This is a genomic window from Paenibacillus pini JCM 16418 (assembly GCF_000576305.1).
Classification (GTDB): Bacteria; Bacillota; Bacilli; order Paenibacillales; family Paenibacillaceae; genus Paenibacillus_AQ; species Paenibacillus_AQ pini.
This window is the reverse complement of record NZ_BAVZ01000008.1, coordinates 173014-220114: the sequence shown is the minus strand read 5'-3', so window position 1 is coordinate 220114 and position 47101 is coordinate 173014. Positions and strand designations below refer to the sequence as shown.

Genomic DNA, 47101 nt, shown 5'->3' with positions numbered 1-47101 from the left:
ATGTACCAAATGGTCTCGCATTAGATTTTGCAAGCAAAATCTTTACTCACTCGTTGTTCAGTTTTCAAAGATCAATTTCTCTTTCGTTGCTACCAGTTTGTCTCAGAAGCAACTTTTATAATATATCATGTCCGGCAGTTTAATGCAAGCTTTTTTTTCGAGAAGTTTTAATTTCTTTCCAATCAGCTTGTCGAGAAAAGTTGTTGTTTAAACGTGTTTTTCTTGACCGGATTTATAATATACCATGGGCATCAAAGTATAACAAGTTGTAAAAAATGACATTTGGTATATTCGTTTATTCACTCCTTTCTATAGTAATGAGGTTCAGATCCATTACCAATCTTTCTATGATTATATCTCTCCAACCAAGGTTACTATATAAAGGTCAAATTATATCTTAAAAGGAGCGATACGTCGTGAATATAAATAAACGCATTTTAATGGTTGTTACAAATGGTCAGTCGATGAGTAATGGCCACCTAGCCGGAATCTGGCTATCTGAATTTACGGAACCCTACGAAGAGCTAACTAGCAAGGGTTATGAAATTACCATTGTCAGTCCTAATGGTGGGGAATCTCAGATAGATCCGAATAGCCTCGCTGGAGAAGGTATCCCGTCCAAGTGCAGAACCTCGCTGATCTACTAAAAGAAACAAGCCCGATTGACTCCGTGAAAGCCTCTGATTTTGCAGGCATCTTCCTGCCCGGTGGTCACGGTGCCATGTTTGATCTCCCTAACAACGAACATTTGCATAAGCTGTTGAGAGATTTTGCGGAATCGGATAAGAGCATCGGAGCCGTATGTCATGGTCCTGCCGGCTTGGTTGGAGCAAAGCTATCGAATGGGGAACCTTTAGTAGCTGGTAAAACGATTACGGCATTTACAGATGCTGAAGAATATGAAGTCAAACTTGAGAAAGAGATGCCCTTCTTACTCGAATCAAAACTGCGGGAACTCGGCGCAACTCTTGTCGTACGTTCGAATTGGGAGGATCATGTTGAAACGGACGGTAAGTTAATAACCGGACAAAATCCCCAATCTTCAATTAGCGTAGCCAAGGAATTTTTGAAGACATTAGATTAAGCCGCAAATATAAGTATACAAAGGATGCCTAAATGGCGTCCTTTTTTCGTTACATGATAGGAATCAAAACCTTTCCATTTATAGGCATGCCCTGCCGAATCACAGTACACAGGTATAGAGGTTTATCCTTTTAGACACGTCAATACAATGATCTCTTAATTTGCGTTGTCTTCTACTATACCATTACAATTAAGAGGATTGAGCGGTTAGAATGGGGTGATTCAATGAGTGAGCATGAGTCGTACTTTTCGAGCAATGATACCAAGTACATCGTTTCAGGAGACTCTATTTCCAAAGGGGTTATTTATGATGAGGTGCGCAGCAGGTACATTATACTTGAAGAAAATTATGTATCTCTACTTCAGAGTAAGCTGAAGGGCGGGATTCGCAACACAGCAAGGTTCGGTAATACCCTGATGAAAGGGATGGGCAATCTCAGAAAAGATGTGCTGAAGGATAAGCCCAATATCGTTTTAATTGAATATGGCGGTAATGACTGCGATTTTCATTGGAATGAAATTGCAGATAACCCGGATGCAGAACATAACCCCAAGACCGATTTCAAAATGTTTGAGAACATTCTTTCAGAAGCGATTAGCTTTCTGAGAAGTCAGCATATTACGCCAATTCTAATGAGTCTTCCTCCACTTAATGCAGATAAATATTTTAAATGGGTAAGTCAGAGTAATCCCATTGCAGAGCAAAACATTCTAAAATGGCTGGGTAGCGTCACTAAAATCTATTGGTGGCAGGAGAGATACAACTCTACCATTCTTAAAGTATCTGAGATGACTAAGACTCCATATATTGATGTACGTGGGGCATTCCTTGAGCATCCAGATTTCACTAAATTCCTCTGTTCAGATGGGATTCATCCCAATAAAGATGGACACCGGATTATATATGATAAAGTGTTATCATTCGTAGAACAAAATCATAGCGATTTGTTGCAAGACAACAACCGGTTAGCACTTCAATAACAAAAGGGAGACTCTACAGAGTCTCCCTTTTGTTTGCATTACCGTTATATTACTTTCCACAGCACTTTTTATATTTTAGTCCACTACCACACGGACATGGCTCGTTACGTCCTACTTTTGGAACAGAATTCTGCGGGCTTTCTTGGCTGCCCACTAATCGTAAAAGTTCCTGTTCTTCATTGCTGCCAGCTAATTCTTGCAGCTCAACTAAGGTATGTCCTGCATTTGACCACATTCTTGTATGATTATGAATTTCAGCTAGCATAGCTACAGTATTCTGTGCTTGCATAGCTGTTTTGAAATGAATATTACGACTTTCAAATTCATATATCAGGTCTTGAATCGATGAACCCTTTGAACAAGCAAGCTGGATATCATCAATTAAGTATTCAACCATTTCCTCATCATTACATAGCTCTGCAAGCACATATTGTTGCAATGCTATTAGTTGAGGCGTTATTTCGAAGTATGTCTCATCTGCATAACGAAGAAACTCTTCTTGATTAGGCACATAATACGGCTTGTCTTTTTGACTAGCGCGCAGAGCCAAGATATCTTTATCTCCCTCATCATTGACTAGATAGCTATTCACAATATAACCGTCATGTAGAGCAATGCTTTGTCCTCTTACCAACATTTCATCAATATATTCGGTAAGTTCCTGTTCTGTGAGCTGCTCATCGTTCTGCTGATTAAAGATTTCAATAAGTTTAGACGGCTCAATAACTCCGTATAACTGGACTGCAGCAAGAATATATTGATAGCTGATCTGACGTCTGCTACGTCCTTTTTTCAATTCCTGCATATTGATTTGCTCTGCAGCTGCTTTAACTTCATCCGGCATGATGATATAGAACTTATTGTCGTTGAAGTAAGTAACAACTAGACCGCGCTCCAGATAATAAGCATAGTCACCGTAAGGTAACGAATTATCTTGAATGCTAGGTTCACGAAGTAGTGACTCAAACAGTGTCCACTCTTCTTCATCCGTTACAAGCAAAGAAGACTTCAACTGATCAGGATCCGTAATATATTTCAGAAGAGCATCAGCGAGCTCATCCTTCTTCATCTTTGATCGTCCTGAGATATTGTTAACAGAAGCAAGCGAAGAAAGCTTAGACTTCGTTACACTAAGAAGGATCTCCGGCAAGCTAGTCATAATATCACCTATAATAGCGTGCTTTATATTTCTTTGTTCCAATAATAAAATAGGGTCTTCCAATATGTACACCTCTTCCAGTTTGTAAGAACGGGCAGATTGATTACATAGTAATCCGATGTGCCCTTTTTTTATATTATACACTATGAGCAATAGTAAATAGATTGCTACTTGATAAATCGTACTGTATTATCCCCTTTTAGATTTTGGAAATCGTGGAAAGGAGATACTATTTGTGGACACTTGGACTGAAGGACAAACCTTCCATCCCGGTTATCGGCGGAATATCGGAATAAATACTGCTGGATGCTGCCAGCAAAAGGTAATAGGCCTAATTTAGCTGTTCAAATAGTATTTCTAGCTCTTCTGGGGTAAGGTCTCTCCATGTTCCCTTATCTATACCTTCAATCAGCATGTTCATAATACGGATACGTTCAAGCCTAAGCACGCGGTATCCTAGCTCCTTGCACATTCTACGAATTTGGAGATTGAGTCCTTCTGTCAGTATGATACGAAATACATATTCACTCTGATACGTCGTTACGCATCGTTTGGTTGTGACCCCTAGAATCTCAATTCCACTCGACATCTTATAGAGAAAATCATCTGTAATGGGCTTGTCCACGGTGACTACATATTCTTTCTCATGCCCATGCTCTGAACGCATCATTTTGTTAACGATAGCACCATCGTTTGTTAATAAAATTAGACCTTCAGATGCCTTATCTAGCCTACCTACCGCAAAAATCCGTGAGGGATAATTCACAAAATCAATAATATTACCCTCGACATGCTTAGCTGCTGTACATGTAATCCCGACGGGTTTATGTAGTAGGATATACACTGGGTCGGCCCGCTTTGGAATAGGCTCACCATCAATGAGCACTAGGTCTCCTTCGGTTACCTCTGCCCCCGGTTCACAAATAACATCATTGATCGTAATTCTGCCTTCCGAGATCATTCGATCTGTCTGCCGCCTTGAGCAAAAGCCCGTCTCACTGATGTATTTATTGATTCGCACCTTAAGTTAGTACCCTCCACACATAAAAAGCTCAAGCCATACCGCAGCTTGAGCTTTGTTCAAGAATTAGTTTGTTCGTCTAACTTATGCGTATACTTTTTTAAAAGCCTCTTCAACTTGCGGTAAAATGGTATCCCAATCAGCATCTGCTTCTTTACTAACGGTAACGAAATCCTTAATTGCAAATATGTTATCGACACCCTCAATGCTCAGCAGAGCATTTGCTAAAGGATGGTCTGTTGCATCCCCACTTTTCAGAGACGTGCTTTTAGGACCTTCAAAAATAACTTCACTTGCATTTACCTTAACCGAATTCGGATTCGGCGTTGGTTGAATATTGATTTGAATTGCCATGTGAACGAATCACTCCTTTATTTACTATTGTACCATGCCTGACTATAGTGTAACCAGTTACTCCTACATGAATGATAGAGTCTTCCTCATCAGCGCTATTTATTCATAGGGTGAGCAGAACCGCTATAGCGCATTAGTGCGGGCTGCAATGTTCCCGATACAATATCACGGATTCGCTCTACCACATCCTCCGGCGCTTCGTTCATGCCACCTTTTACCCATTTCACCACAATACCAACAAAGGCAAACGTATAGAATTCAGCAATAAAGCTCATATCTACCTCAGATATCGCAAGCGTAGCAGATACATCTTGCACAACTCCCATAATTAGGCTATGTGTAGCTTCGAACAGATAGCCATCAAACGCATTTTGTCCTGGTGTATTTAGCGCATTAATATAAAAAACTCGATTATCTGTCAAATACGAAAGTATTCGGTTAATACCATCAATCCAGCGATCGTAGCTGCAGTAATCGGCAATACTCTCAACCGCCTCGGTATAATATATCCAGTGGACTAAATCGAACTTATCTTTGAAATGATAGTAAAATGTCTGTCGATTAAGACCACAGTGGTCAACAATTTGCTTAATTGAGATTTTGGATAAGGGATTGGTAGCTGTGAGCTCCTTCAAAGAAGCTGCAATGGCTCGCTTTGTAATCTGTGATTCTGACACTAAGGTCACCTCGAGTTATAGAACATAATGTAATTATAAATGATTCTCTCTTGGAATGAAAATGGCTAGACAATTTACAGTCAATGTTGAAATTTTAGACAGATAAGTATAATTGTCTAGCAACTACCTGTTTCTCAAGCGCGCCTCCTTGCTTATGTAGCTTATATAAAGGAGGAGATTAATTATGGCACAAGCATCAAAAAATTCAGAGAAACAAGCATATTTTATTGGTGGAGGTATCGCTTCGCTCGCTGGGGCCGCTTTCCTAATCCGAGATGGAGAGATGAAAGGACACAATATTCATATTCTAGAAGATTTGAACATTAACGGCGGTGCGCTAGATGGAGCAAAAAGTGAACAGGATGGCTTTGTTATGCGGGGCGGACGTATGCTTAATAAGCCAACATATGAATGTACATGGAATCTGCTAGCAGATATTCCATCCGTGGATACTCCAGGAATTTCAGTTAAAGACGAAATTCACGCTTTTACAGATCAATATCCGACCCACGCTCAAGCAAGATTAGTGGATAAAGACCGACAGATCGTCGATGTGAAGCATATGGGCTTCTCCAATCAGGATCGATTACATATGAGCAAACTGCTCATCGAGTCCGAAGAGGATTTGGGTGCTAAACGGATCAATGAATGGTTCACAGCGCATTTCTTCCAGACGAATTTCTGGTATATGTGGGCGACGATGTTTGCCTTTCAGCCTTGGCACAGTGCTGTCGAATTTAAACGCTATATGATTCGCTTCATGCATGAATTTCATCAGATTGATACACTTGCAGGCGTGGCACGTACCCCATTTAATCAATACGATTCTATTGTTGTACCGATCCAGCAATGGCTTGAACAACATGGTGTGCAATACTCGCTGAATACAACCGTTACAGACATTGACTTCGTAAACAACGGTACAGAACGCACGGCGGAGCGGATTCATTTTAACCGTGACGGACTAAATGGACAAATTCATGTCTCACCCAATGATCTCGTCTTCTTCACGAATGGCTCTATGACAGAACACTCCGATTTAGGGTCGATGCATTCCGCTCCAACCCTAAGAGATAAAGGTCCTTCATTTGGATTGTGGGAAAAGATTGCGGCTAAGCAGCCAGGCTTCGGCAATCCATCCGCATTCGACGATCATATTGCGGAGTCCAAGTGGGAATCATTCACGGTTACTTGCAATACACCACTCTTCTTCGAGCGAATGGAGGAATTCTCAGGCAATGAAGCAGGAACAGGAGCATTAGTAACGTTCAAGGATTCGAACTGGCTGATGTCCATCGTTCTAGCACATCAGCCTCATTTTCGTAATCAGCCTGATAACGTTCAGGTCTTCTGGGGCTATGCGCTATCTGGAGATCAACAAGGTAATTACGTAAATAAACCGATGTCGGAATGTACTGGAGCAGAGATTCTAACTGAACTTTGCGGACATCTTCGCTTCACAGAAGAATTACCGCATCTACTAGAGACCTCTAATGTCATTCCATGTATGATGCCTTTCATCACAAGTCAGTTTATGCCAAGGATTCAAGGGGATCGCCCGCAGGTTATCCCTGAGGGAAGTACGAACTTTGCGTTCCTGGGGCAATATACCGAAATACCAGAGGATGTCGTCTTTACGGTAGAATATTCGGTACGCAGTGCCATGACCGCTGTCTACCATCTACTTAACATTGACAAGGAAATTCCTAAGCCTTACAAAGGCCAGCATCATGTGAAGGTTCTGTTCGAATCGCTAGTAACGGCGATCCGTTAACCATAAATAATACATCAATAACATTAAAAACCGATTGCACATGAGACGGGGCTCACCCCATCAACATGCAATCGGTTTTTTCAATCACATCGTATAACAAAAATTACATTTTCTATTTACTCGGTAAAGACGCCCATGTGCTCTCAAGCCATGAATCAAACTCAGCGCCCTTCTCCCCTTCATACACATCATAGATATCGATACGCATTTTCTTAAACTTCTCTTTGAACTCTTCATACGAATGACCCGCAGGAAGACTTTTCTTAATTCTGATTAAGATTTTAGTCAATCCCTTAACAAGCTCGCCCTTTTTCTTCTCAGGCATTTGAACATCTTCACCAAGTGATTTCAATTTATTGTAAGCAGCCTCTTGAACTTCATACACGGAATCGTTATTCATCCGAGCCGTTAATATATCAATGATCTGTTGATCATTTACTTCGTCATCCAATTGTTGAATTGCTTCAAGGCGTTCTCTCCAATTTGCATTACGATGGATTGATTTTTTCAATGCCTCAAACTTTGCTTCCTCGCTATCAATCACTTCTACTTCTACTTCTTTATTATCCAAACCGTTCCATCCCCTTCTTATGGTCGCTGCTTTATCCGCTTGTAACCAAGTATGATGAAATATACAACATCATATACAATATGTACAGTGAAAGCTTAAATATGGCCTGTCCAAATGAAAAAAGCCTGCTCCTATATCATAACTAAGGAGCAGGCTTTAATCCAATCCATCTTAACGCATAATTTTGCAAATATCATTCGTGAATTCAACAGGATCTTGAATTGGCAATCCTTCAATTAATAGCGCTTGATTATACAATAACTGTGTATACAGATTTAGCTTCTCCTGATCGTTGTCATGAGCAGCCTTTAACGACTGAAATACCTCATGGTTTACGTTGATTTCTAGCACTTTATCGGCTTGAACATCTTGGCCGTTAGGCATAGCCTTCAGGATTTTTTCCATTTCAATAGTAACTTCACCCTCTGTAGATAAGCATACAGGATGAGATTTCAATCTCTTGGATGCTCTGACATTCTTCACTTTGCCAGACAATAGACCTTTCATCGATTCAAACAGATCCTTATTCTCGTTCTCTTCAGCTTCAGTTGCTTTCTCATCTGCCTCGGATTCGATGCCCAAATCTCCGCTTGATACCGATTTGAATTCTTTATCTTTATAAGTTGTAAGCATCTTAATCGCAAATTCATCAATATCATCTGTAAAGTACAGAATCTCGTAACCCTTATCCGACACCATTTCGGTTTGTGGAAGTTTCTCAATACGATCTACGGACTCACCGGAAGCATAGTAGATATACTTCTGATCTTCAGGCATTCTCGAAACGTACTCATCCAAGGTAACGAGCTTCTTCTCATTAGAAGAGATGAACAAGAGCAGATCTTGAAGTACGTCCTTATTAGCACCGTAATCGTTATATACACCAAATTTAAGCTGTCTACCAAACGAGTTATAGAATTGTTCGTACTTCTCTCTATCATCTTTCAGCAGGCTTTGTAGTTGGCTCTTCACCTTGCTCTTGATGTTCTTAGCGATTAGCGTTAGCTGGCGATCATGCTGAAGCATTTCTCTAGAAATGTTCAGTGACAGGTCTTCCGAATCAACCATACCTTTTACAAAACTAAAATAGTCAGGTAGCAGGTCTGCACACTTATCCATAATAAGCACGCCATTGGAGTACAGCTCTAGGCCTTTCTCATATTCCTTCGAGTAGTAATCAAATGGTGTATTCTCTGGAATGAACAGGATGGCATTATAGACAACAGCACCATCGGCTTTGATATGAACATGTGTCAGCGGCTTATCGAAACCGTAACGCTTCTCCATATAGAAGTTCTCGTAATCCTCAGGCGTGAGCTCGCTCTTATTTTTGCGCCAAATTGGCACCATGCTATTAACCGTCTGTTCTTCTTCGTATTCCTCGAATTCATTCTCCGTGCCTTCTTTAGGACGTTGACCTTTCACATCCATCTTAATAGGGTAGCGGATAAAGTCAGAATACTTCTTGATAATCGCTCTGAGACGGTATTCCTCAAGATACTCATCATATTGATCATCTTCCGTGTTCTCTTTAATCTTCAATATAATTTCTGTACCTACGGAATCTTTCTCGCATGGCTCAATCGTGTATCCATCTGTACCTGTGGATTCCCATTTGAACGCTTCATTACTTCCCAAAGCTTTACTAATTACCGTAACATCATCAGCTACCATAAAAGCAGAATAGAACCCAACACCAAATTGACCGATGATATTGTGGCCTTCTTTGGCTTCGTTCTCGCTCTTAAAGGCAAGTGATCCGCTCTTTGCAATTGTTCCTAAGTTGTTCTCCAGATCTTCCTGGGTCATACCAATACCTGTATCTGTAATCGTCAGCGTTCTGTTCGTTTTATCTGCGGTGACTTTAATGAAGTAATCCTCTTTATTAAAAGCCAATGTTTCGTCAGTTAGCGCTTTATAATAAAGCTTGTCGATCGCATCGCTTGCATTAGAAATCAGCTCTCTGATAAAAATTTCACGCTGCGTATAAATGGAGTTAATCATCATTCTAGCAATCGTTTCGATTCTGCTTTGAATTCTTGTTTAGCCATGAATAATAAATCTCCTTCCAATATCAAAATAGTCTATTACCTATTTTAGCACTCAAATGCTCTGAGTGCTAATTCCTTCTTTTTATATAACATATCCTGAATTTGTATGTCAATTATAGAGCGAATAATCGCTTCAAATAATCATTTAGAAGTAATGGCTCGTTTCAAAACCTTCACACCGTGAACTGGCAGATGCACCGAAACGCTCTCTATCTTTGCACTGCTCATATCCATCAAAAGAGCGCCATGTAACGGGATCTCTTGTTCCTTATCGCTGAAATTGAGCAGGAATATATACTCATTCTCTCCACTGGTACGTAGTTGTGCAGTTACACCTTGAGGCAAATTTGTCTTAAGAGCTCGTTTAATACCCACCTGTTCAATCACTTGGCTATAAAAGTCATCATAAAATGGCTCCTTCACCCGCGTAGCGATATAATACGCTTTACCCTGTCCAAGGGTATTAACGGTTAGTGCTGGGAAACCTGCGTAAAAGTCATCCCTATATTCCGCGAGCACTTCAGCGCTTTCCGTATGTATCAGATCACATAAATCATATGCATCGTAACTTTTCTTAAGCTTTAAATGATTGTTTACATCACACACAATGGCATTCTCTTCCCCTAAATGCAGCCCGTCAATCTCTTCAGACCAAATACCCAGCGTTCGCCGCAGGGGTCCAGGAAATCCACCCATATGACAAAGGTCGCTTTCATTTACAATCCCCGACCAATACGTAGTTATAAACGTACCCCCACCTGCAACAAAGGCTTCAATAGCCGATCCTGCCTGCTCGGTACATAAATACATCATAGGGGCCACTATCAGCTTATATTTGGAGAGATCATCTTCAGATCCAATAATATCAACTGGAACTCCGAGTTCCCAGAAAGCACGATAATGCTGTATGACTGTATTTTCATAGTCAATTCCACGGTTTAATGGTCCCTGAGAATCTTTAATTGCCCAGCGATTATCCCAATCGGTGATGATTGCCGTTTGTGCAGAAACTGTGCTACCCGCAATTTCTCCTATTTTCACCAGTATCTCTCCTAGCTCAGCAACCTCACGAAATACTCTTGTATGTTCATGTCCAACATGATCAACGACAGCTCCATGCAGCTTCTCGCTGGAACCGCGGCTCTTTCTCCACTGAAAGTACTGAACAGAATCCGACCCATGTGCCACCGCATGGAGAGAAGACAGTACGTGCATACCAGGACGCTTTAGCTTGCTCACAGCCTGCCAGTTGGTCATACTCGGTGTGCTCTCCATGAGCATAAACGGCTGCCCGCCTTTTAGAGATCGGAACAAGTCATGGTTGAAAGAGAACCATGCAGCTACCTTCCCGGGATCCTGCAGATCATGCCAGGTCGGATAGGCATCCCAAGAAATGATATCAAGTATTTTCGCAAGTTTTCGGTAGTCCACACCTTCAAACCAATCCATCATATTCGCTGTGACTGGCAATTCTGGACGAACTTCCCGAAGCGGAGCAATCTCATGGGAACAGAAATCCACTGTGCGGTCGGTAACAAATCTTTTCCAATCCAGATTATGTCCATGCACAGCGGTTTCTCCATGCGGTGCGGGTGATTCTATCTGAGACCAGTTGCTATAGGTGTGACTCCAGAAACTTGTCCACCAGGCTTGGTTCACCTGATCCAAGGTACCGTAACGCTCCTTCAACCATTCACGAAATGCTTCCTGACAGTAATCACAATGACATTCACCTCCGTATTCATTAGAAATATGCCATCCGATGACCGCAGGATGATGAGCATATCGTTCTGCCAGCTTGGAATTCATAAGACGTATTTTCTCGCGATAAATTGGCGATGTATAACAGTGGTTGTGGCGGCCTCCATGCAAGTTCCGCACACGTTGAGCGTTCACGCGCAGTACTTCAGGATAACGGGCTGACATCCATACAGGTCTCGCGCCGCTTGGAGTTGCCAGCCACGCATAGATTCCATTCTCGGCAAATCGATTTAGAACCTGATCAAGCCAATCAAACGTAAAGTGTCCTTCCTCCGGCTCAATGGCTGACCAAGCAAAAATACCAATAGCCATCACGTTACATTTGGCGAGCTTCATTAACCGTATGTCTTCTTCGAGAATTTCAGGTGAGTGCTGCCACTGATCCGGATTATAATCCGCTCCATGCATGAAACCATTCAGCTTCGGGCTGATGAGTGGAAATGACGTTGTCATGTTTGTTCCTCTTTTCTATTAACAAAATGTTTAATGTTTACAACAAAAAAACGTTATCGTCTCCGATCCGTCTTTTTTGCGTTTCTTATCGAACATTACTTACTCTATTGAATGCTAGAGGGAACACTGGTAATTCCTTTTTCGGTACCATGGCAAACGTTCAAGCTGAGCTTCGACATCCAATTTACACGGGCCAAGAACAACTGAACCATCATCACCAACCCATTCTCCTGGAGGGAATACGATTGTTCGGCGAGTAGCTCCTTGCTCTAATACGGGCGCTACTAAAATTAGATCCCCTAGAAGAAACTCGTCCATGACCGATTCATAACCCATATGCGGATACATATATGCCAAATGACGCATTATAGGCTCTCCCGTTATGCCTGCACGAATGGCTAGTCCCTCAATAATTTCGCCCATCTCAACATGTAGCTGTGCCGCTTGGATACATAATGCTGTATGCTTTGCATCAAGAACACGCCATGGTGCCGTTGAAAACTGCATCATCGGGAACAGAGCTGCACACTGTGCATAACGCACGAATAGTTCCTGATCCACCTTGAAATCCGGTCTAATTAAGTCCTCATATTGGCCACCGCCCACCATATCAGGGCAGTTAAACGCGTAACCGAGAAGTCCTTGTGCCAGCCCATTTGGAATCAGGCTGCGAAGGCCGTCCAGTCCCCAGCTATGATTCTTGTCGCTTAGGCGCTGTACAAGCGGTTGACCGCCCATTTTCCAACAGGCACGATATTCGTTAAAACGGTAATGTAGTCCCAATTGCGCCCAGATTTCGCTCTGCTCATTTGGTGTTGTTGTCCTATATGTCACGTCATCCGAGGCGTAATATTCCGGGTCTCCAGCATCCAGCTTGAAACCGTCGATGTCATAAGACTGCATCAGGTTATCCAATTCTCCTCTAAACCATTGCTCCGCCTCTGGATGGGTAAGGTCGAGAATCGCACTAAACCCATTCCACCATTCCCGAATTACAGGTCGGCTGTTCCCCTCCCGAATAAGATAACCTTTTCTTTGCAGTGCACGATATACAGAGCTGTCTGGGCTAATAAATGGGCTCACCCACAGCATTACTGTAAAGCCAAGCTCATGCAATCGCTCTATCATTTTCTTAGCATCGGGAAATCTCCTACTATCAAAATCTAGGATTCCATAATCCACATGCCAGTTGTCATCAATCATTAATACACCGGGTGGTAGACCATTCTCAATTATCGCCTCAGCATAGTCTATTACTTTCTGTTGCGTGCAATCATATGACATTTCCATCCAAGTGTTATATTGAGGAACGTTGAAGAATCTTTTATCTGGGATCGTTCCGTTTGAAGGAAAAAAAGTTTGTGATGTATAGAGAAAGGCTTCTCTCAAGCTTTCGCCGCTACGTCCTGAATGTACAACGTCTGTCATCCCTTTAATCTTAAGCTCACCATTTGTTATCTCGAATTTAAAGGGTTCTTCAGACCATACATATCGGCCTTTACTTGACAAAAGAAGCGGGGAGCCTTGATTGTATGCTAAGTGACCGTTAAGATCTCTTTCCATTCCACTTTCAGATGAAAAGGGCATACGCACGCCGTCATTTACAACGCCGCCCCACCATAATTCATCAGGTAAAATATGCAATACCATGTCCTCTTGTTTCATGCCTTTATTTACTCCTCACTTTCTCCATACTGTGGGAACGACAAGCTTTAAATTATATTCAAAAGATGTAATCACCATAAAGAACGATCAATTCCTAATAATAGACAGCGAAGAAATCCTTAAAAGGAATTTCTTCGCTGTCTCATCATCCTTAGTTCGTTTGTGACACGGCCCATTGCTGATTCGATCCACCATTGTTGAACCATTGAATAGTCGATGCACCATCTGCTGTAGACGCACCGTTAATATCCAGCAGCTTGCCACTGTTTCCATTCTGGATTTGAACATAGCCTCCAGACAGACTAGTGAGCTTCCATAGCTGATTGAGACCCCAGTTGTTAGACCACTGAATATTCTTGGCCCCATCATTCAAGGATGAGTTCTCAATATCCAGCAGCTTCATGCTGTTCACGTTCTGAATACGGTAGTTGCCGTTTCCTGAATCTAGCAGATAGAATTTCTGGCTGTTCCAGCTACTATAGGTCCATTGCTGGACAGCAGCACCGTCTTGAGTCGAGCCACCCGTGATATTCAACGCCTTTCCGCTGTTCCGGTTGACGATTTTAAATTTCTTGCTTGTATCAAACGGTGAATTGCTGTTATAGGCACTGATCGCCTTGGTGAACTGCAGCTGTTTCGTTCCCACGACCTTCGCTGCTCCCAGAGGATATCCATCCGGCAGTGCTCCAGGTGCGGATTCCGGTTCCCAGTAGAATACCCCGATTCCCTTGCCATTCGGAACACTCTTGATTGCATCCAGCTCTGAAACTAAAGCGCTGTAGGTGTTCTCGGGATCATCGTACCTGCCACCAAACTCTGAAACCATAACCTCCTTGTTGTATCTGGCGGCCATATCGTTCAAGTTGTAAGCGAACTCCTCGGTTCGCGGCATATAATTGGTGCCTGGCGCCATATACCCGGATATGCCAATTACATCCCACTTACCGCCATTATTCTGGAATTTATCAAACCATGTACGGAAATGCGCATTCTGCTGACCATAAGCAAGATGCACGACAACCTTAGAACTTGGGCTGACCGTCTTTACCGCATCATAGCCACTGTTAATCAGTTGGGTCAGCTGCCCAAAATTAGTATCTTTCCCTTCAGGCCAAACCATACCGTAATTGATTTCATTGCCGACCTGAACCCATTCCGGATATATATTGTAGGATTTCAGGGTATTCATTACATCATAAGTATGGTCATACACATCGGTCAGCAATTGATTAAAACTGTGGCCTTCCCATGACGCAGGCTTAATCTGCTTGCCCGGATCGGCCCAGACATCACTGTAATGAAAATCGATCATGATACGCAGACCCAGCGCATCCGCACGCCGCGCCATGGCAACAACTCCAGCCTTATCATTAAAGCCAAGATAGCTGGTCACACCGTCTGAGCCCTTATACGTGAAGCTGGAAGGCGGGTTAACGAACACTCTCAATCTGACGGAGTCCACTCCGTTGTCTTTCAGAATTTGGAGGGCATCCTTCTGCACCCCATTCTGATCCTTCCAGGTATAACCATTAGCTTCCAGCTGGCTAAGCCATCCGATATCCGCCCCCTTTGCAACCGAGGCCGCAGCACTGACTTGGTTGGTACCTGATAGAGTCCACCCAGTACTGAGAATACAACAGAGCGCAACAGCAACGAACTTTCTCATTCTTTTCTTTAACATTAATTGTCCTCCTCATTTAGTAGATTCCCAGCGCAGGACAGTCTTCCATGCGCCGGGACATGCTAAATTTAGTGATTCGCTGTAAAATCCTTAATTTGTTTGCTTGTTTCCGCAAGCACTTTATCCAAGCCTGCTTTCTTCGCATTTTCCTCTAGCTTCTTGAAGGCTTGGTCAACGTCCTGAATGTTACCCCCATAGATTGGCATCATATACTGGGTATAGACAGTGTTCAGATTAGCAACCTCGCTCTTCATGCTGGATGTGTCCACCGAATAAGAATTGAACTTGGCGGGAATTAGATAATTCTTAAGCGATTGTTTATGAGCAATGTATTGTTCAGACCATGACGCAAGAGAAGGGTATTGGCTTTTGTTCGTAAACCAGAATCCAGCCGCATCCAACGGATATGTATTTGTCTCGGCCGTTACTCCTTCCGGTAGAGCCACCTTGTCGTCCTTCATTACATAGTTTGTGCCTTCGATACCGAAGGAAACCAGCATATTATAAGAAGGATCCTCCATAATGAGGTCAAGTGCCATCATCGCGCGCTCCGGATTCTTGGAATTAGCCGCGACAGCTACACCATTGTTAATATAAGGGTCCATTGGGTAAGTGCCCTTTTGGGACAGGTTCGGGATAATTTCAACCTCCCAACCATCTCGTCAGCCTTAGCCAATGTGCTCTGAATATCGTTAGAGTTCCCGATACCGACTGCAGATTTTCCTTGTTCGAAAGCATCCTTGCTTCGAACCGTATTAGAAATTGCATTTTTGTTCAGATATCCGTTGTCATACCAGGATTTCGCGATTTTAGCTGCACCCTTATAGCTTTCAAGCATGTAAGGTTCGAAGATGGAATGAACCTTATACTCTGGGTCATCCCACTCTGTAGCGGTTCCCGTCCAGCCGTTTGTAACAAGCACCGCGTCAACGGATGCCGGTCCCATCTCGTTCTGAAGGTTAGTGAATACCTTGCCATAGTCATATTGGCTGTCCATATTGATTGGGATCATGCCTTTTTCGTTCTTCTTAATCGCATCGAGATAAGGCTCAAGATCGCTGAATTTTTTAATTTCAGGCACTCCATACTTCTTTCTCAAATCGCCGCGAATCAGAGTTACAGGCACCTTTTGGTCAGGAGTAGCGGTCGGCACCATGAAAATTTTGCCGTTAACCTCTGCTTCTTTCCATGCTTTCTCCGGCGTTGCTTTGTGATGTAGCGGCATAAACTTCTGCAGATCTTCCTTCGTCAGTTCACGGAAAGCGCCTTTGGCCGCTTCCTGGTTGTAATAAGCCCAGTTCGCCGAATATATCAAATCAACATCTTCACCTGCCGCAAGCACAAGCGGGTACTTGGAGGCCAGATCCCCCCAGCCGATGTAGCGGAACTCCACAGTCGAGTTGATGTCGGCCTTCATCTTCTTGTTCAGTTCCTTGACTACCGCGTCCATACCCGCTGGTGCTTCTCCCAGCAGATAGAACACCAAATTAACATCGTCCGAAGTGTCCGTACCTGCCGCATTCTTTGAAGCTGTGTTAGAAGCAGTATTTGTTTTGCCATCATTGGCTTTGCTGCCAGCGTCATTCCCACTGCAACCCGATAAGATCATTAACATGACGAGCATAATTGTAACGATTGAGTGCTTCTTTCTAATTGTCATATTGACCCTCCTTAATCATGGTAAAATGTATACCTTACAAATCTAAACTTCTGAATTTTTTCCGTCCTGAGGCACAGATCACCTCCCCTACAAATCTCCAGGTTAGCCTTTAACTGCACCCACTGTAATGCCTTTTACAAAGTACTTCTGCACAAATGGGTACAGGAATACAATCGGTCCAGTTGCCACAACCGTCAGGGCCAGTTTCAATGATTCCTTGGGCATGTCCAGTCGCGGTACGCTGTTCACGATTTGCGAAGAGAAGTTTGCGCTCGACAATATTTTGTATAGCGTATACTGCAACGGATACAGTTCTTGCTTCTCGATGAACATAAGCGGCGTCCACCAATCGTTCCAGTAACCAAGCGCGGTAAACATGCCGATTGCAGCTATGGCCGGCTTCGAGAGCGGAAGAATAATGCCTAGAAAAATCCGGAAATCTCCAGCTCCATCGATCTTGGCTGATTCAACCAGTGCATCGGGTATAGAGCCGCTAATGAAATTGCGTAAGATCAAGATATTCATCACACTGAACATCCCCGATAAAATCAGAATGAAGATGGTATTCTTCAAATGTAGATATTGCACGACAAGCAGATAGAACGGAACGAGCCCACCATTAAATAGAGTTGTGAAATATAGAAAGAACGCTAGGCTGTTACGGTAACGAACATCCTTTCGATACAACACATAGGCGGACATCATCGAGATGAACAAGGAGATACACGTTCCCACTACCGTAACTAATATGGTAATTTCATAGGCGCGGAGCATTTTTCCCGAGCTCTGAAATACCATCTTATAAGCATCCAGCGAGAACTCCTTCGGGATAAAGGAATAACCGTAATACACAATTGCATGTTCGGAAGCGAAGGAATTAATCACAACGAAAAAAAACGGGACGACTGCAAGCAAAGCGAAAAAGGTAACCGTAATATAACCGATGGCATTCAATATTCGTTGATCTAACTCTTTGATTTTCATAGTCTCACCTCAAATAGTAGCTTAGAACAGTGCGTTGTCACGGTCATACCGCTTGACAAGCCCATTTGCAATCACGATGATGACAAAGCACAATACAGATTGATAAAGCCCTCCAGCGGATGCCATCCCGAAATCCTGACTAACAACAAGTGAACGAAATACTAGGGTATCGATTATGTCAGTTGCATCCATCAGGATGCCATTATTGCCGATTAATTGATAGAACATATCGAACTCACCACGCATGATCTTCCCTACTCCAAGCAGGGCCAATGTAATAGTAGTCGGCTTTAGAAGTGGTAGTGTCAAATATCGGATACGCTGAAACGCATTAGCTCCATCAATCTTTGCTGCCTCGTACTGTGACGAATCAAGACCCATGATGCAGATAAATAAAGCACACTGCCGAAGCCAACCCACTTCCATACGTAGAAGAAAGGCAAAAGAAAATACCAGTATTTAACCTCCGAGTAAATATCTACAGCGTTCAATCCTATTGAATTTAGCAAGGAATTTACAAGGCCGTAGTCATAATTAAAGAGATTGTAGACAATAGCGGCAACGGCAACCCAAGATAGGAAGTACGGCAGAAAGAGCATCGTTTGAGCAACTTTCTTGAACCATTTACCAGCGATTTCGGCTATGAGCACCGCAAGGAACATTGAGAAGAATAAATAAGCTGCCAGGAATACCAAGTTGTATACAAATGTGTTGCGTGTCACAATCCACGCTTTGCCTGACGAGAAGAAGTAATGAAAGTTCTCCCAGCCGGACCATGGACTGCCGAATATTCCGTCACGGTAATTGAAGCTCTTGAAGGCGACAACAATCCCGGCCATGGGAATATAGTTCATAATAAAGAAGTAAAGAGCGACAGGAATAAACATGAGATACAGGATTTTGTTCCTGAATATTTCTTTGATGAATACTTTGATGAATCCGTCCTGCATTGATACCACCCCTCTAGAATTTAATGACCTCTAATATGATTGCGCTTACAATATTGCTTACTGTGTCATTATAGGCCGCCTGTGTAATCTAGTGTAACGGGGTAAAATTTCTTTTTTCTTTGTTATATTCCTTTTTCTTCTAACCAAGAAACCCTTGTTATTGCACAGACCATACTTCCAAAGTATAGTAGGTGTACGATGATGACTATGGGGGGAATCGCCATGAGACTGCTGCTTGTTGACGACGAGCCATTAACGACTGCGAGCTTAAAAGAACATATCAATTGGAGGGAATTAGGCGTCGATGACGTACAAGTAGCATGCAATGGCTTGCAAGCAATGGAACTTATACCCCATTTCAAGCCGAATGTTATCCTCAGTGACGTGCGCATGCCGCGTATGAATGGAATCGAGCTAGCGACCCAGGTAAAGGAGACTTATCCAAATATCAAATTCATCTTTCTAAGCGGTTATTCAGATAAGGAGTATTTAAAGGCAGCCATTCATCTGAAGGCGATACGTTATGTGGAGAAGCCTGTTAAGCTGAACGAATTGTCTGAAGCTATTATTGAAAGCGTTTCCGTGTGTGAAATGGAAACCGCAAGCAGGGAGATCATGCAAAGGTCGATTAAACAGCGTGTTCTTCAGCGAATCCTATCACCCGAGAAAGCTGCTGAAAACAAAGTCGATTGGGAAGATGAACTGGAATTGTTCCTCATTGGGCCTTTTGCGCCATTCAGTATCCGCATCATGGAACAGTCAGAAACTAAAACAAACTACTCAGAAAAAGCGATTGAGCTCGTGTCTGCTTGGATACGCAGTCAGTCACGGGAAACTGAGCTTTGTGAAGCTGTTGATTCGCATACACTGCTCTATCTCTCGAAATCTTATATCGATCAAGCTGCCACAGCAGCACAATGGCTCGAACGGCTAGATCGCCAATTCGGTCCTGATCTCACCTTCTCTATTGGTATGGGCGGTGCAGCGAGGGGCTGGATCATATCCGATCGGCATGCAGGTCCGCACTTGAAGCCGTAAATGCTCTGTTTTACGACGGTCAAGGTCTTGCTTTCCACACAGCTTTGACCCCAGCATCAGAACATCCCCCGTTATTGACAGAGGAAGTATGCCGAGATTATCGGACACTGCTTCGTAATGATGATCCGGCCGGGGCAATTCATCTTCTTCATCAGTTGATGGCAAACGCTCAAAATCAGCGCTCATCTGACATTTCATCCGTCACTAACGCCTTCTTCCGACTGCTGATGATTCTACACGAATTTGCCGTAGAACGAGGCATAACCCTTACCAATGATTCTCAACATCAGGAGCCGTTCATTTGGCAGGAAATCGCCAGATTACCTACATTAGCAAATGTGTGCGACTATGTGGAAGGGAATATCCAGGCTGTGTTCTCCATTTGGAAGGAGCAGTCCGCCGTGAGCGCCAAAATCAGCAATGTGCTCGTCTATATACGCGAGCATTATTCCGATGCAGAACTATCCACCCGTATCATATCAGAACGCACTTATTTAAGCCTAAGCTATATGTGCGTACTTTTTAAAAAAGAAACGGGAAGCACCGTGAATGAATATCTTACTGAATTCCGTCTGGTGAAGGCCAAGGAGCTTCTTAAGAAGCAGCATTTGAAGCTGTATGAGGTCGCATCGATGGTAGGGTTCAATGACGCAAACTACTTCTCTTTTATTTTTAAGAAGTTAAATGGGATATCCCCTTCCGAATTTCGGGAAAGGGAGAGAGCGTGATTATACATGAAAGCTGCTATGAAGCTTATTCCAGACCTCAGCATCAAGAACAAGCTGTTCCTGTCTTACTTTGCACTTTTAACCGCCACCTCCATTCTGATTATTACCGTGAACAACTACGTTACACAGCGGAATAATGAGCAGCAAGCGCTGAACTCTCTTAAGGTTGTGTTGGAGCAATCAGGATCGTTCCTTAACTACAAGACGGGATCCATTCGTAAAATTGTCGAGATGATGGCCATACATGATACAATCCAGTCGATCGTTACGACCGATACCTCCGTTTACCATGAGAACATTGGAAATTGGCTGCTGAACAAATATATGTACAACCAATTAATCTACAATGTACAGTCCACACCCGACATCAAGAACATTAGTCTATACATGCGCGGCGGCATGGCTGCTGTGCAGTCTTCCGACCAATTTCTACTATTGGATGACTTCGAACATAGCACATGGATGGCGTTGGTTAAGAAAAGCAGCAGCCCATATCTTTGGCTTCCCTCTGAACTCGTCGGGGATGTCAAGATACCGGACGCTGTATCATTCTTCCGAAATATTCCTAGGCCGTTGTATAATTCGGAAATAAACAGCTTACTGCGTGCCGACATTCCAAAATCTGTACTTCTCGAGATCCTTAATCAAGCCAGGTTTACGCCTTCAACCTCAGCCCTGCTTATTAACAGCCGCAATGAAATTATTGCTGGCACCGGCAATCAGGCAGGCAGTGTTGAAGACTATGTACATGCCCTCCAACAGCTAACTTCTCGTAGCAACCTCGGCACAGTTGTTTTAGGACAGGAGCGTACCCTAATCGGAGTGGTTCCGATTGACAACTCCGATTGGAGGTTTGTATTATCGGTGCCCCTACGAGACATAGTTGATCTTTCTAGGCATACACGGAACCAGCTATTGCTCATCTTCGCAGGCGTAGCAGCACTAGCCTTTCCTCTTGCCTATTATGTATCGGCTTCAGGTACGTTGCGAATACGAAGGCTCACCAAATCCATGAGAAAGGTAGGCGTCAAAGAGACTCAACTGGCTCTCGATCCTAAGAATAACGATGAGATCGGCGAATTAATATCTACCTTCAATCGCATGCTGTCACGAATCGATGATTTGGCGGCCGACAAATACGAGCTGGGCCGTGAAGTGAAGAATGTGGAACTGAAAGCCCTTCAAGCTCAAATCAACCCTCATTTTCTCTATAACACACTGGACATGGTCAACTGGCTTGCCTTGAAATACAGTGCAGAAGATATCCGCTTGCTCATCACATCTTTATCCGATTTCTATAAATTGAGCTTAAGCAATGGAGAAGACTTCATCTCTATCAAGGACGAGCTCAATCATGTCTCGGCTTACGTGCGAATCCAAAACATGAGGTTTGGCGGTAAAATCAGCTTATGTATTGATGTTCCGGAATCGCTCACTACCTACAGAACGACCAAGCTCTTGCTTCAACCGCTAGTCGAGAATGCGATCCTCCATGGTATTATGGAGAAGGAAAGCCAAACGGGTACGATCACCATAACCGTAAAAGAAGACGATCAATATATTGTCATGTCCGTTTCAGACGAAGGCGTGGGTATTCCGATAACAACTCTGAAAGAGATCAGACAAGGTACTCTGAATAAACCCAGCGGCGGATATGGGATGAAGAACGTACACAATCGTTTGGAGTATACCTATGGCTACCCATGTGGACTTTCCATTGAAAGTACGTTCGGAGTTGGCACAAGTGTGACCATTAAAATTTTAAAAAAGAGTTAAATTTACTAAAGTGTAATACATACGTAATCGTTGACGTGGTTATCTGATTGCCTGTGTTCTCGAAGTTCCTTTTGTCTGTCCCAGCAAGGAATATGGGTCTTAATTACTCCACATTTCTAGCTCATGGCTACACCGTTGCAAAAGCAATCACTTTCTCCACGCATACCGGAAACTCTTAAGCATTGTTCAGTCTCTTTTAAGGCTGGTTCCATATTAGTTGCAAAAAGATGACTCCCAACACATGTTGAGAGTCATCTTTGCTTTAGTATTCTATAGAACGAATAACGTTCACCTATATGAACCAGTTAAAGAAGAGTGCTTAGTTCAAGCTAATGTTGTTCTTGAAGCTCTGGCTGTGTTTTCTTCAAATATGCACGCCAGGTAATACACCACTGCTTCGGATCGTCCAAAGATGATTCATCATTGCGGTGCACCGTGCTGCTATGCGGAGCCGATTTGACGATATCTGGCTCTGTATAAGCTTCATTCGAGATATGCTCCAGCGCATGGATATACTCGTCGAGATCCTCCTTGGAATAGGATTCAGTTGGCTCCAGTGTGAATGGCTGCGGCACAATATATGGATGATGAGAGGTCCAGTAATGCAGGCCGAAGTCACACATTCTGCGCGTAATATCCTCCGTAGTCACTCCAGTCTCATCGGTCAGCTGCTTCCAGCTGTAGCGGACCTGTTCTAAACGTCGCCCTTGAACATACGGGGCGCTCGCACCGCGGATTTGAACTATTTTATGATATAAATAGTTATTATTTAGTACCGCAACTTGGGCTACATCCTTCAAACCATCCGGTCCAAGGCTCATAATCCAAGCGTAGGAGCGGAGTACGGTCTGGGCCACGCCGTGAAAGCTTCGAACCTTACCGATGCTGAGCTCGGTTTGATCTCTCAAGATATAACGTCCGCCCTCTTCTTTGTCCACCAAAGGTCCGGGCATGAAATTCTTCAGTGCTTCCGTCACCCCGAGAGCTCCCGTCGCAGGACCGCCGCACATATGGGGTGCAGCAAAGGTCTTGTGAAGATTGAAGAAACACATATCAAAGCCCGCTTCCTTCGCTCTTGTAATGCCAAGTAGACCATTTGCGTTCGCCTGATCATAGTAGCAAACCCCACCAGCTGCGTGTACCACATCCGTAAATTCGCGAATACGGTGGTTATAGATACCAGTATCCTCGGGATTCGCCACGACGAACCCGGCTGTCCGCTCAGAGACAACGCTCTTCAGCTTCTCAAGATCTGGGAATCCGTCCTCGTCTGGATGCAGCGTAATAATCTTATATCCTTTAACGGCAGCAGTAGCCGCCTGAGATGGATGGGAGAAGATTGTTGTAATAATCTCATCACGCTGTTCACCTTCACCATTCGAATCATGATAGGCGCGGACGATAGAGGCCATAGCCAAAAGTGCCTGGGTCCCACTACTTGGCTGAAAGGAGAACGCATCCATACCGGAAATATCTCTCATCGCTAGATCGAGATTATGGAATATTTCCAGCATCCCCTGAACAGAATCCACATCCTGTAGCGGATGAAGCTCAGTCATACGCGGATTGCGGATAAGCATTTCGTTGATCCGAGGTATATATTTCATCGTGCAGGTTCCCTGCCCGATTTCTACGTTCATATCCGATCCCAGCGTTTCCTGGGATAATCTCAGATAATGGCGCAGCACCTTTGCCTGGCCGATTTCTGGCAAAGCCGGAGTATTGCGCCGCCACATGGACGCCGGTACACTATCTTCCGCGCAGCCTACTTCAGCGGCTACAGCCACTTCCGTTCCCGGTGGGATAACGCCCCGCTCTCCGGGCCGATGAAGCTCAAAGATAACGGGCTCATCCCATTTAGCTTGGTGAAACTGACGAACCTTTTGATCTCTACGAATCCGTTTCATGGCGCTTTAGTCCTCCTCTATATGATCTTATGATGTGCTGACAATGGAACGAAGAGTAGCGACAAGTCGGTCCAAATCCGCTTGAGTATGCGTTTCCGTGACACAGTACAGCGCGCATTGCCCCCATGCTGGGTAGGATACAGACAAATCCTTACCTCCAAAAATCCCTGTCTCCATTAATCTCCGATTGATTTCTTCAACGGTTAGTCCCGACTCATTAAAATCAACGACAAACTCCTTGAAGAAGGTGCCACTTTCAAAACGAAGAGATACTCCTGGAATCAGTGATATCTGCTTCGCAGCATAATGCGATTTCTGGATAATGGTGCTACCAACCTCCTGCATTCCGACGGGTCCGAGTAGAGCCAGATAAACGCCTGCCGTAATTCCCCATAAAGCAGTCTGAGTTCCTACCGATTCCTTGCCCTTCTCCCGAAGAGCGAATGATGTACGTTCATAAGCGACATCTCCGAAACCATATTCGCCTTCCACCTCAGTTGGCACGATGCCAAATAACCGTGAAGGATATTCCATTACATATTTCTCCTCATCACGTGTTGCAATGAAGCCAGCCTGCCCACCGCCAAAGTTCATATGCATACCCAGCGGCTGCAAATCACCGCAAATGATATCTGCCCCGTAACGGCCCGGAGGCTCCAGAACTCCAAGTGATATGGGGTCAACACCTACAATAGAAACAGCATTTATCTTATGAGCAAGCTCAGATATCTCAGCTCCCTGATCCTCAATGATTCCTAGGTACCCGGGATTTTCAAAGTATATCGCGGCCGTATCGTCACTTAATTTGCTTCGCAGATCATTCAGATCCATTCGTCCTGTCATCTGATCGATATCAACATACTGGATATCCATGACCGGAGTGCAGTAATTACGAATAATCGCCGCCTTATCTGGATCTACGGAACGCGGAAGCAGCACGATCTTGCGCCCTGTAATACGCCCCGCCATGCGGATCGCTGTGGAAGCCGCCTGAGCCCAGTCAAAGGTTGGAACGTTCACGACATCCATATCCACCAGCTCAGCAAGCAGGCTTTGATACTCGAACAAGGCTTGGAACCGACCGTGGTCTTCATAAGGCTCTCCAGCATAGGCTGTCACGAATTCAGAACGCTGATTAATCTCGTCGCATACAGCCGGAATGAAATGCTGCCAGCATCCTGCGCCCAAAAAATTAAGATACTCTGCACCATGCTTGTTCTTCGCTAGCAGTCCATCAATATGGCGGCGCAGTTCGTACTCATTCATGGCCGGCGGAAGTTTCATTTCCCGCTTTAGCTTCAAGCTCTCAGGAATCGCGTCATGGAGCTGCTCCATAGACGTTAGACCAATTTCTTTCAACATCGCGTCCCGGACCTCCGGAACGGTATTTGGAATATAAGGATGGGCATACGTTCTGTTGTCAGCCACAAATAACGCCTCCGTTCATGTTGAGAAAATAATAGTTCTTATCCATCCTACGCAATTCCGCCTCCGTCAACGACGAGCACACTGCCTGTTATCCATGATGACAAATCACTCGCTAGAAACAATACGGCATTCGCGATATCACGTGGTGTACCTAGACGCTCCAGCGGTCTGCCTCCTGCAGAGGCGACCAGAAATGCTGCTTCATCCTGCTGTAGCTGCTTCGCTTCGTCACGTAGGAGCGGTGTATCTGTATCACCTGGTGATACACAGTTAACTCGAATGTTCGCTATTCCATGATCAATGGCCATGGCACGCGTCAGATTAACTACACCTGCTTTTGCCGCGCAATAAGCTGCGGCGCGGTCTCCACCTTTCAGACCCCAGCCAGAGCCTGTGTTAATAATGCTTCCTCCACCGCTTTGCTCCATAATAGGAATGACATATTTAGAGAGGAGATAGACCCCTTTGAGTGAGACATCTAGTACAAGATCCCAGTCCTTTTCATCCAGCTCAGTAACCGTTTTGCGCCGGATAACGCCTGCGTTATTAAACAGAATGTGAATCCCTCCAAGTGCTGACTCAATCTCTGAGGCTGTGCGTTCACATTCTGCGGCTGAGGTCACGTTGCAGCAATAAAAGCTGGCCTGTCCTCCCTGTTCACAGATACCTGCGGCTGCCTCTTTACCCGCAGTCTCATTAATATCAATCAAAACCGCATGTGCCCCGAAGCTCGCCAGAAGCTCAGCGGTGGCCAGCCCAATGCCTGATGCCCCGCCAGTAACGACGGCAACCTTGCCAGATAAATTCAAAACGTCCTGTGTGTTACGCATGATGATTCGCCTCCATATCATGTTGTTTTGCTTCTGCACTCATTAGGCGGCTCAGCCTTTCAGGAGAGCTATCTTCCGCCATATACGCTTGAAGCAAGATGCGGAACTGGAACGGTTCCGGCTTAACCGTATTCTCAGGTGACTGTGCTGGGCCACAGCTGTTACTTCCTAGTCCGTTCTGCCGGTAATCCAGATTCAGTGTAATGAAATCACGAGGCGTCAAATCGCTCATATGCTGCGCCTTCTCCAAATCGCCATCAGTGTAACGTCTAGCGCTGAAATCAAGCGTTGGCGCCCCTGCCGCCAGCAGTCCAATCCCTGCTCCATCGGCTATCGACACCCATCTAACATCCGTGCGATTTCCGTTCTCCTGCGGATAAATATACTCCGTGAACAATTGATCTACGTTACTCTGGTATACTCCGAAGCGTCCCGCTTCCCGGCTATCTGAATAGCTCTCTCCCGGACCACGCCCATACCACTTCACATGTTCTATATCTCCAGGCACTTCCATCTGAAGACCAATTTTTGGGAGCATAGCTGGTAGTGTTCCTTCAGGCACTCCCTTCACATCCATAATGATGAGTCCGCTTGAAGTGACCGTATACGACGTTTCACAACGGAAGCCCCAATCGTAGACAGGTGGTGCTATACGTGAGGTCCAAGTAACCCGTACAGACGTTTCGTCCAGTTGCTCCCAATGGAATTTGTCTATACGCTCTGTCAGTCGATCGAGGTGTGCCTTGCGCCACTCCGGAAGCACATACATGTCGTTATCAATCGGTGCACGCCAGAAATTCAGCCGCGGTCCCTGTTGAATCAGTTCTTTTCCGTTCAGGCGAAGCGATGTGATTCCTACACGTAGACGATTAAAGGAAATGCGGAAACTATCATTCCCAAGGATAAGCTCACGTCCCTCTTCGGTGACTGACAATTTCTGCTCTACAGACAGCTGCGACAGAGAAGATATCGCTGATGAATGGCTCGACAGTGCAAACTGAGCCAAGCTACCTCATGCCCTTGCGCCGCCCATGCGCAGTCTGCTGCTAACGTGAAGCCGACATTCAGCCATTTCTCCGTGCCAGGCTCGAAATGGATCGAATGCTGATCTATCGAGCTTGTAATCAATAACTCTGCGCTATCACCTGGGCCAACCTTCGGAAGTACAAGTACACCACTGTTAACCGTTCGTCCATCAGCCGTGATACTGTAATGGACCTGTAGATGATCTAGTGTTATGAAGTCATACCGATTCGTTACGCGAATCTTTCCTGCATCTATCATTTCGACCCTTACAGGTTCGATGATTTTCTTATATTCAATGAGTCCCGGCGATGGAGTACGGTCTGGACGAACCAACCCATCAATCACAAAATTACTGTTATTCGGTACATCTCCATAATCTCCGCCATAAGCATAATCGACCTTGCCATCGATTGTTTTTCTGCTAAGCCCATGGTCAATCCATTCCCAGACAAAGCCGCCTTGAAGGCGCCGATAAGCATCAAATGTGTCAAAATACGGCCGTAACCCACCCGGACCATTGCCCATCGCATGGGCAAATTCACATAGAATATGCGGCTTCGGATGATCCGTTAGCTGACCGAAGCCTTCCATTTTCTCCACGGAAGAATACATGGTGCTCACTACATCACATACTTCCGCTTCACGGTCCTCTTCATAATGGATGAGTCGTGTGGAATCATTGGCTTTACACCACTCAGACATTGCACTGAAATTGCAGCCGAAGCCGGATTCATTACCAAGCGACCAGAAAATAACGGAAGGATGATTCTTATCTCGCTCCACCATACGGCGGATGCGGTCAACATAAGCGTCCTTCCAAGCCGGGTCGTCACTAAGACGTGAAATATTGCCCAGCGGCTCGAAGCCATGCGTTTCTAAGTCTGTTTCTTCCATAACATACAGCCCATACTCATCACATAGATCATAGAACCTTGGGTCGTTCGGATAATGCGCCGTCCGCACGGCATTAATATTGTGTCGCTTCATCAATTGGATATCTTCAAGCATCGTTGATACTGTAACGGTTCGCCCCGTATCTGGATGGTGGTCATGTCGGTTCACGCCTTTGAGAAGGATCGCTATTCCATTCACTAAGAATTGTCCATCTCTAACTTCTACGCGGCGGAATCCGACTCGCTGGGCAATCGTTTCTATACCTTGATTCTTCGAATCCAGCACCGTGATGACTAGATGATATAAATAAGGAGATTCCGCATTCCATAGGTGAGGCTTCGTCACCGGCAGATTGAACTGGATAGTAGATTGGTTGTTCAGATTCTTCTCAGCAGATAAGACCTGCTCTCCAGCTTTATTCAGCAGTTGCAACTGTACCTTTCCTTGATCTTCTTCACCCTCAAGGTTTAAGCGAACCGACAGCACCGCACTAGTAAACGCTGCATCCAGCTCTGTGACAACTCGGTAGTCTGTAATGCGGAGCGTTGCAGGCTCCGAAATCAGATAAACATCCCGGAAAATACCACTCATCCACCACATATCCTGGTCTTCTAAATAACTACCGTCGGACCACTGGTATACCCGCACTGCCAATCGGTTAACTCCAGATTGGAGGTAAGGCGTCAGATCAAACTCTGATGTCAGTCGGCTACCTTGGCTATAGCCGACAAATGAACCATTCAGCCATACATGAAAGGCGCTATCTACGCCGTCAAACTTAAGTGAAACAACTCTTCCATCCCAATGGTCCGGCAGCGAGAATTCCCTAACGTAGCTCCCCGTCGGATTATCATTAGGCACATGAGGCGGGTCGACAGGGAACGGATAGTACAGGTCTGTGTAATGCGGATTTCCGTAGCCTTGCAGCTGCCAATGGCCAGGGACACGAATATCATCCCAGCCTGAGCTATCATAATTATTTTTATGAAATTCCTGTGGTGCCAGCTCTGGCCCCTCAGCAAATTGAAATTTCCAAATACCGTTTAGCGATTTGAACCAAGGAGAACTGCCTCTGTCATAGCTTAGAGCCCCTTCTTTATTGGAGTGGGGAATAAAATAGGAGCGACTCTTCGCACGGTTTCTCTCCAGCACGCTAAGGTTATCCCAATCGCGCCCGATGTTCATAACATTCATAATCGTCATTCCCTTCCTCTGTCTGATTCCTATCCTTTAATGCCTGTCGTGGCTATTCCGCCGACAATGTAACGCTGAGCGAAGAAGAAAATCGCAAGCGGCGGAATCGAGATTAGGCAGGTGATAGCCATGATGGACTGCATATCAACGCCGTACATACCTTTGAATTGAGATAGGCCAAGCGTTAGCGTATATTTCGTCTGATCATTCAGGAAAATCAGTGGTCCCAGGTAGTCATTCCAGCATCCCATGAACTGGAATACGGAGACTAGGATCAGCGAAGGTCCCATTAGCGGTACAATGATCCGAAGCAGAACCGTCATTTTACTAGCGCCATCAATCGTCGCTGCTTCATCTAGCTCCCGAGGTAGTGTCATAATGAACTGCCGGAGCAAAAAGATATAGTAGGCCGAGCCAAACCACGACGGAACAATCAGCGGTTTGAGTGTGTTGATCCAACCCAAATAGTTGAACTCCATATACTGCGGAATCATCGTTACTTCCCAAGGAATCATCATGGTCGCCAGCACGACAAGAAACAGGAAATCACGACCCTTGAACTGGAATCTGGCGAAGCCGTAAGCGACGAGCGTACAGGATATCAGCTGACCTAAGGTGGATAAGACCGTAACGAGCAGCGTATTTTTCAAAAATAAATTAAAGGGCTGAATATTCCATGCTTCTGCGAAGTTACTGAATTTCCAGACGGACGGAATCCATTTAGGCGGAAACAGATAAAGCTCCTGCTGCGATTTCAGCGCCGTGGTCACCGCCCAAAACAGTGGAGCGATGAACAGCAGTGAGAACACAATCAGCAATGCGTACGCAACTACTTTTTTCATCAGGACCGCCCCCTTCTACTCGCCTTAAGCTTCTTCTGCGGGTTCTTTTTCATTTCACCTTCATAGAACACCCATGCTTCCGACGATTTGAAGACTAGGAACGTCAAGGTAAGCACAATCAGGAACATAAACCAGGCATTAGCGGCAGAGTAGCCCATTTTGTAATATTTGAAAGCGTTCTCATACATGTACATTGCATAGAAGTATGTTGATTTCAGCGGCCCGCCTCCCGTAAGAAGGAGTGCCAGCGTTAACTGCTGGAATGCAGCAATAATCGATGTGATCAAATTGAACAGAATCGTTGGCGTAATCATTGGTATGGTTACACTCAGGAACTGCCGAACCTTCCCAGCTCCGTCGATCGAAGCGGACTCATACAAATCCTTCGGAATGCCTTTAAGTCCAGCTAGGAAAATAAGCATCATGGATCCCTGCCCCCAAAGGCTGGCGACGACCATCGCAACGAGCGACCAGTTCGTATCATTCAGCCAATCGGGTCCCTGGATGCCAAGGACGGACAAGAAGTAGTTCAGGATCCCATAGTCACCGCTATATACCCATGACCAGATCATGCAAGCGCCACGCCGGAGATGACAGAGTAGATAGAATGCTGTACGGAAAATCGCACTCCCTTTTACCTTCTGGTTGAGCAGCATCGCAAGTCCGAGTGCAACGACAATATTAAGCGGGACGAACAGTGCTGCAAATTTCAATGTTACAAATAGAGATTTCCAAAAAAGCGGGTCATTCGAAAACATCTCCACATAATTGTCTATACCGATGAAAGTTACCTTCCCGACAATCGGCCAATCAAAAAATGAAATGACCAGTGAGAACAGCAAGGGTCCTAAAGTAAAGACAACAAATCCGAATATCCAAGGAAAGATGAAGAGGTAGGGCGCAGCCCCACCCCATCTGCGTTTTTTCAAGGCCTTAAGGGCAGCTGTCTGTTCTGATGTATTCTGCAGGTAGGTCTGAGCCATCTCCTAACCTTCTTTCTACAAGTGTTATTTCAAATACCGCTGGCTGTCCTTAACAGCCTGATCCAGTACTTCTTGGGCATTGCTGCCATGCATGACTGCTTCCACCGCAGCCGACAGCTGCCGGTTCACTTCATTCCACTTCGGATTGAGCAGAAATGCAGGTGTATTGTCCGAACGCTCAAGCATGCTGTAATAAGGCTTGTAGAGCGGATCTTGATCCTTCTTGAGCTCATTTACAACACTTTGTCGCACTGGTAGGTCAGCAACTCGCATTTTGATCGATTCATTAGAGACATAATATTTAACAAATTCCCATGCTAGATCTTTCTGCTTGGAGTCTTTAGCAATAGACAACGCAGATTCTGCTAGCACACCTTTAACCGGCTTATCCGGGAAGGCCGGAATTTCGACCGTACCTACATCAATGCCCGCTTGCTTGAATGATTCGAGCGGCCAGATTCCGCTTTCCCACATGGCGATCTTACCGCCTTTAAAAATATCATCACCGCTTTGTTGGCCTTTACCACCTGTCAGCACAGCGGAGCCGTTCTTCACCATATCCCCAAACATTTGAATGGCTTCAGCCGTTTCCTTGCTGTTCATGTAGCCTTCGATGGTTTTACCATCTGGGGAAATAAAGGAACCTCCGTTGCTCCAGACAAAACCCTGCAAGTCATACGTATCATTCTCCGCACGGGCACCGAAGCCATACTGCTTCTTGGATTTGTCGGTCAGCTTCTTAGCGATGTCCTGGAACTCGCTCCATTGCCATCCATCTTTAGGATAAGGGACACCGGCAGCATCAAAGAGCTTCTTGTTATAGTAGACAACACGGGTCGTGAAGCCTGCCGGAATGCCGTATAGCTTATCGTCAATTTTTCCATAGTTGAATAATCCTTTGTAAAAGTCATCTATCTTTAGTTCTTGATCCTTGTCTGCGAAGCTGTCCAGTGGTTCAAGTGATTGATGGTAGGTAGGGAAGTCCCACATGTACATGACGTCCGGCGGATTACCCGCTCCAAAACCTGCGGCAAGCTTCTGGTCGAATCCATCCGCATAGGCCTCAACTTGCACCTTCGTGCCAGGATGTTCCGTTTCAAAATTTTTGGCGATATCCTGCTCAATCTTGAGCGCGTCCCCCGTATCCCAGGTCGCAAAGCGTAGCGTCTTCGTCTGATTCGAACTCCCGCTTTCCTGATTGGCCGTTCCAGCATTTTCATCGTTACCACCGCATGCAGACAGCATAGATGCCATCAACGTCGTTGCAAGGACAATGAGTGAAATTCTCTTTTTCATATTGTCAGCTCCCCTGTCAATGAGGTTTATAATAATTGAACCGCTTTCATCGTAACTCGAATGAAAGCGGTTCAAAACGTGTATCTATTCGAATGTTGTTGTGATTTTGTTCGAATTATTGAAGTGGGTGTCAATCTGTTCGGAAACCGTCACCTTTTTGTTGGGCACGGTAATGGCTTGGTGTCTGACCCGTACAGCGTTTGAACCATTTGCTAAAATATTTGCTATCTCCAAGTCCTGTTCGCTCGGCAATTTCCTGCATCGTTAGGCGCGTATCCCGCAGTAAGCCATATGCAAGGCGCAGCTTCCGTTTATATTGGAAGGCAATGAAGCTATCTCCGACAGCCTTCTTAAACAGAATGGAGAAATGGCTGCGGCTGAGCCCGACCTCTTCCGCCAAATCACTGGCTGACCATTCAGCGGCAGGGTTGGCATATAGCAAATTCACAGCCTTCCAGATCGGTACTGGCCAATTCTCTCCAGATATCCCATAGAGCCGCTCGAGCTCCGCCTCTTTATGAAGGTTCTGGAATGCCTCCTTCAGATCATCGCTGTGGAGCAAAGACTCCTTACGAGTCCATTTCAGCTTACCGCACCTACTCTTACTCTCTACCAGAAGACTATCTGCTGCACCCCGGAGCGAATCAGGCACAATCCAGTAGCAGTATTCTTCTCCATAAGGGATGATCGTCCCCTCGCACATACTACGATCTTCCTTTCCAGCATCAAGAAGCAGCCCTGTCCAAGATGCTCCGCATTCGGCTGTGCGAATCATGTAAATAAACAGTGGCTGACCGTTAAAATGCCATTCGCCACCATGTAGCTTTTTTAACTCATCTGGAAATTTAGCACTGTGCCCATTCAACCATGCAAAAAGTAGCGTTTCCAAGCGTTCTTCATCCTTGGGAGCTGAAAGAGTGGAAACAGACAGCTCCTGCTGGAACTTCTTTAGCATGTCTTCAAGCTCTTCGTCCTCAAAAGCGGTCTTCAGCAGATAGCCAGATGCCCCAAGCTGAATTCCCTGCTGTGCATATTCAAAATCCCGGTGGCAGCTAAGCAGAATGATTTTAGTCTTCGCTGCCATTTCCTTCACCTTGCGAGATAGCTCAATGCCATCCATCTCTGGCATTACAATATCTGTAATGACAATTTCAGGCCTATGCTCCAGAAAGGCTTCCCAGGCCTTTAGTCCATTGGGCGCATCAGCTACTACTTCCATTCCATATTTCTCCCACGGTACAGTCGAGCGTAGACCCTTCCGTACAATGCTCTCATCATCTGCAATTAGCACCTTAATTCTCTTGGTTGTATCCATCCGAACGCTCCTCCTCTTTGGGCCAACGAATGACAATCGCAGTACCCTCTCCCTTAGTCGAATGTACCGTAAGCCCATACTGCGGGCCGAAATGTAGTTTGAATTTCTGGTCTGCGTTCTGTACGCCTAATCCCCCGCGTCCACGACGTTTCGGACCCGGAATAAACAGACGCTCCCGTTTTTCTTCCGTCATTCCCGCTCCATCATCCCTGAGTGTCAGCATAAGCTCGTTCTTTTCCGTTCTGACATCCAGCTTGATCACACCTATCCCATCCGTGAAGCCATGGAAAAATATATTTTCAAACAGCGGCTGCAGTGTCATACGTGGAATCAGATACTGCTTCAGCGAGTCTTCACAATTCAGCTCATAGCGGAAAACATCTCCGTATCTGATCTCCTGAATTTGCAAGAAATGCTCAATCATACGTAGTTCTCTGCCTACCGTAATTAGCTCCTGCGATATATCCAGATTCCCTTCCAGCACCATCGTTAAGTGATACAGCATTTGACGTATATCCTCTGCTCCTTGTAGACGAGCCTTCCACTGAATGGAGTTCAACGTATTGAACAGAAGATGTGGATTAATCTGATAATGAAATGCCTTAAGCTCCGCTTCCTTCTTGAGCCGCTGACTCTGTTCCACTTCCTGCACCAGCGACTGGACACCCCTCACCATCCGATTAAAACTCATATCAAGCTACCCAGCTCATCACTACCTTCGATCGGAACTCGTGTATCCAGCTTACCAAAACTCACCTTTTGCATCGAATCCTTTAGCGTGCGAATACGCGCTGTAAACTTTGATGAGAATAGATAAGCGATTCCAAAAGCAAGCAGACAGGATATAACAGCCACAACAATTGTATTGGACCGAATAATGCCCGAAGATAGGTAAAATGCTTTGGCCGGCAATCTCGCTTCGATCGTCCACTGATTCACCGCTAGCGTCCGGTTCCATATGATATCACTATCCTTCTTCATAAACGCTGAAGCACTCTCATATACAACCTTTCCATTCGAAGCTTTAATCGTCAAATGCGATTTCGTGTCCATCTCAAATAATTTGAACATATGGAGCAGCTCCTGGGCATTCTCCTCTACCAGAATCGTGCTGCCGTTTTGTGTTCCACTAGAATGATGAATCGGAACGGCAAGACCAAGGACAGGCAGGTTTGAATCGTCTGAGCTACTCATTGCATGATTTTGTTTATAAAAGCCAAGCCAGTATATACCCTTATAAGAGGTAGGATTTATCTTCCATTCAGGTGTCTTACTCAGCTTGACAACATCTAGATTGTTCTCTCCATAATAATAGCCAGAGGGTGTAATAATATAGATCCCTGCAGTTAGATCCGTCCGAAGTGATTTAAGTAAAGCTTCAAAGTCATTTTTCTCAATGATATCGTTATAGCTTGTAGGTGCCTGATTCCCTAAATCTGCATGGGCAGGATCAAGTAAATACGAGTAAATCGTCTCACTCATTTGCTTCATCCGGTTTAAAGAGGAACTCGTTTGCTGCTCTAGCTGCGCTACCGCATTTTCACCATATTTACCAAATTGGGAATTAATAATTTTGGTGGATTGGTAATATGACAACGCCCCGAGCGAGAGTAGCGGAATCAGCGTCACGATGAGAAAACAGAATAGCAGCTTGGTCCGTATACTGCGGTAGGAACCCGAGAAAAGGCGTCTATTTATCTGGCTGATCCATTGTAAGTGCATAAACTATTTTCCCCTCTCGCTTGAACTACATCTACCTGCATTCTAGCACGGACAGGTATCTGATAGAATAATCCAATCTTTTCATGATAACGCTTTCAATATATTGGAGACGAAGACGTTTCCTTGTGACAATGGAAATGGGAAAAGCACCTCCCCGGAAGCTTTTTAAAGCAGCCTTCCGGGGAGGTGCAATATTCAATTAACTTGTATACTCATGCCCCAGAATCAGGAACACACTCGATGTCCATGTGAATGCTCTGTCACGTAGGCCTTCCCCAGTCAGCGCGTCGAAATTCTCTGCCATACCACTGCGGCTGAGCATACTGCAAAAGCGGCTTGATACTTCCCGAGCAAGCTCCAGATCGCCAGCTGCGGCTACGCCCTCCACGAGCAGCATCGTCGATGGTGCCCAGATGGGTCCCCGCCAGTATCCATCTGGTATATAGTAAGGACTGCTTATGCTTTCGGTCGCCCACCCGTTTTCCGTCAAAAAGCGATTCTCCTCCCTCAGCCCTTTCAGAAGAACATCTCTGATCGGTTCAGGCAGGCGTTTACCAAGTAGAATCGGAACGAATAGCAGCAGACTATCTCCAGCTGAAGGCTCATGTGTACTTGAACGGCAGGATATAAACCTTCCATCCTTCCAGAAGTGGCTGATCATCTTGTCCAGCGTATCTTCTGCTAGTTGTCTCCATTCAGATGATTCCTTGGTAAGACCAAGCAATCCAGCAATTTCAGCAAGAAGCTCCGTCTGAATAATCAGAAAGGCCGCTAAATCCGGGCTTTCCACCGGAATTCCATTATTAAACGCCGTGCTGTTATCCCAGCCCGAATCATTGCCGTGGTTATATTGAGGAATACCGTCACCATCCCCATCACGGTATCGGAACCACCATTTCGTCCACTTGGACAGCGGACCATATACTTCACGAAGCTGCGCCTCGCGGATATAATCCGTACGCTGCATCATCCAAGCCAGTGTCCATCCGTGAATAGGCGGTTTATTGCAATTCCATAGCTCATATTTATCATTCACAAAGTCAGGAATCAATCCACTCTCATCTTGCCGATCAAAAAAGATCATGAACTGATCCCATGCAAGCTTCGGATCATGGCGAACAAGCGCCATCGCATTGAAACAGTGGTCCCAGCTCCATATATTCGTCATCCAGTTCTTCGACATATACATAGCCGGACGCGTCAGACATCCCTCTGCTGGAACTAGGCAGGACCAAGTAATGTAAGCCGCCAGCTCCCGTGCTTCCTGCCAGCGCTCTGGCATCGTAAGGCTATGTTCAAGCCACTTCGTATACTCATTTCGGGTTGCTTCTACCGCATCGTTAAAGGACTCCCATGCTGCACGAGGCTCCCACACCGTACGGTACTCTTCAATCGCAAACTCCGTCGTATTCGTGTCCTTATCTGTATTGAACTCTGCAATCACGCGTGAACTCTTGATCTTATCCCATGGCACTTCCATCTTCATTTCGCCCACGAGTGAAGTCAGCATAAAGCGGCATTCATGGGTAAAGCTGTTTACTTCCCAGCTGTCCTTATTCACCTCATACGCATAATCATAAGCTGCCGGGATAAAGGTCAACCGGATGCCGCAGCCCTTCGAACGGAAGCGAAACGTATGGCTATCCGAAATACAAATTTCGGCATAGATTGCCGATGCTGGTGAATTCAGTCGCACGGCTTCCGGTGAAGCCTCCGGCGTGAATGGAATCGTCTGATTCTGCTGATCCAGCATTTCAATACGGAACACCTCGCCAAATTTATCATCTCCACCCCGCACAGTACGCAGGTAGAGGCCCTGCTGTCTATTCATGCCTTCAGGCAGAAGCGATACGGCAAGGAACGATTCTCTGCGACTGAAGGGTACGATGCTTAGGTCAAATTTCATAACTCTCCTCCTTAACAAGGAATAATACGCTTTCATTGTAAACTGCTATTTAAGGAAGAGGAACGTCCAGGTGTTTCTGCTACAGAGGGTAATTTGTTGGCAATGGATGATTTGCGTGGTTATAGGTGTCTTTTTGTTAGAGGAAAGGGGGAGAAGTGTTAGATTATATTAATGATTAACTTAAGTGTAGCAATTGGGTGTTTAGATGCAAAAAGATGACCCCTGAATGAATGGATCAGGAGTCATCTTCTTAATTATACAAAATGGAGATATCCTATCTTATTTCAGAATCTCCTCGATTTGGTTTAGAACATCTTCACTTAGTTCAATCCCAGTACCTTCGCATTCTCAGTCACCTGTTCAGGACGCTTGCGCCGACCAATGCACTCGCAACATTCGATTGACGCAAGATCCATGCGATGGCAAGGTTACCTACGGAAATGCCGAGCTCAGCAGCAACTTTCTCAAGCTGCTGGACCTGAGCGATTCTCTCTTCCGTAATGTCTTTACGCACCCACTGCGTTTTCGCAGCACGGCTATCTGCTGGAATATCTGAAGTCGATGTATATTTACCTGTAAGTAGACCTTGTGCAAGTGGCGAGAATACAACCTGTCCAATGCCAGAACGCTCACTAAGCGGTATAATTTCCTTCTCAATGTAGCGATTGAACATATTGTAAACAGGCTGGTTCACAACGATACGATCTAGTAGATAACGATCCGCAACGCCCAATGCTTCAGCAATTTGGGATGCCTGCCATTCGCTTACGCCAGCATATAATACTTTACCTTGACGAATGAGATCATCGATAGCACGTAGCGTTTCATGAATGGGCGTCTCAGGATCATGACGGTGACAGTAGAAAATATCGACATAATCATGTCCAAGTCGCTTCAAGCTGGCATGTGCCTGCTCCATCACATGCTTACGTGATAGACCACGGTCGTTTGGACCATCGCCCATCGGCCAGAATGCTTTGGTAGCCAGTACGTAAGAATCACGTGGGTATTCGTTCAACACTTTACCTACAAGCTCTTCGGCTGCTCCCTGCTCGTATACATTTGCCGTATCAAAAAAGTTAATGCCAAGGTCATATGCTGTCTTAATGGCATTCACCGCATTTTCACGTTCAACATAACCACCATATGTAAGCCAGCTTCCTAGGCTGATTTCACTGACCTTAAGGCCGCTTCCGCCTAATCTCCGGTATTTCATTTTCATATTCCTCCTTAAATTGTCATGATTACGCTTTCTATTCTATAGGAGATCCTCTAAAATTTGAAGAAGTGAAATATAACTCACTTCATTATAATAAGGATAGATACTACATCTAAAACACCCGAACATATTGAATGTAATATTGAGAAAACATTAGATGTACTCAGCGGGAACTGGGCCTGATAGGGTCATTCCTATGGCATTCGTACGAAAAATCTAATAATACTGTAGGAGGACAAATGAGCCAAAATCCACATTCATTTGTAATTGATGACGTGCATTTCCAGCTTCAAGAAGCATGCAATTTTGATTGGTTACACAAAATCGGTCGGGTATTCACAGTATTTGATGAACAGGATTCAGGTAATATTTGTTTTGGCATTGGGAAAGACGGGAAGAAATATTTCGTCAAATTTGCTGGTGCTAAGCCTATGGATTTCGCGGGAAATCCTCAGGATGCTATTCATCGATTAATAGAAGCTATTCCTTTATATGAGACACTGGAGCATCCAAATCTTATTCAATTGATATCTCATTTCTCGGTCGAGCACGGATATGCGGCCATATTTGATTGGTTTGATGGGGAGTGTCTACATTCGCATTGGAAGTTTGCTGGACACGATAAATACAATCACCCAGATTCTCCTTTCTACCGGTATAGGAATCTGACAATTGAAAAGCGGTTAGCATCACTGAATACAATATTCTCTTTTCATGAATACATCGAATCCAAAGGATATGTGGCTGTCGATTTTTATGACGGAAGCATTCTGTATAACTTTGAGAACGATACGACCAAAATATGCGATATTGATTTTTATAGAAAAAGAACGACAACTAACGATGTCGGCGAGGATTTTTGGGGTTCCAAACGCTTAAAATCGCCTGAGGAATTCATTCTTGGTGCACCTATTGATGAGAAAACCAATGTATTTAATATGGGTGCTATCGCTTTTGTATTATTGGGTGGAGAGCTGGATCGGTCATACGCGATATGGGAGGCTGGGCAGGAGCTTTATGAAGTGGCATTGCGGGCTGTCCATCCGGACAGAGAGCTGCGATTTAGAAACGTAGCTGAATTTAAAAAAGCTTGGGACTACGCACAAAAAGCCTAAACAATCATTTTAAATAAGAAAAAGCCTGACTTCGTGTCAAAAGACACCGAGTCAGGCTTTCATTTTATTCAGCGCTATAGTCCTTGTTCGCTTGAGCCAACATGGATTCCCAGTCAGAGAAATCAGTTTCTCTCGATACATGACGATCAAAAAGCTCGTCAGGGATGTTGTTCACATCTTCTTGTGTATCCACTTGGAAATTACCTTTTTTCAAAAACTCATCAAAACTACTGAAAGCTGAATGCTTACTCATGAATGATTCATTAAACAATTTGTCTAATGGAACGTTATTAGGATCCTCTTGAATTGTTTTTTGTCCCTGTAATTCACTAAGTAAATCGTCAAATGACATTGGCTTTTGCTTTCTCAGAAAACCCACTCCTAAATTTGCTTTTATGTTCAGTATACCATACTGAATGATCATTTGCTCATGAACCGAGCCAAGATTTTATGATTTGGTACCTTTATTGCTGCTGGCATTCTTAGTACCGCCCGCTTCTTTAGCGTTTTTGCTCGTATATGGCTTAGGGGTGTTCTTTGCTTTCTTGGCACTTGCATTCCACCGAGTCCAACCTTTACTGTCGGTACCTCTCCCCGTTCCACCCTTGCCTTTTGCTTTACTCAAATAATCACTCCGTTATTGTGTATATTGTTCTTTGTTAGTCTTATCCATATTCATCCGATTAAGTACCAGATACGATGAAATATACGCTCTAAAGTTCAATATGTACATTATATCATACAAAAAATGCATAAGGTATCGAGATCGTTCTACACTGGGAGAAACCGCATAAAAAACCTCTATGCCTGTTCGAATGAAATTACACCATGTTCTAAAAAAACTAGTATGGCCTAGACCCATATACTATTTACTTGACTTGTGAAAATTGGACGGTTTATTGCAGACTTTACGTCCTAAATTCACACTCGCTATTTTTTGTTAACCGTATCTCAGTCTAAATTGTAGACTGATTGTCTAGAGTAGCTGCAAACAGCCAACCTTTGCCTTCCATCCTGAACGGATGGTTGTCTGTTGTCTTAATGGCTGGTTGACCAACGAGTAATTTAATAATATCATCACGTTGGTTACGATATAAAGCCATTACTACCTTATAAAACAATTCACCATTTGAACATACTCAGACAGAAGATGCGACTTCTGACGTTTTTCGCCCTCCCTATCGAGAAAAGATATTGTACATTTGCGGCTTAAATTAGAAAAATACGCAAGAAGCGAAGATAACAAAAAAACAGGTCAATCATGGTGGTATCTAACCATAATGAACCTGATATATGAAACGGAATAGAGAACGTCCAATACACATTCGTAAAATCCACTACTATGCGGTCAATTGATACTTCCACGCCTTCCATGTTCGGCCCCCACCGAAATTTTTAACGAATTTCCGTCTATAATTAGAGGGCAAGGTGGCTAGCCTTCACGTTGCCTTACCTGTATATATAAACTGGCGCGCTACCAGAGCGTTCTTGCAAGGTAACAATCGGGGCAAATGTCCAGATAGTTGCGAAGTATAAAGATAAATTGCTTCTCACTCTTTTTGGTCGTGGTAGATAAAAATCAAGTTACGAGAGTCTTTTCACCATACTTATCGAATTAAACCGCTTGATAGTTGTGACGTTATTTACGTTTTAGCATATTTCAGAGAAACAGTGAGAAACAAAGGTAAGGTTTTCGGAGCAAAACATGATGGAATCTGATGATGTTGGTTTTTTTTGCGAAGCCAAAGGATTGTCGTAAAAGGTTATACTTTCCAAACATTGGATATGCGTACAGGCATATTAGAGGAATATTATACGGAGGTAATGAGGGTTAACTTCTTTTCGGATGCACCGCCCGGTCCATTCGGCACTGGGTGGGGGTCAATAAAAAAGAACCAAGAAGACATTATCTTCAAGGTTCTTAATTGTTTTTTTACAAGTCCTTCTTATCAATAAACTCTGCTTCAATTACTTCATAGTTTTTATTGACAGGATTACCGCCATACCTCTGGAGAATTTTGGTTATGACATTATAGAAAGCAAATTCAGGGGTTGCTCCTTTAGAAGAATACTCATTATCTAGATTATCGGTAACCATTACCTTATATCCCATTCCAGAATAAGATAAATTAAATTTGGTATCGTTTTCCTCTAACCAAGAAATCAAATCAAGTAAACTAGGAATCCATATGCCTTCCTTATATACACATTCCTCACAGAGAAAATTTCCCGAAGGCAAAATCCTTCCTCCTACCACCCACGTTGAGTTTTGATAATCATAGATGTCTTGAGGATACACTTCATCTGCATAATCGGGTCTTTTAAATCCTAATTTAAACAACTTTTCTGCTTCTGTCTTCGATAAGGACATATCATCACATCCAGACCTACTTTATTTTAATAACTGTACCAGTAGAACTCTTATGCTTTCCAACGATATAATTACCATATTCGTCGGCGTCAGCAACCCAATGGAGTTCTTTTCCACCTTTTGCTTCTTTAAATACTTTAAAAGCGGAATCAGCATGACCTGTCGTATCTTTAGCCCACCACAATCCTGTTTTAGGGTCGCGATATGCTGAAACAGTACTTCCATTAAATTTATAGTCTATTTTCTTATCAGCACCAGTCTTTATATCCCATTTAGTAGTTGTATTAGGTGTACTACAAGCATTATGCGTCCAAATACCAAGATTGGAAACAAAGTACGTATGGAAGTCCTTCACCTTAAAGTTATAAACCGTCATATGTTCCTTCTTAACCTCAATCTTCTCAATGGCTAATTCCTTGCCATCCGAAGTTGTCAGAACATCGCCTACCACAAGGTTTTTGGATTCCACCCATCCTTTGCCTACAATCCAAAATGGATGCTCGTCAGTAGTCGTTATGACTTCACTACCAACAGTAATATTATAAGTCTCATCGACTTCACGTTGGAAGAGCCATTCAACTTCCTTGTAAGCAATCTCACCCGTCTCATCATCTTTAGAGAGAACCTTATCTCCTACCTCGATTTCCTCGATAGGTTTCTCCCCTTCGTCTGTTAAAACCTCAGTCCCGGCTACGAAGCAATTGCATCCTTTAGATAACCATTTGGATGCTTTGCTATAGGCTCCTTTTACACCTTTAGAAACACCTTTTATTGCAAATTTACCGAGTCCAACTCCTCCTGTGACAACAGTATCAAACACCATACCAGTCCAACTATTATCTTCATGTAGACCATCACCAAAGTCAAATTTGTATATACCTATTGAGTTACCATTCCTCTTCATAGCTTCCCGATTATGATTTACATCAGGAGAAAATATCCCCCTATTAGGATTCGAACAATTTCCAGGGTGGGAATTTTTACCGTCATTTGATTCACACCAATGACCAGTTGGGTCAACATTTGTAAGTGGATTATTCTCCACATACGAATACAAATTCAAACTTAGCGGGTTACCGATCTGTCCTTCATACGTATCCCTAGAGATAAAGCGTGCGGTATTTGGATCATACCAGCGAGCTCTCAAATACTGAAGTCCTGTGTCACTGTCCCAATATTCCCCGGAGTAGCGGAATAGGTTAGGAGCTTCTTCCTTCTCTTTGGTCGGATTTCCCCATATGTCATAGCTATAGCTATTCAATTCTTTACCGTCTTTATCCGTTAATGCAATGACATCGCCATGTCCATTAAACTGATAATACTCCATGCTGCCTGTCTTGCTCTGACGGGCCCAGAGTCGTCCGCTCAGATCATAGACATAGAAGTAGACCATTTGAGCTATCTTATCTGCTCCAACCGAAGCTTCTGCTAACAATTTTCCTTCCTCATTATAATAGTAACGAATACGTTGATCTTTAGTCATTCGTTCATATAACAAGCCATCACCATTGTAGCTATAACTAACATCGATTGCTTCTTTAGCTTTTCCTTGACTCTTCACTCCAGTCAAGCGGTCTAGTGAATCAAAGGTATATTCCGCATTTTCCATTCCTACTATTTTGTTGCCAACACCAGTCAAGCGGTTCCCTTTGTCGTCATACGTAAAGGATTTATCCTTTCCTTCACTTTGTTCGCTCTGTATTCTACTTAAAGAGTCATAGGAGTACTGATCGACTGCACCGTTCTGTGTGCGACCTATTATATTCTTGTTGTTATCGTATTCATAAGAAAATTGCTGCCCAGTTGATCCTCCGCCAATGTTCACGCCAGTTAAATCATAACCGTTGTAGGTGAGCGTAGTATTTACGTTATTGGATGAAGTCTGACGTTTAAGTAAACTATTAGCCTCATATTCAAATCTCATTTGCTGAGAAGGTGCCCCCGCAAATGTACTCCCCCCTCCATTTAAGATATTCATCTCTGTTAAACGATTCATCTCATCAAGTTTGCCTTGAACTTCGATCGCTTTACCCGTTCCACTCGTAAACTTGTAACCTGTACGTTGTTGATTGTTATAGATATAGTCAATTCTCGAGCCATCCGGGTAGCGCAAGGTCTGCAAAGATCCGTCAGCTGGACTATAACTATATTTAGTATCTCCTTGCGCATTATTCATATTAATGCGTCGACCTACCGAATCATAAGCATAAGTTATTGCTTCACTTGGAGTTTTAATCTCCGTTACTAAATTATCATCGTTATACTTATATTCCGTTGTCTTACCTGCATAATTAGTATGTTTGATCACATTGCTACGCGTATCATAATAATATGATTCAGATTGGGACTTCTCATTAATCTGACGAGTTAATCTACCCAATTCATCATATTGTTTACTTAATGTTGTTTTGTCTGGAAAAGTTATACCTGTTAAATCCCCAGCCAGACTGTACGTATAACCTGTCAGACGCATCTCAGGGTCGGTAACAGTAAGCAATCTACCTAGAGCATCATACGAGGAAGTCGTGATCTGTCCATTTCCATCCTGACTACTAAGAACATTACCATCCAGATCATATGTTAATTTTCTTAGAGGTATGAAGCTACCTTTATTGTTTTCTTCTTGCAACGTGACTTGTCCTAACAAGTCGGACTGTTCTCGCTCTTTATTCCCACTTGCATCTGTATATGTGACCGTTAGATTCGCTAGATCATAATCTACTTTATCCACTGTAAGATCCGCATATATTGTACGTGTTAAGCGCTCAAAGGCATCATAAACGTACGAAGTTGAATTTTGCTCCGCATCAATCAGTTTTTCTATATTTCCCTCTTCATTATAGAAATATTGATACACTGCCTTATCTTGAACTTCTTGCGTAAGAAAACCCAAAGGATTAAATATATTCGTTGTAACTATTCCATCTGGGGCAGTACTTTTAACCGAATAAAGCTCATCATCATACTGTACCGTTTGCTTTGTACCATCATTGTATGAAATCTGCTTGATCCTACCTATAGAATCATACGAATAATCTGTCACTTTACCCGCTTCATCCGTTACAGATTGTACATCTCCTGTTAAGTTATAAGAATACAACGTAGATACTGTACTATCAGTATTATCCACCGTTTTCACAGTCTGTGATTCTTTCGTTAATAGATGTCGTCCATAAGGCGATTCATAGAATTGGTAGTTTACAATATTCTTCGTTCCGTCTTTAACGGTTGTAACATTAGGATTACCAAACGCATCATATTGGATATCTGTTTGCGCCAGTAACTTACCACCTATCGTGTTTTCCCTGACAGCAGACTGAATTGTACTTCCCTGCTTGTTGTATTTATAAGCTTCAACACGAGACTGTCCATCCTTAATTTTTGTCGTAACTGTACTTGGAAGTGACCAGAGGTATGGTTCTGCTGAATTCTGATAATTCATAATCGTTTCTTGCCCAGTGCTCTGACTTTCTTTCTCAATCATACCCTTATCATTATATTGGTACTGAGAAGTTAGAACCGCTGAGTCCCGTCCATCCTGAACAAAGTTTTCTTTCATTTGAATAGGTTTATTAGAGGCTTTTCTCGCCTCATCATAAGTATATTTTTGAATAAATCCACTCGTATCTCCTAAGGTTTTCAATTGAATCAATTGAATCGTTTCAGGACGAGTCAACCCATCCTTACTGTGATGGAACATATACTTGGTTTGAGAATTTCTCGATTGAATTGTTGCCTCTGTGTTATATGAATCCACAAGTTGATTCGTATCCTCGTTCGTAAAAATAAATTTAGTTTCGTTATATGTCTCTATACCTTGAGACGTTGAGAATGTATCTTTCCTAGTCTCTAATTTATGAATTTCCCTAGTCGCATAGTCCCCTATATTCTTGATATACGACGTATAGGATAACTCAGTCATTGACGAATACGGACTCATTATTCTAAACAGCAAGGATTGATGTTCTTTTCCCTGTAGTGCAGGATTACTTACTTCCCCTGGTATAAAGTTAAATGCCGTTTCCCTATCAACGTAGAAATATTTTGTCTTAAGACCATTAGCATCGGTTACAGACACCAATGTTTGATAATCATTTTCTTTAGCTAGCATGTATACTAGCTTACGCTCGGTACCCTTTTGAGCTACAATCACTTGATTATTGGAGGTATAATTAAAAACTAGCTCATTTCCATCGCTGTTACGAATATTAGAAATAAGGGTACCTCCAATTTGATTATTCGTATAGCGGAACTCCACCCGATTGTTATAGTCATCCTGAATTAATAACAAGAGTCCTGTCGAATCAAAATAATAATGAAGACCATTCAGTACGGATAATTGAATCTGGCTCACTTTACCATCAATATTTACTGTACTATCATTAGATAGTTGTATATCTTTCCAAGGGTATCCTTCAAGTAAGAGCCCTTCTGATAATTTATACGTTCCTATTCCAGGATAATATAGATATTTCCCTTCATTCCTTGTCTGAATCGACGGAAGATCCCATCTCCAGCCTCTACCTAGCCCCGTATCGCTTTCTTCACGACGTACTCCCGCTTTATTAACATAGCTTCCATTATCCAAAGTAACACCGATGTCATTGTTGGCCATGCTTGCTTCATATACACGTTCTAACTGAAATGTGATAGCCCCTGGTAAATTAAAATCTGTATTTTGGATTT

36 protein-coding genes and 3 pseudogenes (1 of these 39 cut by a window edge) are annotated in these 47101 nt (G+C 43.9%); 8 read left to right on the top strand and 31 right to left on the bottom strand.

Annotated features, from left to right (window positions below; translation table 11 throughout):
* Positions 1-416: 416 nt before the first annotated feature.
* The 3 genes from JCM16418_RS26690 to JCM16418_RS13580 all read left to right on the top strand — a co-directional run bounded on the left by JCM16418_RS26690 (position 417) and on the right by JCM16418_RS13580 (position 2064).
* On the top strand, positions 417-647 hold the full coding sequence (locus tag JCM16418_RS26690) for a type 1 glutamine amidotransferase family protein (protein WP_306304790.1): 231 nt from the start codon (positions 417-419) through the stop codon (positions 645-647).
* A complete protein-coding gene (locus tag JCM16418_RS13585; protein WP_306304789.1) occupies positions 623-1084 on the top strand; it encodes a type 1 glutamine amidotransferase domain-containing protein in 462 nt (153 codons plus the stop codon). Before JCM16418_RS26690 ends, JCM16418_RS13585 begins: the two co-directional genes overlap by 25 nt.
* A 224-nt stretch (positions 1085-1308) precedes the next feature.
* On the top strand, positions 1309-2064 hold the full coding sequence (locus JCM16418_RS13580; RefSeq protein WP_036649747.1) for an SGNH/GDSL hydrolase family protein: 756 nt from the start codon (positions 1309-1311) through the stop codon (positions 2062-2064).
* Between the two features lie 49 nt (positions 2065-2113).
* On the opposite strand, the gene JCM16418_RS13575 is transcribed toward JCM16418_RS13580, so the two are convergent.
* The 4 genes from JCM16418_RS13575 to dhaS form a co-directional block, all read right to left on the bottom strand.
* Positions 2114-3265 (bottom strand): YecA family protein, encoded by a 1152-nt coding sequence (locus JCM16418_RS13575; RefSeq protein WP_148298812.1) that lies wholly within the window; start codon positions 3263-3265, stop codon positions 2114-2116.
* A gap of 289 nt (positions 3266-3554) precedes the next feature.
* Positions 3555-4244 (bottom strand): pseudouridine synthase, encoded by a 690-nt coding sequence (locus JCM16418_RS13570; protein WP_036649742.1) that lies wholly within the window; start codon positions 4242-4244, stop codon positions 3555-3557.
* 84 nt (positions 4245-4328) lie between these two features.
* Entirely contained in the window at positions 4329-4598 is a 270-nt protein-coding gene (locus JCM16418_RS13565) for a NifU N-terminal domain-containing protein (RefSeq protein WP_036649740.1), read from the bottom strand.
* Between the two features lie 95 nt (positions 4599-4693).
* A complete protein-coding gene (gene dhaS, locus JCM16418_RS13560; protein ID WP_036649737.1) occupies positions 4694-5275 on the bottom strand; it encodes a dihydroxyacetone kinase transcriptional activator DhaS in 582 nt (193 codons plus the stop codon).
* 184 nt (positions 5276-5459) lie between these two features.
* On the opposite strand from dhaS, the gene JCM16418_RS13555 reads away from it, so the two are divergent.
* The gene (locus JCM16418_RS13555) at positions 5460-7049 is read left to right on the top strand and encodes an oleate hydratase (RefSeq protein WP_036649734.1); all 1590 of its coding nucleotides are present in this window, start codon (positions 5460-5462) and stop codon (positions 7047-7049) included.
* Positions 7050-7161: 112 nt separating this feature from the next.
* Here JCM16418_RS13555 and JCM16418_RS13550 read toward each other — a convergent pair whose 3' ends face one another.
* The 10 genes and pseudogenes from JCM16418_RS13550 to JCM16418_RS13515 form a co-directional block, all read right to left on the bottom strand.
* Positions 7162-7620 (bottom strand): hypothetical protein, encoded by a 459-nt coding sequence (locus JCM16418_RS13550; RefSeq protein WP_036649731.1) that lies wholly within the window; start codon positions 7618-7620, stop codon positions 7162-7164.
* Between the two features lie 171 nt (positions 7621-7791).
* Positions 7792-9671 (bottom strand): annotated as a pseudogene (gene htpG / locus JCM16418_RS13545) (molecular chaperone HtpG).
* A 141-nt stretch (positions 9672-9812) separates the two neighbouring features.
* The gene (locus JCM16418_RS13540) at positions 9813-11885 is read right to left on the bottom strand and encodes a beta-galactosidase (protein ID WP_036649728.1); all 2073 of its coding nucleotides are present in this window, start codon (positions 11883-11885) and stop codon (positions 9813-9815) included.
* Positions 11886-11999: 114 nt separating this feature from the next.
* Complete coding sequence (locus tag JCM16418_RS13535; RefSeq protein WP_052020272.1) at positions 12000-13550, bottom strand: glycoside hydrolase family 31 protein; 1551 nt, start codon at positions 13548-13550, stop codon at positions 12000-12002.
* Positions 13551-13701: 151 nt separating this feature from the next.
* Positions 13702-15231: a glycosyl hydrolase 53 family protein gene (locus JCM16418_RS13530; protein WP_052020271.1), complete on the bottom strand. Its 1530-nt coding sequence runs from the start codon at positions 15229-15231 to the stop codon at positions 13702-13704.
* Between the two features lie 68 nt (positions 15232-15299).
* A complete protein-coding gene (locus JCM16418_RS24700) occupies positions 15300-15836 on the bottom strand; it encodes a DUF3502 domain-containing protein (RefSeq protein ID WP_052020270.1) in 537 nt (178 codons plus the stop codon).
* Positions 15809-16891, bottom strand: a complete 1083-nt coding sequence (locus tag JCM16418_RS13525; protein ID WP_052020269.1) for an ABC transporter substrate-binding protein — start codon at positions 16889-16891, stop codon at positions 15809-15811. Before JCM16418_RS13525 ends, JCM16418_RS24700 begins: the two co-directional genes overlap by 28 nt.
* A gap of 102 nt (positions 16892-16993) precedes the next feature.
* Positions 16994-17875: a carbohydrate ABC transporter permease gene (locus JCM16418_RS13520; RefSeq protein ID WP_036649726.1), complete on the bottom strand. Its 882-nt coding sequence runs from the start codon at positions 17873-17875 to the stop codon at positions 16994-16996.
* Between the two features lie 21 nt (positions 17876-17896).
* On the bottom strand, positions 17897-18256 hold the full coding sequence (locus tag JCM16418_RS26685) for an ABC transporter permease subunit (protein ID WP_306304788.1): 360 nt from the start codon (positions 18254-18256) through the stop codon (positions 17897-17899).
* Positions 18181-18825, bottom strand: a complete 645-nt coding sequence (locus JCM16418_RS13515) for an ABC transporter permease family protein (RefSeq protein ID WP_306304787.1) — start codon at positions 18823-18825, stop codon at positions 18181-18183. The genes JCM16418_RS26685 and JCM16418_RS13515 overlap by 76 nt, the downstream gene beginning before the upstream one ends.
* 222 nt (positions 18826-19047) lie before the next feature.
* Between JCM16418_RS13515 and JCM16418_RS13510 the strand changes: the two genes are divergently transcribed.
* Genes JCM16418_RS13510 through JCM16418_RS23795 form a run of 3 tightly spaced genes read left to right on the top strand, consistent with a single transcriptional unit; the run spans position 19048 to position 22367 of the window.
* On the top strand, positions 19048-19863 hold the full coding sequence (locus JCM16418_RS13510) for a response regulator (RefSeq protein ID WP_036649724.1): 816 nt from the start codon (positions 19048-19050) through the stop codon (positions 19861-19863).
* A 44-nt stretch (positions 19864-19907) separates the two neighbouring features.
* On the top strand, positions 19908-20591 hold the full coding sequence (locus JCM16418_RS13505; RefSeq protein ID WP_148298811.1) for a helix-turn-helix transcriptional regulator: 684 nt from the start codon (positions 19908-19910) through the stop codon (positions 20589-20591).
* A gap of 6 nt (positions 20592-20597) precedes the next feature.
* Entirely contained in the window at positions 20598-22367 is a 1770-nt protein-coding gene (locus JCM16418_RS23795; RefSeq protein ID WP_052020268.1) for a cache domain-containing sensor histidine kinase, read from the top strand.
* A 329-nt stretch (positions 22368-22696) separates the two neighbouring features.
* On the opposite strand, the gene gcvPB is transcribed toward JCM16418_RS23795, so the two are convergent.
* The 12 genes and pseudogenes from gcvPB to JCM16418_RS13445 all read right to left on the bottom strand — a co-directional run bounded on the left by gcvPB (position 22697) and on the right by JCM16418_RS13445 (position 38926).
* Positions 22697-24274: an aminomethyl-transferring glycine dehydrogenase subunit GcvPB gene (gene gcvPB / locus JCM16418_RS13495; protein ID WP_036649718.1), complete on the bottom strand. Its 1578-nt coding sequence runs from the start codon at positions 24272-24274 to the stop codon at positions 22697-22699.
* Positions 24275-24301: 27 nt separating this feature from the next.
* The gene (gcvPA, locus tag JCM16418_RS13490) at positions 24302-25702 is read right to left on the bottom strand and encodes an aminomethyl-transferring glycine dehydrogenase subunit GcvPA (protein ID WP_036649715.1); all 1401 of its coding nucleotides are present in this window, start codon (positions 25700-25702) and stop codon (positions 24302-24304) included.
* Between the two features lie 47 nt (positions 25703-25749).
* A complete protein-coding gene (locus tag JCM16418_RS13485) occupies positions 25750-26532 on the bottom strand; it encodes an SDR family NAD(P)-dependent oxidoreductase (RefSeq protein WP_036649713.1) in 783 nt (260 codons plus the stop codon).
* Positions 26525-29646, bottom strand: a pseudogene (gene ebgA / locus JCM16418_RS13480) (beta-galactosidase subunit alpha). The gene JCM16418_RS13485 and the pseudogene ebgA overlap by 8 nt, the downstream one beginning before the upstream one ends.
* Positions 29647-29675: 29 nt before the next feature.
* Positions 29676-30488 (bottom strand): carbohydrate ABC transporter permease, encoded by an 813-nt coding sequence (locus JCM16418_RS13475; RefSeq protein ID WP_036649711.1) that lies wholly within the window; start codon positions 30486-30488, stop codon positions 29676-29678.
* Positions 30488-31471 carry a carbohydrate ABC transporter permease gene (locus tag JCM16418_RS13470; protein WP_036649709.1) on the bottom strand — a complete coding sequence of 328 codons (984 nt, stop codon included), beginning with the start codon at positions 31469-31471 and terminating at the stop codon, positions 30488-30490. The genes JCM16418_RS13475 and JCM16418_RS13470 overlap by 1 nt, the downstream gene beginning before the upstream one ends.
* A gap of 24 nt (positions 31472-31495) precedes the next feature.
* Positions 31496-32767, bottom strand: coding sequence for an ABC transporter substrate-binding protein (locus JCM16418_RS13465; protein ID WP_036649706.1), 1272 nt, complete (start codon positions 32765-32767; stop codon positions 31496-31498).
* A 130-nt stretch (positions 32768-32897) separates the two neighbouring features.
* A complete protein-coding gene (locus JCM16418_RS13460) occupies positions 32898-34082 on the bottom strand; it encodes a response regulator transcription factor (protein WP_036649704.1) in 1185 nt (394 codons plus the stop codon).
* Complete coding sequence (locus JCM16418_RS25940) at positions 34060-34773, bottom strand: sensor histidine kinase (RefSeq protein WP_242403839.1); 714 nt, start codon at positions 34771-34773, stop codon at positions 34060-34062. The genes JCM16418_RS13460 and JCM16418_RS25940 overlap by 23 nt, the downstream gene beginning before the upstream one ends.
* Positions 34770-35804, bottom strand: coding sequence for a HAMP domain-containing protein (locus tag JCM16418_RS25935; RefSeq protein WP_242403838.1), 1035 nt, complete (start codon positions 35802-35804; stop codon positions 34770-34772). The genes JCM16418_RS25940 and JCM16418_RS25935 overlap by 4 nt, the downstream gene beginning before the upstream one ends.
* Before the next feature lie 199 nt (positions 35805-36003).
* On the bottom strand, positions 36004-37710 hold the full coding sequence (locus tag JCM16418_RS13450) for an amylo-alpha-1,6-glucosidase (RefSeq protein WP_036649703.1): 1707 nt from the start codon (positions 37708-37710) through the stop codon (positions 36004-36006).
* A 279-nt stretch (positions 37711-37989) separates the two neighbouring features.
* Positions 37990-38926 (bottom strand): annotated as a pseudogene (locus JCM16418_RS13445) (aldo/keto reductase family protein).
* 242 nt (positions 38927-39168) lie between these two features.
* Here JCM16418_RS13445 and JCM16418_RS13440 point away from each other — a divergent pair.
* Complete coding sequence (locus JCM16418_RS13440; RefSeq protein WP_036649701.1) at positions 39169-40044, top strand: protein kinase family protein; 876 nt, start codon at positions 39169-39171, stop codon at positions 40042-40044.
* Between the two features lie 64 nt (positions 40045-40108).
* On the opposite strand, the gene JCM16418_RS13435 is transcribed toward JCM16418_RS13440, so the two are convergent.
* The 5 genes from JCM16418_RS13435 to JCM16418_RS13425 all read right to left on the bottom strand — a co-directional run.
* Positions 40109-40396 carry a hypothetical protein gene (locus tag JCM16418_RS13435; protein WP_036649698.1) on the bottom strand — a complete coding sequence of 96 codons (288 nt, stop codon included), beginning with the start codon at positions 40394-40396 and terminating at the stop codon, positions 40109-40111.
* Positions 40397-40492: 96 nt separating this feature from the next.
* On the bottom strand, positions 40493-40669 hold the full coding sequence (locus tag JCM16418_RS24315) for a DUF3934 family protein (protein WP_081765438.1): 177 nt from the start codon (positions 40667-40669) through the stop codon (positions 40493-40495).
* A gap of 331 nt (positions 40670-41000) precedes the next feature.
* Positions 41001-41147 carry a hypothetical protein gene (locus JCM16418_RS24975; RefSeq protein ID WP_156327221.1) on the bottom strand — a complete coding sequence of 49 codons (147 nt, stop codon included), beginning with the start codon at positions 41145-41147 and terminating at the stop codon, positions 41001-41003.
* Between the two features lie 830 nt (positions 41148-41977).
* Positions 41978-42415, bottom strand: coding sequence for a hypothetical protein (locus tag JCM16418_RS13430; protein WP_036649696.1), 438 nt, complete (start codon positions 42413-42415; stop codon positions 41978-41980).
* Positions 42416-42431: 16 nt separating this feature from the next.
* Positions 42432-47101, bottom strand: partial view of a polymorphic toxin-type HINT domain-containing protein gene (locus JCM16418_RS13425; protein ID WP_052020267.1) — the 3' portion only. Its footprint extends 451 nt past the window's final position; only the last 4670 of its 5121 coding nucleotides appear in the window; its start codon lies off the right edge, out of view; the stop codon is at positions 42432-42434.

What these genes read in the sequence shown, in the direction of transcription:
- JCM16418_RS13580 (WP_036649747.1), top strand. Translation starts at nt 1,309, where the DNA reads ATGAGTGAGCATGAGTCGTACTTTTCGAGCAATGATACCAAGTACATC.
- JCM16418_RS13565 (WP_036649740.1), bottom strand. Translation starts at nt 4,598, where the DNA reads ATGGCAATTCAAATCAATATTCAACCAACGCCGAATCCGAATTCGGTT.
- JCM16418_RS13555 (WP_036649734.1), top strand. Translation starts at nt 5,460, where the DNA reads ATGGCACAAGCATCAAAAAATTCAGAGAAACAAGCATATTTTATTGGT.
- JCM16418_RS13540 (WP_036649728.1), bottom strand. Translation starts at nt 11,885, where the DNA reads ATGACAACGTCATTTCCACTCATCAGCCCGAAGCTGAATGGTTTCATG.
- JCM16418_RS13535 (WP_052020272.1), bottom strand. Translation starts at nt 13,550, where the DNA reads ATGAAACAAGAGGACATGGTATTGCATATTTTACCTGATGAATTATGG.
- JCM16418_RS13530 (WP_052020271.1), bottom strand. Translation starts at nt 15,231, where the DNA reads ATGTTAAAGAAAAGAATGAGAAAGTTCGTTGCTGTTGCGCTCTGTTGT.
- JCM16418_RS24700 (WP_052020270.1), bottom strand. Translation starts at nt 15,836, where the DNA reads ATGGACCCTTATATTAACAATGGTGTAGCTGTCGCGGCTAATTCCAAG.
- JCM16418_RS13525 (WP_052020269.1), bottom strand. Translation starts at nt 16,891, where the DNA reads ATGACAATTAGAAAGAAGCACTCAATCGTTACAATTATGCTCGTCATG.
- JCM16418_RS13520 (WP_036649726.1), bottom strand. Translation starts at nt 17,875, where the DNA reads ATGAAAATCAAAGAGTTAGATCAACGAATATTGAATGCCATCGGTTAT.
- JCM16418_RS26685 (WP_306304788.1), bottom strand. Translation starts at nt 18,256, where the DNA reads ATGGGTCTTGATTCGTCACAGTACGAGGCAGCAAAGATTGATGGAGCT.
- JCM16418_RS13515 (WP_306304787.1), bottom strand. Translation starts at nt 18,825, where the DNA reads ATGCAGGACGGATTCATCAAAGTATTCATCAAAGAAATATTCAGGAAC.
- JCM16418_RS13510 (WP_036649724.1), top strand. Translation starts at nt 19,048, where the DNA reads ATGAGACTGCTGCTTGTTGACGACGAGCCATTAACGACTGCGAGCTTA.
- JCM16418_RS23795 (WP_052020268.1), top strand. Translation starts at nt 20,598, where the DNA reads ATGAAAGCTGCTATGAAGCTTATTCCAGACCTCAGCATCAAGAACAAG.
- gcvPB (WP_036649718.1), bottom strand. Translation starts at nt 24,274, where the DNA reads ATGAAACGGATTCGTAGAGATCAAAAGGTTCGTCAGTTTCACCAAGCT.
- JCM16418_RS13485 (WP_036649713.1), bottom strand. Translation starts at nt 26,532, where the DNA reads ATGCGTAACACACAGGACGTTTTGAATTTATCTGGCAAGGTTGCCGTC.
- JCM16418_RS13475 (WP_036649711.1), bottom strand. Translation starts at nt 30,488, where the DNA reads ATGAAAAAAGTAGTTGCGTACGCATTGCTGATTGTGTTCTCACTGCTG.
- JCM16418_RS13470 (WP_036649709.1), bottom strand. Translation starts at nt 31,471, where the DNA reads ATGGCTCAGACCTACCTGCAGAATACATCAGAACAGACAGCTGCCCTT.
- JCM16418_RS13465 (WP_036649706.1), bottom strand. Translation starts at nt 32,767, where the DNA reads ATGAAAAAGAGAATTTCACTCATTGTCCTTGCAACGACGTTGATGGCA.
- JCM16418_RS13460 (WP_036649704.1), bottom strand. Translation starts at nt 34,082, where the DNA reads ATGGATACAACCAAGAGAATTAAGGTGCTAATTGCAGATGATGAGAGC.
- JCM16418_RS25940 (WP_242403839.1), bottom strand. Translation starts at nt 34,773, where the DNA reads ATGAGTTTTAATCGGATGGTGAGGGGTGTCCAGTCGCTGGTGCAGGAA.
- JCM16418_RS25935 (WP_242403838.1), bottom strand. Translation starts at nt 35,804, where the DNA reads ATGCACTTACAATGGATCAGCCAGATAAATAGACGCCTTTTCTCGGGT.
- JCM16418_RS13450 (WP_036649703.1), bottom strand. Translation starts at nt 37,710, where the DNA reads ATGAAATTTGACCTAAGCATCGTACCCTTCAGTCGCAGAGAATCGTTC.
- JCM16418_RS13440 (WP_036649701.1), top strand. Translation starts at nt 39,169, where the DNA reads ATGAGCCAAAATCCACATTCATTTGTAATTGATGACGTGCATTTCCAG.
- JCM16418_RS13435 (WP_036649698.1), bottom strand. Translation starts at nt 40,396, where the DNA reads ATGTCATTTGACGATTTACTTAGTGAATTACAGGGACAAAAAACAATT.
- JCM16418_RS24975 (WP_156327221.1), bottom strand. Translation starts at nt 41,147, where the DNA reads ATGGCTTTATATCGTAACCAACGTGATGATATTATTAAATTACTCGTT.
- JCM16418_RS13430 (WP_036649696.1), bottom strand. Translation starts at nt 42,415, where the DNA reads ATGTCCTTATCGAAGACAGAAGCAGAAAAGTTGTTTAAATTAGGATTT.